Below are 43,863 nucleotides of genomic sequence, written 5' to 3' on the forward strand. Positions count from 1 at the left end.
GGCCATGCCGGCGCTGGATCGTCCCGGCTCGCGCCGCGCGGCCCTGGCCAAACTGGCTGCCCTGCTGGCGGTGGCGCCCGCTGTCTGGGGCGCCTGGCGCTGGTCGGAAGCCGAGGGCTGGGCCGCTGACTATCGCAGCGCCACCGGCGAACGCCGCGAGATCCGCCTCGATGACGGCACTCGTCTGACGCTGGACACCGCCTCCGCCATCGACGTACGTTACGACGCCAATCAGCGCATCGTCCTGCTGCGCGCCGGAGATATCTATATCGAGACGGCTGCCGACCCGCGCCCCTTCGAGGTCCACACGCGCGACGGCAGGCTGCGGGCGCTGGGCACCCGGTTCACGGTGCGGCTGCAGGATGACGGGACACGTCTTGCCGTGCAGGAAGGCGCCGTGCGCATCGCCACGGCACACGACACGCTGGTCCTGAACGCTGGCCAGCAGACAGCCTTCTCGGCGCGCCGCATTGAAGCCGCAGCCCAGCTGGATCCGAGCGCCATGGCCTGGACGCGCGGCATGCTCCTGGCCGACGGCATGCCGCTGGGCGCGCTGGTAGCCGAGCTGGCGCGCTACCGCAAGGGCGTCACACGTTGCGATCCCGCCGTCGCCGCGTTGCGCGTGTCAGGCACCTTCCCGCTCGCGGACACCGACCGCTCATTGGCGATGCTGGCCGCCACCTATCCGGTGACGGTCGCCTCGCGCCTGGGCGGCTACTGGATCACGGTAATCCCGGCCTGAAGGCGGCGGGACGCAAACCGCAGCCCGCCAGCGCCTTCACCACTTGTACGACACGTTGGCGATCACGCTGCGCCCCGCACCCAGCAAGCAGGCATTGTTCAGGAAGCAGCCCGCCACGTAGTACTTGTCCGTCAGGTTTCGCACGTTGACCGACGCGCTCAAGCCACGCAACGACGGATTGGCGCGGCCGAAGTCATAGCCCACCATGGCGTCCACTAGCGTGTAGGCCGGCACCTTGAACGTATTCTGCGCGTCGCCAAAGGTGGACCCCGTGTAGCGCACACCCGCCCCCAGCGTCAATCCCTCGAGCACGCCGCTGGACAAGGTGTAGTCGGTCCACAAGGACAACAGATGCCTGGGCACGCGCACCGGCGCCTTGCCCTTGTTGCTCAGGCCCGCGAAATTGGGGTTGTCCTTGGTCACTTCCACGTGGTTGTAGGTGTAGGAGGCGATCACGTTCAGCCCCCGCACTGGACGCAGCACGCCTTCCAGCTCGATACCGCGCGAGGTCACCTCCCCTTCCTGCACGCTGAACGAGGTGTTCTGCGGATTGGCGGTCAACACATTCTGGCGCCGCAGATCGAACGCCGCCAGCGTCACATAGCTGTCCGAGCCCGGCGCCTGGTACTTCACGCCCACCTCGTACTGCTTGGCCTTCTCGGGTTTGAACTGCGCGCCGTTGATATCCGTGCCCGTCAGCGGCGAGAAGGACTCGCTATAGCTCACATAGGGAAAGAAGCCGCTCTGGAAGGCATAGCCCAGTCCGGCGCGGCCCGTGAAGTCCTCCGCCGCCGTGTCCGTGCGCGCGTCCCGCAGCACATTGGTGGTGCGCTGATTGACCCAGTCATAGCGGCCAGCCAGCGTGGCTACCCACTGGTCCAGCTTGACCTGGTCCTGCAGGTACACGCCCAACTGGCGGCTGCTTTCGTCGGTGCTGAGCAGCGAGGTATAGCGGGAAGTGTCGATGCTGACCCGCACCGGATGATAGATATTGATCGGCGGCGCATTGCCCGTCTGTGTATCCGCGGTGCGCTTGCTGTACTGATAGTCCAGCCCGACCAGCAAGGTATGGTCCAGCGCGCCGGTCGCAAACTTGCCCACCAGCCGGTTATCCACGGAGTACGTGTCGCTGTCGTAGTCGCGCAGCTGGTAGTAGCGCGCAATGTCCGTGCCATTGATCACGCCGCTGTTGCGGAACAGCTGATCCTCGTAGCCCTTGAAATGGCCATAGCGGAAATTCTGCTGGAAAGTCCACGTATCCGAAAACGCGTGGCTAAGCTCGTAGCCGATGTTGGTGAGTTCGCCCTGCTCCTTGTCGAAGCCGGGCTGATTCAGCGAGCGGTGCCGCGGCACCCTGCCGTTGGGGTTGGAGCCGTCCAGCACCGAATACGGCAGGTTGCTGGTGAACAGGTTGCGGTTGCGCTGGTATGAGGCCAGCAGCGTCACGGAAGTTCGTGCGCTGGGCGCCCAGGTCAGGCTGGGCGCCACGTATATGCGGTCGTCCGGCACGCCGTCGATACTGCTATCTGCGTTGCGGCCCAGCGCGACCAGGCGGTAGGCCAGCGTGCCCGGCTCATCGATCACGTCGCCGATGTCCATCGAACCCTGGATCCGGTCATGGCTGCCCGTGGACAGCCCGACCTCGCGATGCGACTCGAACAAAGGCCGCTTCGACACGAAATTGATGATGCCGCCCGGCGAGCCCTGCCCGTACATCACCGACGACGGTCCTTTCAGCACCTCGATGCGGTCCATGCCAAAAGGCTCCGGCGCGAAATACCCGGTATTGCTATTGCGCAAACCGTCCGTATAGGCGTTGGTGGAAATCTGCTGGAAGCCGCGCACCATCAGCGTGTTGTCGGTGGGATTGTCTCCCGCCACGTTGGCATAGACGCCCGCCGTGTAGCTCAGCGCATCGCTCACCGTCTGCGCGCCCTGCACCGTCATGCGCTCCTGTGTCACCACCGAGATCGACTGTGTCGTTTCCATCAAGGGCGTCGCCGTCTTGGTCGCGGAAGTCGCGTTGCCGACCAGATACGGATTCACGCCCGAGTAGCCCGCCGCGCCCGTCACGGTGATCGCCGGGAGCGTCGCCGCGTCCGACATACCCTTGCGTAAGGTGTAGCTGCCATCGGCGCGCGACGCCATCTCCAAGCCGCTGCCCGCCAGCACGCGCCGCGCCGCCTCGGCCCGGTTCAACTCGCCTGAAACACCCGGGCTTTGCAAACCGTCCGTCCAGGACGGTTCGAAGGCCAGCGAAATCCCCGACGCCAGCGCGAAGCTCGCGATGGCCTTGCCCAGCGGACCGGGCGGAATGTCATAAACCTGACGTGCTTGTACGGCAGCGGGCGCAGAAGCGCCCTGCCCGTGGACCGCGCCCGCGGTCAAGGTGCCGGCCAGCACAGCCATGGAAATCGCGCGGCGGCGTCGGATGGAGGGGAAATGCATGGAAATAGCCTCTCGAACTGGGTGGATAGTTGCTATGCCAGTTGAGAAAGCAAAAAGTATCAGGGGTCAGGAAAACATTTCGGAAATGCGGGCTGGCGACGCGCCGGCTACCGGCGTCACCCAAGCATCAAGCCGCATTCAGCGCCTTGGCCAGCACCGTAAAAACTCGTTCGTCCGTGGACTGCGCAACATTGAACCGCAGGAAATCCCCGGCAGCCAGGGATGGGCTGAACGCGTTGCCAGGCGCCACCACCACGCCCTCCTTGAGGCATGACCGGGCCACGGTGGCGGCATCCTTGCCCTCGGGCAAACGGCACCACAGGAACATCCCCGCGCGTGGCGTCAGCCATGGCTTGATGCCCAGCTTCTGAAGCTTGGCGGCGGTCTTGTCCATCTGCTGCGTCAGGCGCAGCCGGGTCGCTTCCATGTGCCTGCGGTAGCCGCTGCCCGTCAGGGTCCTGAAGATGATGTCGGCCGCCAGCCGGCTACCGCCAAAGGTCGTGGCGACTTTCAGGTCGGTCAGGCCTTCAACCCAGTCGGACCGCACCGCGATGTATCCGCAGCGCACCGACGCCGACACCGTCTTCGAAAAGCTGCCGATGTGTATGACCCGGGACAGCCCGTCGAACGCCGCCAGGCGCGGCGCGGGCGTGTTCTCGAAATCCGCGAAGATGTCGTCCTCGACGATGACCAGCTCGGAATCGTCCGCCAGCTTCAACAGGCGATGCGCGACCAAGGGCGACAAGGTAGCCCCCGTCGGATTGTGTATGCCTGAGTTCGTGATGTAGAGACGCGGCGAATGCTGGCGCAGCGCCGCTTCAAACGCCCGGACATCCGGACCGTTCGGCGTATAGGGCACCCCCACCGCCTTGACGCGATGCGCCTTCAACAGCGCATGGAAGTTGAAATAGCAAGGATCGTCCACCAGCACCGTGTCTCCCGGTTCCAGCAGGAAGCGCAGGATCAGGTCGATGGACTGGGTTCCAGAATCGGTCAGCATGATCTGCTCCGGCCCGGCCTCTATGCCCATGCCCGCCATCCGCCGCGCCAACAGTTGCCTCAAGGGCGCGTGGCCCAGCGGAGTCCCATACTCGGTCAGTTCCGCGGCCTCGGCCCGCGCCATGCCGCGCATGGCGCGCCGCAGCCCTTCCTCGTACATCCAGCTGACCGGCAGCCACCCGCAACCCGGTCGCAAGGTGTCCGCATCCGCCGCCAGCGACTGGCGCGATACCCAGAGCGGATCCACTTCCCGGTCGAGCTTCGGCCCCATCTCGGTAAGCGCCAACGGCGCCACGGGCCCGGCCACATAGAACCCCGACCCGGGACGCGACACCAGCACACCCTCGGCCGCCAGCCGTTCGTAGGCTTCCACCACCGTGGAAACCGACACGTCCAGCATCTTGGCCTGCATTCTGACCGAAGGCAGGCGAGCGCCAGGCAAAGCCGTGCGCGCAGCGATCCGCCCCTGGATCTCGCCCATGACCTTCTTGATGAGAGTGCCGCCGCGCGCCATTGAATTCTTCGCCGTACTGGTATTTATTACCTAACAGTTCCGTAAAATTGTACTGGATTGTGCGTGGACCCAGATCGGTCGCCATGCTGTACTGACGCCCGGTATCAAGGAGCTTCAGATGGAAAAGGCCACCAGCGGCTGGGTAAACGGTTTTATCGGCGTAGTGATCTTCGCGGGCTCCCTGCCGGCAACCCGGGTCGCCGTCGCGGACCTGGATCCCATCTTCCTGACCTGCGCGCGAGCCGGCATCGCCGGTCTGCTCGGATTGACGCTCCTGATGCTGCTGCGCCAACCCCGGCCTTCCCTGTCCGATATCCCTTCCCTGGCACTGACCGCATTGGGCGTGGTCGTCGGATTCCCCCTGTTGACGGCCCTCGCCTTGCAGCACGTCACCTCGGCACACTCCATCGTCTTCCTGGGCTTGCTGCCGCTAAGCACCGCCATCTTCGCAGTCCTGCGCGGCGGCGAGCGTCCGCGTCCGCCGTTCTGGATGTTCTCCATCGTCGGCGCCGCCTGCGTTGCAGGCTATGCCGCCTGGGGCGGCCTGGAAGCCTCGCCCACGGGCGACCTGCTCATGCTCGCCGCCATCATCGTTTGCGGCCTGGGCTACGCCGAAGGCGCCAAACTCTCCCGCAGGCTGGGGGGCTGGCAGGTCATCAGCTGGGCCTTGGCGCTATCCTTGCCCATCATGCTGCCCATCGCGTTCCTGACCATGCCTGCCACGTTCGAACACGTCGGCACGCCGGCGTGGATAGGTTTCGCCTACGTGTCGCTGTTCAGCATGCTTATCGGGTTTGTGTTCTGGTATCGCGGCCTGGCGCAGGGCGGAATTGCGGCGGTGGGGCAGTTGCAACTGTTCCAGCCGTTCATGGGGCTGGGATTGGCGGCTGTGCTGCTGCATGAGAACGTCAGCTGGACGATGCTGATCGTGACACTGGCTGCGGTGGTTTGCGTGGCGGGTGCGAAGAGGTATGCGTAGGAATAGACAGGCGTCCATCAATGAATCCGGTCTGATCCTTCGGCCTGCAATCCCGACAAGGCATTCCAATCAGGATCCTTGTACATGCGCAGCTCGTGCTCAGGGCTCCAACTGCACGTGTTCCACGCGGTCCCGCCCGTTGTTCTTGGCCAGATACAGCTGCTGGTCTACGGCTTTGATGAATCCTGCACGGTCCAACCGCTCATGCGGCAGCACTGTGCCTGCGCCGATGCTGACAGTCACGCGCCTGCCATGCGGCGACAAGGCGTGCACAATGGCTTTCTTCTGAAGCAATCGCTGGCAGCGTTCCGCGACTCTCCGCGCCGCCCCGGCATCGGCTTCAGGCAGCAGCACGACAAACTCCTCCCCCCCGTAACGCGCAACGATGTCGCGAGGGCCGTCCAGCGCCAAACTCAGCGTCTGGGCGATATCCACCAAACAATGGTCACCCTGGGTGTGCCCATATAAATCGTTGTACTGCTTGAAAAAATCAACGTCCAACAACAATACGGACAGGGGCTGACGATCGCTGCGCGCGCGCTCCCACTCCAATTCAAAGCCAGTATCGAAGCGGCGCCGGTTGGCAATATTCGTCAAGCTATCCTTGAAGGACAGGACCTCCAGCTCTTTCTGCAAGCTCAGCAGCTTTTCCTCGGTCTTCTTGCGTTCGGTGATGTCAAACATGAAGCCGATCAGCGCTTCGACTTCGCCGCTGCCATTACGCACCACGTGCACAACGTCGCGGATCCAGACGTAGCCGTTGTCCCTGGTCAGCGCCCGGTAGTCTGCCTCATGGTCGACGCCGGCCTGGGATTGGCTGACGCAAAAATTCACCACGGCCTCGCGGTCCTCTGGGTGCATGCGCATGGCCCAGTCCTCCACGCTCACCCAGCTTTCTGCGTTCCAGCCCAGCAACGCCTCGATCTGCGGACCGATATAGGCGAACTTCTTGGTGGCCCAATCGATCTTCCAGGGAATTGCCTTGGTCGACTCCAGCAAGGTTCTGTACACCGCGCTGTCATCAAGAAGCGTGCTTTCGTCGGACATACCCAATCCACCTCCGGTCCCCATGAACCACGCACTTTAGCCTGAACTTGTCAGCCGCGGAGACCATCTACTGTCCGACAGCCCATTTCATGGGCAGGGTAAAATGCGCCCCCCATGCGCTACTCCGACTTCGACCAACGCCTCGCCGCTCTCGGCGCCCTGCCCGTCCATCGTGGCCGGGTCCTGCGCGTCTGGCTGAAAGGGCAAGCACTCGACACCGGCACGCGACGACGGAGCGCCGAGCACTTTCTGCCTCTCGCGCTGCGCGACGCCGTACCCGCCTTGACGGCGGAACTGGACGGCTTGGCCCGCGTTCGCTCCGAACACGCCGGCAACGACGGCTCGCGCTTGCTGGTCGAACTCGCCGACGGGCAGATGGTGGAAAGCGTGCTGTTGCCGCGCGACGGACTGTGCGTCTCCACCCAGGTCGGCTGCGCAGTCGGCTGCCGCTTCTGCATGACCGGCAAGAGCGGCCTGATCCGCCAGGTCACGAGCATGGAAATCCTCGCCCAGGTCGTGCTGGCCCGGCGTCTGCGCGAGGTGAAGAAAGTCGTCTTCATGGGCATGGGTGAACCGGCGCACAACCTCGACAACGTGCTCGAAGCAATCGATCTGCTCGGCACCGAGGGCAATATCGGCCACAAGAATCTGGTGTTCTCCACCGTGGGCGACCTGCGCGTGTTCGAAGCCCTGCCGCAGCAACGCGTCAAGCCCGCGCTGGCGCTGTCGCTGCACACGACCAAGGCCGAACTGCGCGCACACCTGCTGCCGCGTGCGCCGAAGATTGCGCCGGAAGAACTGATCGAACTAGGCGAGCGATACGCCCGCGACACCGACTATCCGATCCAGTATCAATGGACCCTGCTCAAGGGCATCAACGACGGCGACGACGAACTCGATGCCGTCGTGCGTCTGCTCAAGGGCAAGTACGGCGTGCTCAACGTCATTCCCTTCAATAGCCTCGAAGGGGATGACTACCAGCGCCCCGATAGCGAGCGCATCCGCGAGATCGTCCGCTCTTTGCAAAGCCGTGGCGTGCTGACCAAGGTGAGAAATAGCGCCGGGCAGGATGTGGACGGGGGCTGTGGCCAGCTGCGCGCTCGGGCTGTTGGCACAGCACAGGTGGTCGAGCTGCGCAGAAAGCGCACGGCAAGGCCTGAAGCCGCCTAGGCCGGGGACATCCGCTCCCTGGCCGTGGGCAACCTTTTCGAGAATTCCGCTCTCGACTGCTGGCCTCTGCCGACACACTGGAGGTACTCGACGATATGGACGAGAGCATCTGACACGCCTGCCCCCACGGCATCGAATACCTCGATCAGGATGTCCCCAATAGCAACGAGGTCTCCACTACGTTGCTTTCATCTCCTTTTCCTTCTCTTCCTTCTCCTTTTTTTCTCCATCGCGATGAGACTTGATGGCAAGAAACATGCCCGTGCCCAACACGAGGAGCTTGAACGTACCGAAGACTAAAGGGACCCAAAAATTCATCATTTCCTCAAGATGCTGCTTCAGCAGCTTCATTTACTACTCGTGGCCAGGCAAAGACAAAAAAAGATAGCCCTGGAGGGCACGAAAAACGTCAGCCTGATTCCGACGCATGTGAGATCACGCTGCTCGATTTCACCTTGCGCTCTAGGCTTGAAGAACACCGACTCTCCGCACCCCGATAAACTCAGCGTGGCGAGCGCCATCAGCAGGCGCCACGGACAGAACTCAAGGGTTTTTTCCCGTGCCTTTGTCTAATGGCTGCTTGAAAAAGCAACGCTGAAAGAGGTTGGGAGTGGGGAGTGTGAGCGTCATTCACCCTATAGACAGTCAAATTCTACCGCCAAGCTCCGTACAAATTGTTGAATTGTTCGATTTGTAGGTCCAGCTTGCTCACTGAACCCGCACGCAAGCGAAAGCGCCGACACGGAGAACTCGGCCGGGGCTTTTATGTATTGCGGAGCCGGTAGATCTCTGGGTAGCCATGATGCCATGACTAAAATTTTCCATCCCTTCCAGACTCCCTCAAGGCGCCAGTACCTCGATCATCCTGCGCCCGATATACGCCGCATGCGTTTCCAGCGCAAAGTGTCCGGTATCCAGCAATTCAACCTGCGCGTCCGGATTGTCCCGTTTGAACGCCTCGGCGCCAGGCGGAATGAAGAATGGGTCGTTGCGGCCCCAGATGGCCAGCGTCGGGATCTTCGCCGAGCGGAAGAAGGCCTGGAAATCAGGATACCGCTTCAGGTTATTGGCATAGTCCAGAAATAGATCGAGCTGGATTTCCTTGTTGCCCGGCCGCTCAAGCAGCGCGGCATCGAGCGTGTAGCTTTCCGGCGCCACGTCGTCCGGATTGGCGACGCCATGCACGTATTGCCACTTGGTCCCCTCGAAGTTCAGCACGGCGTCCGCGATGACCTGGCGATTGGCCGAGTTCGGCTCTGCCCAGTAGGCACGGACTGGCGCCCAGGCATCGCCCAGGCCCTCGAGATAAGCGTTGCCATTCTGCGAGACCAGGCCGGTCACCCGCTCGGGGTGGGCAAGCGCCAGGCGCAACCCGACGGGCGCGCCATAGTCGAAGACGAACATCGCATAGCGCTTCAGGCCCAACGCATCGACGAAAGCGCCGAGCGATACGGCCAGGTCATCGAACGTGTACCGATAGCCACGCGCCTCGGGCACTTCGGTGAAACCGAAGCCGGGCAGATCCGGGGCAACCACGCGAAAACGCGTAGCCAGAAGCGGGATCAGGTTGCGGAATTGATGCGAGGAACTGGGGAACCCGTGCAGAAGCAGCAGCACAGGCGCATTGGGATCGCCCGCTACACGATAGAAAAAATTCAGGCCGTCGGCTTCCGTTCGACGCGTTTGGATCTGGCTTTCAGGGGTGCTGGACATGACGATCTCCGTGGTCAAGGACTGGATCATTGGCCGAATTCCTACAGGCCGTTCGAGCCATTCTTTCTCTTTTTAAGTAACCCGTCAATTCAAGTTTTAATGGTTACCTAAATAGATGAAAACTATGGCCAGGAGATGCTCATTCGAAAAAAATCCGGCCAGGGCGGCCGGATGGATGGGCAAGCAAACGCTCAGGAAGCCGCGTCCTGAGCTTCCCTTTGGCGAAAGGCCGCCACCTTATGGCGATTGCCGCAAAGCGCCATGCTGCACCACCTGCGACGATGGGATCGCGTGCGATCGTAGAACCAAAGGGAACAGAGCGGGCTTTCGCATTTGCGCACCAGCTCGAAATCTCCATGCACGAGCAATTCAGCGGCGGCCTCCGCGGCGGGAAGCAGCCATTGATCAGGGGTAGCCGTGTCATAGCGGCGTGCCAGGCTCGGCGCGCCCGCCGCCATCGCCAGCTCAAGATGACTGCCGCCGGCAGCGAGCGCCTGGTTGAGCGCATTGGGCTTGAGCGGCAATCCTGCCTTTCTTTGGGCGACCAACGCGCGCACGGTCTCGCGCAAGGTCCGTGCGGATTCGAGCAGGCCCTTGGGCGCCATGCGCCGGGCGGGCGCGAAGCCCGCGGCGTCCAGCCAAGCCCGCACATCGTCGTCCGACTGCAGGCGGTCAAGCGGGCCATCGTCGGATTGTTCGACGGTGTTGATCAGATCTAGTGCCGCGTCATCGCCCAGCAGGCGGAACTCGGGCTTGGGGGTAGTGGTGGTCATGGGATTCTCCACACAGAATGTAACCACTTAATTTGCAGCTATCAAGTTACAGCAAAAAGGCGCTGCGGCGTAGGTCCTCGTCTGCGAGGTTTGCAGTTTTACTGTCCTCACCCGCGATTCCGTGGCAACGATGCGTTCCGGCGTGCCTGCAAACTACAATTCCGCTCGGTAGTTTTTACTGCGACGCCATTTCTCCGATCTCCCCCAAGCCTCGCACCGCCCATTCCGCATAGGTGAAATAGCATGCAAATCGCGATTGCCTCCGACCACGCCGGATTCGAACTGAAGGAAAAACTAAAGAAGGCCTTCGAGTACGTCGATTGGCTAGACCTCGGAACCCACAGCGACGACTCGGTCGACTACCCCGCTTTTGGCTTTGCAATGGGCAAGGCCATCACGGACGGCAGAGTCCAGAAAGGCATCGTGATTTGCGGCTCGGGCATAGGCATTTCGATTGCCGTCAATCGTTTCCCTGCCGCAAGAGCCGCCTTGTGCACGAACGCCACCATGGCTCGCCTGAGCCGCCAACATAACGATGCGAACGTATTGGCGCTTGGAAGCAGAATCATAGGAATCGAGGTCGCGCGCGAGTGTGTCAGCGCTTTCCTGGACACGCCCTTTGAAGGCGCGCGCCATCAGCGGCGCATCGACATGCTGAGCAAGGCAGGCTGACCTTTCAACGGTCTGCCCGAAAGCCGCAAGCCCTATATCCTGTTTCCGGTCCCTTTATGCTTCTCCCACCGTTCCGTATGCACCATAACGTCCGCACCGTACTTGCGCTTGCCGTCCTGTCCCTTTCGGCCACGCAGGCCTGCGCCACGCCCCGCACCGTCTACACCGGAACACTGCAAGGCGCCGGCGACATCGTGCTGGAACTGGACACCGAAGCGGCGGCCAACGGCAGATTGACCGGCCGCTACTTCTACGCGAAGCACGGCGTGGACATCCCCCTGCAAGGTACAGCCGAGGAACTCTTCGAACCGAGGCCCCACCCGGGAGGCACGCCGGCTTCCAAGCCAACGGACCAAGCCGCAAGCTGGCAAGGCACGCGCGACGCCAACGGCTACCGCGGCCTCTGGACCGACACCAGCACCGGCAAGCAACGCCGCTTCGACCTGAAGCAGGTCGCCCAGTACGACACGGACCGACTGGAGCAGGACCGCAAGCAGGCCCGCGCCAGTCAGGTCAATCTCGGCGACATAGACATCCAGGCAGGCATCAACGCCGCCCGCGCGCCCTACCAGACGCTGAAGCTGGCCGGACACGCCCAGCCCGTCGGCAAAGAGATCGGCGACGGCGCCGTGGCCTATCGAATGTGGCGCGACCCGCGCACCAAGTTCCTTTACCCGAGGCTGAGCCGGCATCCCGATGCGCAGGTCCTGCAGCGCACCAACTATCTGCTGGAACAGCGCCATTGGCAAAAGAACCTGGGCGCGCTGGATTGCATGGCGTCGGCCTACACCAGCGGCAATCCCGGCGCTGGCACGCTGGGCGGCTTTGATGAGGAAGCGGTGAACGTCACCTGGCTGTCGCGCGCGCTGATGACGGTGACCGAGTCGGGCAGCCTGGACTGCGGCGGGGCGCATCCCTACAACCATTTCGAGCCCTACACCTACGATCTGCTGCGCGGCGAGTACCTGGACTGGAATCGCGTGTTCGACGCGTACGTGCCGGGCAAGCGCAGCTTCGGCGGCGAGAAGAGCCCTGCCCTGCTTGGGTTGATGAAACAGGCGGTCGAGGCGGGAACGGAAGCTCCGCAATCCGAGGCGCATCCCAACCTGGAAGACTGCGCGGATCTCTGGCCCGACTATCTGGCATTGGGCATCCAGGCGCCCGGCGCGCTGAGCCTGGCCGTATCAGGGGTGGGCCATGCCGCGGGCGCTTGCCTGGGCACGCATGCCAGCGTGCCGTTCAAGGATCTGGCGCCTTATCTGAAACCGGGCGGGAAGGCGTATCTGGCAATCGAATGAGCGAAAAAAGCCATCCGCTTTCGCCACCCCTGATCGACCCACCGCCTGCCGGCACCATCGCATGCATGCCTGCGCCCACGCCCTCCCCGAACGGTTCAGCAAAGCCGGCGGTCTCATCCCTTCTGTTTCATCCCTAAGGACGCTTGACCGCCGATGAACTCGGCGCAAAAAATCGCACGACGATTCGAACGTGTGGAGCGCACAGCGATGCCGATAACACTTTGCAGGCCCGTCCTGCTTACCATGACATTCAGCATTCTTGCCGCCGGATATCCCGCCCAGGCGGCAGAATGGGAACGCGATCGCGATGAGATCGGCCTCTATAAGGAGCCCGTCTGCGATTATGGCTTTCGCGTCAAAAGTGCGCTCATCAATATCGCTAAGCAGGCGCCTACGGGTATTACGGCGACGAACGCGTCATGGGAAATGGAGGTATTCAACAATCCCGAATCGAAGAGCTGGACGCTGGTCGGTAAAAGCAGGGCCGCCGCCGATGCCAACTCATCGAAGCTATGCCGGCTGAGCAGCGGTCAGCAATCCCCCTACGAAGAGCAGCCCTGGTTCAAAAAGTACTTCGGCAAGTAATCGTAGATAATCGCCCGTCTGTACTTTTCAACCGACAGGATCCGCGCGCCATGGCACTGCATTGCTCATCATTCATCGCAACCAGCCTGGACGGCTACATCTCCCGCGAGGACGGCGGCCTGGACTGGCTGGATAGCGCCAACCAGACCGTGCCCGCGGGCGAGGACTGCGGCTATGGCGCATATATGAAGACGGTGGACGCGCTGGTGATGGGCCGCGCCACGTTCGAGAAGGTCGCGTCGTTTCCCGAATGGCCTTACGGCGACATGCCGGTCTATGTGCTGAGCCGCAGCATGGCCAGCCTGCCGGCGAGCGCGCCGCCTTCGGTCCGGCTGCACGGCGGCTCGCTGGAGGAATTGCTACAGCGAGCCGGCGCGGACGGTTGCAAGAGCCTGTATATCGACGGCGGCAAGACGGTGCAGTCCTTCATCCAGGCAGGGTTGCTGAACGGCATCACCATCACGGTGATCCCCGTGCTGATCGGCGGCGGACGGCGGCTGTTTGGTGAACTGGCGGCGGACGTGGCCCTGCGGCATGCGGCGACCGTGGCCTATCCTTTCGGCTTCGTGCAGAGCCGCTACGCGCTTGAGTACAGCGCGGCGCAATAGCGCCTGCCACGCACTTTCTTCAGAACCGGCCTGGGCCGCCTTCACCTGTGGATGTCGGTGGCCCCGGCACTGCGCCGCTAATTTTGCGGCTCGTACCCGGCGATGTCCGCCAGCGGCCAATATTCGCCCACCAGCCGTTCGCGCGGAAACGAGGTGATGGCGGCCGTGCTCAAGCCCACGCTATCCACAGAAATGATTTGCGTCGCAAGCCGGCGATAGCCCGCGCGGAAGTGGTTGGCGCCTTTGATCGCTATCAGCTTGTAGGCCGTCACGTCGACACCATGCAAAAAGAAAGGCTCTTCGTCGTAGATCTGCTCGGCGCGCGAGGCAACGATCACGTCCACGCCCTGGATGACCAGGCGGCACATGGCGCCCAGGTCAAACTTCACGCCTTCGAACATCGAGCCCGCGCGATTGACGAAGCGGCCGTCGGTGATGGCCTTTACATAGGCGTGCACCCGCAGCGGCTGTCCCTGGAAGCGCCCCTGCTTGGCGCCCAGTGACACGCTGATGGTCGCGCCGACGCCGGCCTGGCGGGCTTGTTCGACCACGGACGCGTCGTTGATGGAGGCGAAGCAGCAAGTGCCGGGCGCGGGTTTGGCGTCCAGAATGGCGCGCAACAGATAGGTGCCGTCGCCAGGCGTGCCACCGCCTGGGTTGTCCGCATATTCGTTGACGACGACGGGGCCGCGTTCGGCGGCCAGCGCCATGGCGACGCCCTGCTCCGGGCTCGGAAACGATGGCCGGAACGCCTCCCGGTGTTCCCAGATCCATTGCGCGACTTCGTCCGCGCAACGCTCGGCCAGATCCTGGTCGCCCGCCGTGGTGCAGACCACGGCCGGGCATGGCGCGGCGATATCCGCAAGCGGAAAGCCGTGGAACCAGGAACAGTCGATGACGCCAGGCAGCGCGGCCAGCCTGGCGCACACGGCGTTGACCTCGGCCGGAACAAAGCCTTCCTGCGTCGTGACGATGTAGGGCAGCATGGGCAGGCGGCGCATGACGGTTACCGGTTTCAGCCGGCCGTCGATGATATCGAGCAGCAGCGCCACGGCTTCGACCGCCCGGTCGTGAAAGTCGGTATGCGGATACAGTTTGCAGGGCAAGGTCAGGTCGCACGCCTGCCGCATGGCCTCGGTCATGTTGCCATGCAGGTCGTAGACGGCGGCGATGGGCACATCGGCGCCGACCAGTCCGCGGACCGCCAGGCACAGATCGCCCTCGATATCCTCGATGCCGTCAGCCACGCCGGCGCCGTGCAGCGCCAGCAACACGCCGTCCACCGGCAAGGCGGCGTGGATGCCGTCCAGGATCCTGCGTTTCATCTCGACATAGGCCTGGGCCTCGATCGTGCCCGAGGGCGTGGCCTGGCCGACGAAGGTGCAGACCAGCTCGGCGCCGGTCTGTCGGGCGCCTTCGATGAAGCCGCCGACCTGGTGATTCGATCTGTCGAAGGCTTGCAGTATCTCGTCCTTGCCGTATTGCTCGAATGCGCGCAATGGCGTCTGGCCGGCAAACCCGGCGGCGTAGGTATTGGTTTCATGGATCAGGCCGGCGACGGCGAGTCGCGGCGCAGTGGCTTGAGTACGTGCCATGGTGTATGTGCCTTGCCTTCAGCGATTGACTTTCTTGGGATCGAAGCTCAGCGCGATCAGGGCGCTGACCAGGAGCGAGCCGGCGATGATGTAGATGGCGGGCGCGGTGCTGTGGTAGATATCGCGGATCCAGCCTATCAGGTAGGGGCTGACGAAGCCGCCCAGGTTGGCCAGGCTGTTGATGATGCCGATCGAGGCGGCCGCGGTGGCGCCGCCCAGGAAGGCGGTGGGCAGCGTCCACATGATGGGAGAGAAGCTGATGATCCCGGCGGCAGCCACGGAAAGCGAGATGACGGCCAGCGTCAGGTTGGTGCCTGCGGATACGCTGGCAATCAGTCCCGCCGCGCCCAGCACCAGGATGAAGACCAGGTGCCAGCGGCGTTCGCGGCGCAGGTCCGAGCTGCGCCCGACCAGGATCATGGCCACCATGGCGACCAGATAGGGAATCGCGCTCAGCAGGCCGATGCGCAGGCCGCCCTCGGCGCCGGCGTCCTTGATCAGGGTGGGAAGATAGAAGCCCAGGGTGTACAGCGCCATCATTGCCGGAAAAGTCATGGCGACAATTTTCCAGATGCGCGCGTCGCGCAGCGCCTGCAGCAGCGGCATGTGCTCGCGGCCCGCGTTGTCGGCGGCGATGTCGTGTTCGATCAGCTTGCGCTGTTCCGGCGTGAGCCACGTGGCATCCTGAACGCGGTTGGTCAGGATCAGCAGCACTCCGATGGCCAGCGGAATGGTGGGCAGCGCTTCCAGCACGAACAGCCATTGCCAGCCCGGATGGCCGCCGACCAGATGGAATCGCTCCATGATCCAGCCCGACAGCGGATTGCCGATAAGGCCGGCCACCGGAATGCCGGCCTGGAAAATGGCCGTCATCTTGGCGCGGCGGCGATTGGGAAACCAGTAGGTCAGGTAGAGGATCACGCCGGGGTAGAAGCCGGCCTCGGCCACGCCCAGCAGAAAGCGCACCGTGTAGAACTGCCAGGGCGCGGTGACGAAGGCCATGACGCCGGACAGGATGCCCCAGGAAATCATGATCCGCGCGATCCAGAGCCGCGCGCCCACGCGGTGCATGATCAGATTGCTGGGCACCTCGAACAACATGTAGCCGATGAAGAACAATCCCGCGCCCAGGCCATAGGCGGCCTCGCTGAACTGCAGGTCGGCCAGCATGTTCAGCTTGGCGATGCCGATATTGATGCGGTCCAGGTACGCGACCACGTAGCAGAGCATCAGAAAAGGAATGAACCGCAATGCGACCTTTCTATAGGTCGCATCTTCAAAGGCTTGCTGGTCCGGACGCGCGGCGCGGCCGGCGTGGATGGTTGCACTTCCGCTCACAGGTTTTCTCCTCGGTATTTGGTTTTTTGACTGCTGCGGCTCAGGCCGCGCGACGCTGGCTGACCTGCCTGGCGTGGTCCTGGAAGCCGCGCAGCGCTTCAGGGGGCACCAGCGATCCGCCGGTGGCCCAGATCACGTGGGTGGCTCCGGACATGTCGATGTCCCGCGCATAGGCTCGCCCGGCGGCTGAGCCGTCAAGCCAGCCCGGCCCCGAAACCGCGGCGGCGGCCGAAGGTTCGACCTCGACGCCCAGGGTGTCCTGGAGCGCAAGCAGGTTCAGGTAGAGCTCGTCATCCGATACGGTGAAGACGCCGCCGAGCTGGGACCGCATCAACGATGCCACCAGTTCCGATGCCTGGCCGACAGCCAGGCCGTCGGCCTCGGTGCGGTTGTCCAGGCCGATGTCGTACACCGACACGGGGCCGTTCGCTTCCGACGCAAGCTGCACCAGAAAGCAAGGCGACGCGACAGGCTCGGCGAAGAAGCAATGCACGTGAGACCCGAACAAAGCCTTCAGGCCATGGCTGATGCCGCCGGGCGCGCCGCCCACCCCGCAAGGGATGTATACGAACAGCGGGTGTCCGGCGTCGACCACGCGGCCCGCTTCGGCCAATTGCCTGGCCAATCCGCGGGCTGCGGCGGCATAGCCGAAGAACAGCAGTTCGGATTGCTCGTCGTCGACGAAATGGCTGCGCGGCGCGGCCAGCGCTTGCGCCCGCCCGGCCGCGACCGCCTCGGCGTAGTCGCCAGCGTGTTCCACCACGCGCACGCCGCGCTTGCGCAGCCGGTCTTTCTTCCATTCCTTCGCATCGGCGGACATATGGACCACGGCATCGAACCCCAGCGCGGCTGCCATGACGCCGATGCTCATGCCCAGGTTGCCGGTGCTGCCCACGGTCACGGCATACTGGCTGAACAAAGCGCGGGCCCGCGGCGTCGCCAGGACGCGCCGGTCCGTCGCCACGTCCACGAGCAGGCCATGCTCCAGCGCAATGGATTCGGCAATGGCCAGCACCTCGTGAAAGCCGCCCCGCGCCTTGATGGATCCGGCGACGGGCAGCTCGTCATCACGTTTGAGATACCAGCTGCCCGACGCGGCGGCGCCGCCCAGCGCCTGTTGCAGCGGCTTGGCGGCCATCAGCCGGGACTCGATACGCCCGCCCGAGGCGGCAAGCTCGGGAAACAGCGCGGCCAGCAGCGGTGCGCAACGCGCCAGGCGGCTTTCCGCCTGGTCGATCAGGTCCAGCGGTGGCGCCGATTCGGGCAACGGCCCGCCCCGTGCGGGGTTGAGCCATAGCAAAGGCGTTCTTGATTGAAGATTTTCTAATAGCAGGGGATCGAAATCGGCGGTCATCATGGACTTGCAGGTTGATGGTTCGGCGCAAATCGTAGATTCCGCAGGCGTGCAAGAATAGCGATGATTTCTAATTCAGCCATTAGCATGACTTATGCCAGTCCATTTCGATTCCACGCTGCTGGGCGCCCTGCGCTGCTTTGACATGGCTGGCCGCCATCTCAGCTTCACCCGGGCGGCGGCGGCCATGAACCTCACGCAAAGCGCGGTAAGCCAACAGATCCGTCAGTTGGAAGACCGCCTGGGCTACCTGCTGTTCGTGCGCCAGCAGCGCGGGCTGAAGTTCACATCCAAGGGCGAAACGCTATTCGCGACGGTCAGCCGCGCGCTAGGCGATATCCAGCAGGAAATCGAGCGGCTGGGCCTGCCGGCGTCCGCGCTGCAGGTCAATTGCCTGCCGTCCTTCGCGCTGCAATGGCTGATGCCGCGCCTGACGGAATTCCATCGCTTGCAGCCGGACGTGTCGGTGCGGCTGAAGGCGGAGTTCCAGCTGCTGGACCGCAAGCTGATGGAGGAAGAAGACATAGACATCGCCATCCGCTATGACCCGGCGCACTACAGCCATTTGCAGGCCGACGCCTTGCTGGACGAATATCTGCTGGTAGTCGCGACGCCCGAATACCTGGCGGCGCACCCGGCGTTTCGCGCCGGCAAGTCCATCGATGGGGTCGAGTTCCTGCACGACGCCTCGCCTTGGGTCGGGGCCGCGGAGTTCATCGAGTGGCGCACCTGGATGCAGGCGCACCGGCCGGGCTGGATCCGCCACCTGGAGGGACCGCAGTTCAACCTGGCCAGCCTTGCCATCGGCGCCGCGCTGAATCATCAGGGCGTGGCTATCGGGCGCAGCGCGATGGTCTACGACGAGATCCGCAGCGGACGGCTGGTCGACGTGTTCGGCAAGCACGCGCCCGCGCCGGCGCGTTATGTGCTGCTGTCGCGCCGGCCTGAAGAGCGGCGCACCCGGATCTTTTCCGACTGGCTCAAATCCGAGTGCCGCAACTTCGACGACGCGCGCTCGGCGCTGATCGGGCGCGCGCGCGGGTAGCTTTCCGCTCAGAAGCGATACGCCACGCCTGCGCTGAACGACCTGCCGTTGCCGGGCAGGAAGATCGGCATCGCGGGCGTGGCCGTATTGCGGATGGCGTAGCTGCTGGCATAGGTCTTGTCCGTCAGGTTGTCGGCCTGCAGATACCCGCTCCAGTGCGCATCGTGCTCGTAGGCGACCTTGAAGCCCAGCAAGGCATAGGCGTTCTGCTGCGTGCCCGGCGCGTTGGCGTGGTTGGTTTCGGTGTCGCTCATCAGCCAGCGCAGATTGGGGCCGAAACGCCAGCCGCCCATGCGGTACATCACCTCCGCGCTGAGCAGGTGGCGCGGCACGCCGGCGATGCGGTTGCCCTGGTACTCGCCGCTGCGGAAACGGAAGTCGCTGAAGGTATATGCGATGCGGTAGTCGAACAGGCCGTCGCCGGGCGCGGGCAGGCTGCCGTTAATGCCGGCTTCGATGCCCTGGTGGCGGGTGCGGCCGGCGTAGTTGTAGGTGCCCGCCGGCGTGCCGTTGGCGTTGGTGACGGACATGAGTTCGTCTTCGACGTTGCTGCGGTACAGGGACACGGTCCAGTTCAGGTCGCGGCCAGCGACGAGGACCGTGCCGTCTCCACCGACTTCATAGGTAAGCGCGCGCTGCAGGTCGAGCTTGCTCATGGACGTGACCGCGGTGGCCGGGTTCATGGGCGCCGGCACTTCGCCATTGACGATTTCCCAGAAGGTGGGGGCTTCGTTGCTGCGGCTGATGTTGGCGTACCAGCGCTGTGCGGCGGCAGGCTGCCAGATAATGCCCAGGCGCGGCGTGGCGTAGTTCCAGTCCTGATCCAGGGTCTTGCCGCTGTTGCGTTCGCGCGCGTCGCGCACGGCCTGGGTGTACTTGAGGTCGCCGACCAGGCTCAACTGTTCGGTCACATGCCAATCCAGGCCGACCAGCGCGCTGCGGTTCTCGGCCTTGAGGTCATAGGCGCCGAAGCGTTGCAGGCGGCGGCCGTCGGCGGGGCGTATGGCGTAGAGGTCGCGGTCCATGTCGCTGCGCTGCCAGTCGAGCGCGACGCGGTAATCCACGTTGCCGGCCTTGCCGGCCAATTGCCAAACCAGGCCGTAGGTATCGCCGTCCGTGACGTTGGCGACCTGGGGATTGGTGAAGTCATCGTTGGTGCGCTGCCAATAGATGCCCGCGGTCTGGTTGAGCGCGTCCGTGCCCCAATAGCTGCGGTTGGCGATGCGGAACTGGCTGGTGTCGCGGTGCGGATCGCGCTTGTAGACGTTGTTGGCCAGGTCCAGCGGCGTATTGCCGTCGCCAAGCACGCTGCGCGGATCCTGAAGCATGCGGGCCTTGGGCACGGGCTGGGGAATATCGAACTTGAGGTCCGTGTAGGACAGATACGTGCGGTTTTCAAAGGTGCCGCGGCGAAAGCCCAGGTTGCCCTGGAAGCTTGAACGCTCGGATGAGGAATGGTGGCGGTAGCCGTCGGACTTGTCATAGCCGAAACTGAAGCGGCCATCCATGCGCTCGCCTTCAAAGCCCTTGGATAGCGTGAGATTGCGGGTGCCGAAGCTGCCGGTTCCCAGGCGGATGACGTCGCTCTGGGTGCCGGTGAGGGACTGGAAATCGACCTCCCCGCCCAGCGTGGTCGCGCCCGGCGACAGCGCGTTGGCGCCGCGCCGCACCGTGACCAGGCCGGCGTTGCGCGGTTCAAGCAGGCTGATGATGAAGGAGCCGTCGGCATCGTTGAGCGGCAGGCTGTCCTGCATCAGCAGGATGCCGCGGCTCAAGGGATTGCTCTGGATGCCCGAACCGCGGATGTTCAGGCGCGGCTGGTCCAGCCCGCCGAAGAATTCCTGCACGATGACGCCGGGCTGGTAGTCCAGCGCGTCGCGCAGCGTAATCAGGCGTACTTCCTGCTGCGGCTGGGCCAGATTGGTGCCGCCGGGCACGGTCTGCAGTTCGGCCTCGGCCTGCTGCGGGCCGGGGTCGAGGGCGCGCGTCAGGGATAGTCCGGATACGACCACGGGCGCCAGCGAGGGCACGGCCTGGCTGGCCGGGGCCACGCGGAGCTGGCCGGCTTCCTGGGCAAGGGCGGTGGACAGGCCGAGGGCGCTGAGAGTGAGGCTGGACGCCAGTTGGCGCAGGACGGGGGACGTCATGGGAATGCTTCCGCGTAGAGCTGAATGGGCTGGGTTACCAGGACAGATGGAACATGGCTTTGGCCAGCAAGACGATGCCGACCATGTGACAGAAGACGCTGATGTGCACGCGCCTGCGCAGCGCGCTGTGCAGGCGCTGGCGCCGCGCCAGCGTCATGGCCGTGACCACGTGGACCAGCACGCTGGCGGCCAGCGCGATCTTGATCGACAGCAGCAGGCCGAAGGACGAGCTGCCGGGGCTGGCGAGTGCGCCGCGGTACTGCCAGGCCATGCCCAGGCCAGCCAGGTACAACGCGGCTACCGCCCAGGGCACCACGGCGCGCACGCGCGGGCCGAGCTGGCCCCCCAGCGCGCGGCGCACGTCGGCAGGCAGACGCTTTTGCACAGGCTCCAGGAACAGCACCTCGAAGGTCACGGTGCCGACGAAGACGAAGGCGGCGAACAAGTGCAAGACGAGCAGAATGGGATAGGTATTCATGGAGAGTCCGCTATCGGAAAACAGGGAATAGGGTCGGGCGCATGTGCCTCAGGGCTGCCCGCCGGCCGCCAACAGCAGCTCGCGCAGGCGCTCCGCCTCGGCTATGGGAACGCCGCCCGGCGTACTGCTGCCGGAGGACTCCGCCTGACTGTCCAGGGCAATGGGCGTGACGCTGCCCTGATGCACCATGACGCAACGGTCGACCAGCCCCAGCAGTTCTCCGGGGTCGTGGCTGATGCACAGCAAAGCCGCGCCGCTGCGGGCCAGCTCCTCGCCGCAGCACGCGGCGAGCTGGCGGCGCAACGCCGGGTCCAGCGCGCTGAAGGGTTCGTCCAGCATCAGCAGGTCTGGCGCCAGCGCCAGGGCGCGGGCCAGCGCGACGCGCTGCGCCATGCCGCCGGACAGCTCGCCCGGCCAGGACTGCATGGCGGCATCCAGCCCCACCCGAGCCAGCCATTGCGCAGCCAGGGCGCGTGCCCGGGCCGGCGCATGTCCGGCCCCGCGCAGTGGCAAGGCGACGTTGTCCAGCGCGTGCCGCCACGGCAACAGCCGGGGTTCCTGGAACATCAGCACGGGATGGCGGAAGCCGTTGCGCAAGGTTCCGCCGCTGGGCCGGACCAGGCCGGCCGCCAGGCGCAGCAGGCTGCTCTTGCCTGCGCCGCTGGGACCGATCAGCCCCAACCGTTCGCCGGGGCGCAAGCGCAGGTTCACGTCCTGCAGCACGGCCTGCGCGCCGTAGCGCAGCGACAACGATTGCATCTCAAGCATGGCTGGGCTCCATCCAGCGGCCCAGCCGGCGCTGCAAGGGTTGCAGGAAGGCGAATTCCAGCAAGGCCACCAGGCCCAGGATCAGCAGGACCCAGGCGAACAGTTCGGCGGTGTCGAAAGTGCTGCGGGCGTTGGCCAACGCGTAGCCCACGCCATTCTCCGCGCCCAGCACTTCGGCCATGACCACCAGCCGCACGCCGCCGCAGGCGGCGATCAGCAGGGCTGCCAACAGCGGCGCGCTGAGGGCCGGCAGATACAAATGGCGCAGGCGCAGCCAGGGACCGTAGCGATAGACATGGGTCATCTCGATCAGCTTGCGGTCCACGTGCAGCATGCCCTTGACCGTGTTGACATACATGCCGGGCGCCATCATCAGCGTGGTAATGAAGATCACCATGGGCGACCCCAGGCCGAACCACAGCATGGCCAGCACCACGACGACCACCGGCGGCATGGCCATCAGCAGCCAGCGCAGCGGTTCGATCAGGCCGCGCAGGCGCGCGCTGTGTCCGGCCAATACGCCCAGCGCGAAGCCGATGGACGCGCCCGCCAGCACCCCTATGCCGATGCGCATCAGGCTGACGCCTGCGTTGGCGAAGAACTGCGGGCTGCTCACCAGCGGAACGACGGCGCGCAACGCTTCCCATGGCGTGGCCATGAGCAGCGGACCGAGCTGGCGCGCAGCCACGTGCCACGCCAACAACAACAGCAGCACGCCAACCGCGCTCCAGGCGCGCGAGGTGCGCGCAGGCATGCCGAGGACGTGACCTTTGGAGTACGTGCTCATCGGACCGGCCCTCATGGTCCGTAGAAGCCGGCGGGCGGCAGGCCGCCCCCGATGGCTTGCGGGAAACGGCTGGCCAGCAGGCGGTACAGCGCCTCCAGCTCGGGGCGCGCGTCGCGCGCGCTGCGGCTTTGCAGGCGCGTGCCGCGAATGGCGGTCTCGATCGCCGCCAGGGGCAGATGCGGCAGATGCTCGCGCACCAGCGCGGCGCAGTCGGCGGGATGCTCTACGCACCAGCGCGCGGAAGCAGCGTAGGCCTGGTCCACGGCGCCGCACAAGGCTGCATCGCCCGCCACGCCGGCCGCGGCCATGACGCCGGCCTGCGGCAGCGTGGGCTGCGCGGGAAAGGCGGCGCTCCAGGCCTGTTCCAGGCTTTGGCCGCGATACAGCGCCGGCGCCCCTGCAGTCTGTTCGGCCCGCCACAACAGCAGCGAGGCCATGGGTTCGACCAGCAGCGCCTGCCCTGCCTGGCCATTGAGCATCAGCGCGATGGCGTCCTGTCCGTCGCGGGTGCGGCGCAAGGCGACCGGCGCCAGACCGCGCGCGGCATGCGCTTCCAACAGGGTATCCAGCAGCACGGCAGGCAGATCGCGCTGAAACGGCACCACCAGTTCGCGACCGGCCAGATCGTCGAAGGTGCGCACCGCGGGATCGCGGCTGACCAGCCACAGAATGCCCCATACGGAGATATTCAACAGGCGCACAGGCATGCCGCGGTTGTGCAGCAAGGCCGGCAGCGTGCTGGGAGCGGCGCTGAAATCCAGCTCGCCGTTCACCAGCAGCGTGCGCAACTGGTCCGGCGTCTGCCACAGGCGGAAGCGCAACTGTCCGGCGTGATCCGCCAAGGCGCCGGTGGCCGCCATGTGCATCAGGGGATAGCTGACCACGGCGCCGGGGCCTGCCAGCGTCAGGGCGGCGCGGCGGTCCGGCGACGCCGCGCGCAGGACGCCGGCCGCGGGCAACAGGACGGATCCCAAGGCAGCCGCGCAGAAGCGGCGGCGCATGTGCAAGTCATTCATTGAGTTTCAAATAAGAATTGTTATCGTTTAAGATTCTCCCATTCACACTGAAAGACCCAGAATGACAAATATCAATCTGGCCGGCGCGGCCGTGGCCGCGCTGCTGGCAAGACATCCGCTGCTGCAAGGACTGCCGCCTGGCATGGATCAGGAGGTCGCGGCCGACCTGCTGCGCGGCGCCAGTCCGCTGCGCGCCGAGGCGGGACAGATCCTGTTCGGCGAAGGCGACGAAGCCTCCAGCTACGTGCTGATAGAAAGCGGCCAGGCCGAGGTCATGCGCTACAGCTACAACGGCGACGAACGCGTGTTCCGCGTCTTCGAGCCGGGCCAGTTGATGGCAGAGGCGGCCATGTTCATGCCGCATGGCCGCTACCCCATGCAGGCTCGCGCCCGCAGCGCGCTGCTGGGCTGGCGCCTGGGTCGCCGGCAGCTGCACGATGCTTGCCGCCGCTGGCCGGATCTGGCGCTCAAGCTGCTGGCCGCGCTCAGCAAGAGCCTGTACGACCAGGTGAACAAAGTCGACTGGATGACTTCCAGCTCGGCGCCCGAGCGGCTGGCCAATTACCTCATGGGCCTGCACGAGCGCCAGGGCGCCGCGCTGACGCTGCCGCTGAACCAGCGCCAACTTGCCGCTCACCTGGGCATCCGCGCCGAAACCTTGAGTCGCCTGCTCAACGACTGGCAGACGCAGGGCTACATCAGCGGCAAGCGCCGCCAATGGGCGGTGCACGACTCGGCGCCCCTGGCCAGGCTGGCGACGACGGCGAAGCGACCGTTCTGACGGCTGGGCTGGGCCGGCGCCGCGTAGTGGCCTGCGATGATTCCAGCCGCAACGCCAATGACTTTCGTCATCGGCGCCACGGCGGTGCGCGTCGGACAATGCAGGCAGGCCCTCTCCCCTGCTCCCATGTCCGAATCCGCTCCTCCCCTTGCATCTGTCCCGGCTGCCCCTCCGATAACCGAAGCAGACATCCGGCAACTGGTGCACCGCTTCTACGCGCAAGTGCGCCAGGACGAAACGCTGGGTCCGATATTCAACTCCCGCGTGGCGGACTGGGACCAGCATCTGGAGTTGTTGTGCGACTTCTGGTCGGCGCTGCTGCTAGGCACGCGCCGCTTCAAGGGCGCGCCGATTCCCGCGCACGCGCGCATCCCGGATCTTTCCTGGCCGCTATTCCAGCGCTGGCTGGCCTTGTTCCATGGAGTCACCGCCGGGCTCGGCCGGCCGGCCTTGCAAGCCCAGGCCGACGCCATGGCCGAACGCATCGCGGCCAAGCTGTGGAGCGTGTGGCAGCAGCGCCAAGATCTGCCGAGCCTGCCCGACTCGCTGCCTGAAGGCGTGCGGCCCTACCGCGACAGTCCGGTGTTCACGCCCGAAAACCTGCCGGCCGGCTTGCGCGCGGCGCACACGACCAAGGCCGGCACCTGGGGCTTGTTGAAGGTGCACGCCGGCGTACTGCGCTTCACGCTGGATGATCCGCCGCACGCTGAAGTGGTGCTGACGGCCGGACAGCAAGTCTTGATAGAGCCGCAGGTGCGGCACCATGTAGCGTTCGAACTACCGGGCAGCTTTCAGATCACGTTCTGCCGCGCCGAGGGTCCGGAAGACGCAGCCTGACCGGGATCGCCAAAGGCTGCGCCGTCACGCCACGGCGCAGCCTTCCCCAGGTACCGGCGAGCCGCCGCGACTTCAGCTGGCTGCAACGCTGAGATGCTCATATAGAATCGCCGCCCCTATTCCCATCAGCGCAATCCCGCCCAGGATCTCGGCCCGTTTGCCCGCGACGCTGCCCAGCACCCGCCCCAGCATGACGCCCAAGGTCACCATCAAGGTGGTGGCCAGGCCGATGGCGATGGCCGCCACCATGATGTTCACGTCCACAAATGCCAGGCCCACGCCGACGGCCATGGCGTCGATGCTGGTGGCCAGGCCGGTTGCTGCCAGGAGCCAGAAGGAATGGCGAGTGACGGGCGCGGCGTCTTCGTCGTCCTGCTTGAGGCCGTTGCGTATCATGAGCAAGCCCAGGATACAGAGCATCGCGAAGGCGATCCAATGGTCCCAGGCAACCACGTACTTGGCCGCAACGGAGCCCAGCGCCCAGCCTATCACTGGCGTGATGGCTTCGATCACACCGAAGATCAGCCCGGTGCGCAGGGCTTCCGGAAATCGGGGTTTATGCAGCGCGGCGCCTTTGCTGATGGCCGCGGCGAAGGCGTCCGTGGACATGGCGAACGCGAGAACGATGATGGCGATGGCATTCATTTGAGGAAAGATCCAACTGGGCGGAAACGGCACGGGTCTTCCGCGCCGCCCAGCGTCGCGCGAAAAATCCGTGGTCTCGCCAAGCATGGATGCCGCTTGCGCCATGGCCAAGAAAGCCAAGAATGTTGACGCAAGCCCTTGCGCAAACGGCCGAACCCGGCCGGGCTGCAAAGAGGCTACTCCCCAAAGAGTAAAGGCAGTCTAGCAGAGCCTGCCGACGCGTGTGTTACACCTGCATTTCCCGAGAATTTCGAGCGCCACGCAGGTACAGGCTTGGTGACGCCGATTTCACAGCGGCTGAAATGACGTGGATGCACCCGTGACCCAAACCGAATACGCAACCGAACTGCTGCGCATCCTGCGCGCCCATGGCGCGGCGGCCAGCGCCACACTGGCGGGGCTAATCGCCGCCCTGCCGCCCAAGGCGCGCGAGATCCAATTCGTGGTATTTCCCGACCAGGACGGCGAAGGCACGTTTTCCGTGGTGGCCAGCCTGGACGGCCCGGATCTGTTCGTTCTCAACAAGGCCATCGAAGGCCACCGCTATCTATTCAACGTCCGCCATACGGAAGACGGCATCGAACCCGAGGTGCCGCTGTTCGGGTCGGACGAAGCCGGCTTCAACGTGCAGGACGTCATCGTCGACACGGCGATGCAATGGGTGGCGGAACTGTGGGCCGCCAGCGGCCAGGGCCGTTCGCCGCTGCCCGGGTTGGTGTATGGGGAAGAAGGCTACGGAACGCGCGAGCCGCTGGTGTTGCCGGCATAGCTGCTCGGCACGATCCTGTAGGGCGCTGCGGCCCGTCGCTTGAGCGAACCGCGCTCACCAGGTCAGGTAGAACATCGCCTTGGCCAGCACCACGATAAGCACCATGTGGCAGAACACGCTGACATGCATGCGTCGGCTCAACGTCCCCGTCAGGCGCTGCCGCCGCGCCAGCGTCAGGGCGGTCGCGACATGGACCAGCACGCTCAAGGCCAGCGCGATCTTCAGCGACAGCAGCATGCCGAAGGACGAGGCGAACGGATCGGCGAGCGCGCTGCGATACTGCCAGGCCAGCCCCAGGCCGGCCAGGTACAGCGCCACGACCGACCACGGCAGCACGGCACGCACCCGCGGCGCCAGCTGACTGCCCAGCGCGCGGCGCACCTCGGGCGGCAGGCGCTTGTGCACGGGCTCCAGGAACAGCACCTCGAAGGTGACGGTGCCGACGAAGACGAAGGCGGCGAGCAGGTGCAGGATGAGCAGCAAAGGGTAGGTGTTCATGGCTGCGTATGGGAATGACCAGCAATCGGGATTGTCTCATCCGCGCCGTTCGCTGCCACATGACAAACATCAAACTCCCCCTGCTGGCGCTGGGCGCGCGACCTACGCCTGATCCTCACCGCCCCCGCAACCCCGATCAGAACTTGTAGCTCACCTTCATCCAGACGTTCCGGGGCGTTCCGTAGTTGTAGCCGTTGTAGCCCCCCAGGCCGCTGTAGTAGTACTTGTCGGTGAGGTTTTCCACATTGATCGAAGCGGCGACGTGCTTGTTGAACTCATAGCGCGCCATCAAGCCGAACAGGGTGACGCCGCCCTGGCTGGCGCGGCCCAGGCCGCTGGCTTCGTCGTAATAGATGCCGCTCTGGTAGCTGACGTTGCCGCCGACCGTAAGCTTGTTCCACTCGCCCGGCAGCCTGTAGCTGGCGGCGAGGCGGAACAGCCGCTGCGGCGTGCTGGGCAACAGCAAGCCGCCTTCGGCGTCGCGCTTGGCAAAGTAGGTGTAGCCGCCCATCAGCTGCAAGCCGGGCGCCACTTCGCCGGCCAAGGTCAGCTCGAAACCCTTGCTGCGCGCGCCCTTGACCGCGCGGTAGGGTGTGCTGCCGTCCGGCAGCGGCGGGCTCGACGGGTCTTCGACCGCGACGTTTTCTTCCTGGGTGCGGAATATCGCGAAGCTGGAATTCAGCTTGCCGTCCAGGTGTTCGCCCTTCAGGCCGATTTCATAGTTCTGCCCGGTCTGGGGAGGCAGCACGACATTGCTGGCGTCCCGCGACGTGGTGGGAATGAAGATCCGGGTATAGCTGGCGTAGGCGGAGAAGTCCTTGGTTACGTCCACGACCAGGCCGGCATAGGGCGTGAAGACGCCGTTCTCCTTGGCGGTGGGGTTGGTGGTCCAGAGATTGGCGGGGCCGTTGTAGGACGATGAGTTTTCCTCGTACCAGGTGGTGCGGGCGCCAAGTATCACCGACACCGGGTCTGCCACCTTCAGCCGCGCCGAACCGTAGATGGCGGTTTCCTTCGCGTCCAGGAAGGTGTTGAAGAAGGTATAGGGCATGGACGGCCTGGGGACGTCGCGCAGTTCGTAGAAATTCACGGGACGGCGGTCCCAGCCGGCGGGATTTGCCGAGTTCAGATTGAGTTCGCTGGTGTAGCGGTTGTAGCTCATTCCCAATACCGCGCGGTGCTCCCTGCCAAACGCCTGGAATGGCCCTTCGGCGTAGACATCGAAGGATTTGTTGGTCGAGTTTGCCGGGTTGTCGCGCAATTCGATGGTGGAGGCGCCGGACGGATCTATGGGCCGGTATGCCAGCAGATAACCCCAGGCCGCCCGTCTTTCGTTCTTCAAGCGGCTCGCATCCATTTTGATGTGCCACCCGCTGTTGAAGCGGTGATCCAGCGTGGCGAATATCCGGTCCGTGTACATGTCCCATTGGCTCCAGGGCGTCACGGGGTTGAAGGATCGGGGAAGATTGGTGCGCGTGCCGTCGCTGTAGAACAGCGGCGCCTGGCCGAAGTTGGCGCCGTCGATAGCGGTCTTCTGATGTTCGTAGCCGAGGCTGACCGTGGTGCCCGGCAGGATGTCGGCTTCAAGAATGCCGTAGAAGACATCGTCGGACCGCTTCTTGTAGTCGATGAAGCTGTCGCCCGCTGTGCGTGCGGCGACCACCCTGCCGCGCAGCGTGCCGGCGCTGTTCAGCGGACCGCCCAGATCCACCTCGGCGTTGTAGCTGTTCCAGCGGCCGACGCCGGCGGTCACATGGCCGGCGAATTCCGACGTGGGGCGCTTGCGCACCAGGTTCACCGAACCGCCGGGCTCGCCCACGCCGTTGAGCAGGCCCGCGGCGCCGCGCACGACTTCCACCCGGTCGTAGATGGCGGTGTTGATCATGCCCGCTTCGGCGGACGGCGTTTTGAACGACAGCGTGGGCACGCCATCGAGCATGGTGTTCAACGCGAAGCCGCGCGAAGTGAACTGCACGCGTTCATCCAGACGGTCGACGGCGATCCCGGGCGTCTGCCGCAGCACCTCGTCCAGCGTGTTCAGGTTCTGGTCGTCCATCTGTTGCCGCGTAACGACACTGATGGATTGCGGGGTTTCGCGCAGCGACAGCGGCATGCGGGTGGCGGCGCTGGTCGCCGGGACGGTGTAGGAGCCCGTGCCCTCGGAGGGACCTTCCTCGCCCGCGCCGGTGACGGTCACGGCGGGCAAGGCCGTGACCTCGCTCTGCGGCAGTTTGCGCAGGGTATAGCCGCCGTCGGCGCGGCGCGCCGGCTCCAGGCCGCTGCCGGCCAACAACTGGCGCAGCCCGTCCTCGAAGCCATAGCTGCCGCGCAGTCCGGGCGATTGCAGGTCGCGCGTCAGGGCGGGATCGAACGACAGCAGGACGCCGGCCTGGGCGGCGTAGGCCGAAAGCGCCGCGCTGAGCGGTCCGGGCTCGATGGCCACGCTGACCTGCCCGGCGGGCGCCTGCGCATGGGCGGGCGCCATCACCCCTGCCAGCGGCAGTGCGAAAGCGCCTGCCGCGAGCAGTGCAGGGAGGGAGACGCTTGCGCGCAACAGGGGGAACTGAGGGGGCATGACATGCACTCCAGATGTTGGTCTTACCCTCGTAGCCAGATAAGACGCGCAAAGTGCTAGTCGCCGTTACAAAATAGTCTCGCCGCGCGGCACCAGCGACACCCAGTAGCGGGTGCGATAGCGCAGGCCGAGTTGCAGGGTGTCCGCCACCGTGGCCAGCACCCGGTCGGATTCGCCCAGCGGGAAGGCGCCGGATATGGGCAGGTGCGCCACTTCGGGCGCGCAATCGATCCAGCCAGTGCGGTAGCGTTGGAGTTCGCGCAGAAATTCATTCAATGGCATGCCGTCGACTTGCAGCATGCCGCGCTGCCAGGCGGAAGGATCGCCGGCCAGCGCCTCGGCGCTGTCGATATGCCCGCCGGTAAAACGCAAGCCCATGCCCGCCGGCACGATGCGCGCCGCATCCGCGGGTGCGCCAGGCAACGCCACGCGCACGGCCCCTTCCAGCACCTGCACCGCCGATATGCCGTCGTCGCGCCTGACCACGAAGCGCGTGCCCAGCGCGGTGATGCTGCCTTCGCGGGTACGCACGATAAAGGGCCGCGCAAGCTGCTGCGGGTCTGGGGACGTTTCAATCAGGATTTCGCCGCCGTGCAGCGCGATCAGCCGCTGCTGGGCATCGAACAGGACGTCCATGGCCGTGGCGGCATTGAGCACGATGCGGCTATGGTCCGCCAGCAGCACCTCGCGCCGCGCGCCGACCGGCGTGCGGTACTGCGCCACCCAGCCGCGCCAGGCTTCATCGACCTGGACATAGCCGATCGCCCCCCCGGCGCCGATCAACACCAACAGCTTGCCCAACGCTGCCCGGCGGGCGGATGAGCGCGGCCGCCCCAGCACCGGCAGCATGCCCTTGGGCAGCGCCTCGAAACGGCGCGTCAGGGCTTCGGTGCGCAGCCAGGCGCGCTCGTGTTCGGGATCCGCCTGGCGCCAGGCCTGCCATGCGTCCCGGTCCGCCTGGCTGACGGCGCCCGCGGTCAGCCGCAGAAACCACTCCACCGCGCCGTCCAGCGCTTGCGGGTCGATGCGCCCTGCCTCGCTGGCGCTCACGGCGCGAACTCCAGGCATTGGCGCAAGGCGCGCGCGATGTACTGCCGTACCGAGCCCACCGACACGCCCAGCGCCTGGGCGATGTCCGCGTGCGTCAGGCCTTCAAGCTGGCAAAGCAGGAATGCGCGCCGCACCGCGACGGGCAAGCCGTCCAGCATGGCATCGATCTCGCACAAGGCTTCCAGCGCCAAGGCGCGCGACTCGGGCGACGGCGACTGCGCTTCCGGCAAGTGCGCCAGCGTTTCCAGGTAGGCGCGTTCGAGGTCCCTGCGCCGCAGGTGGTTGACCATGAGGCCGTGCGCGATGGTCGCCAGATAGGAACGCGGCTCGCGGATGTCGCCCGGTTCTCGGCGGGCCAGCACGCGCAGATAGGTGTCGTGCACCAGGTCGGCGGCGTCGAAGGCGCATCCCAACTTTTTACGCAGCCAGCCCTGCAGCCAGCCTTGATGTTCCTGGTACAGCGCGTGCAGGGGATGCCGCGGAGAGGGGTCGGAGGCGGCCATGAAGACGCACGGTTATAAATGAGAATAACTATAATTTACAATATTGTGCCCGCGCCGGGTGAAATGACTGCGCCCGGCCGCTGTATCCAGGGGCCGGGCGCAATCGGGAGATTCAGGAGGGAAGCTGGCGTCTTACTTCTTGGACGCGTCCTGCTCCACCACCATGTCCAGTACATACACCTGCTTGGGCGCGTCCGCAGGCGGATTCTTCCAGTCGTAGCGCTTCACGCGCAGCACGGTGCGCACGCCGTCCTGGTGCTGGAAGCCTTCGATGGACTGATACAGCGGATGCCACTTGTCCTTGGTCGGCTGTTGCACGCCGGCTTCGTTGTAGCGGCGCTCACGCACCATCAGGCACTGATAGTTGGGAATCAGCGGATGGCTGCACTCGGTCTTCTTCGCGGCGACTTCCAGGAACATGATTTCGCCGGCGCTGCCGTACAGGGTCTCGGGCGTGGGTTCGCCGACGAATTTCAGGACGCTGCCGTCCTGCGCGACCAGCTCCAGTCCGGGTTCGGAGGCATGTCCACTGAGCGTGGCGCGCAGCTCGCCCTTCATGCGCTGGCCGATTTCGGCGTCCAGGCGCATCAGGCTTTGCTCGCAGGCCTTCATCGTGGAGGCGAGATTGGCCACTTGCAGCACGCCATTCTTGTAGGTGTAGCCGCCGAACTGCGCATTGCAGCCGCCGCGGATGTTCAGGGCATCCTGCGAGAACGACAGGCGCAGCTGGTGTTCGACGCCGGCCTGGAGCGCGGCGATGGGCTTGCCTGCCGCGTCGGTGGCGGAAGCCAGGCGCCAATAGTAGGCGGGCAGATTCACGTCGGAGCTGGCGGGCGAGGTGGCGGTATTGGGCATGGAGGACGATCCTTCACGGGGAGAGGAGGTCGGAGCGCAAGCTTGCAGCAGCGCGGCGCATACGGACGCAAGGAGGATGGTTTTCTTCATGATTCGTTCCTGTCAGCCGGATGGCACTGATGAAAAGCGGGATTCTACGTTCGCAGAATGGACGTTTTGGACTCAGCGCCATCCAGTCGGTTTCAAAATCTTGCCGCAGATCCGGCCTGAAAAGCGCGAGGGAGGATGCTCGCATGACCGGATTCCCTCTCCTGCGACATACGCGGCCGCGGCCCGCAGGCGAGTGTCCCCAGCCCTCACCCAAAACTTACAACAGGAAACATTACCCGCAAAATACTGCAAGTATTGCCAACAGCCACCCTTCCTGCCGGCAATGTGCAGAAATCAGCATGAAATCTCGCCAACACCCGGGTTGCCCCACTTGCGAGGCCTATTCGGGCTTAGTTGGCTTGCGGATACGCCGCACTGGTCAGGCACGCCCGGGCCCATTCGTAATCGTCGTCGCCAACGATCTCTCCATCGATCTTGGGCAGCGGCTTGGCGGGATAGGAAAAGTCCCGCGGTTGCGGCTTCATGTTCCATTTTGTCTCGCCCGCGGTATCGGAGCATGCCTCGTCCGAGTTGCTGAAGGAGCATGACGCCGCCAGTTGGGGCTTGCCGTCCACCACGTTGGCGACATAGCGCTTGGTATAGACGCTGCCCGTGGCCCAGTACTCGTCGACGGAACAGATGCGGTCCTTGTGCTGGTAATGCCGCGTCGCGAAGCAGCCGTAGTAGGCATGTTCGCCCGGCAAGAAGTCGCATGAAGTCGAGTAGCCGGCGTACGCGCCGCCAGTGAATTGCGCCTGGAACTGCTTCTGGCTGAGCGCGCGGCTGATCAACTCCGGCGACGAAGCGCCCTTGCGCGCGGCCTTGAGTTCGGCCGTGCGGTCGCGGATCAGCTCGCGGGCGAATGCGGCGACCGTCTTGCCGCCGGGAACCGCGCCCGGATCCTCGATCAGGTTCGCGAGCGCCTCGTCGCGCGCCGCGATCCAGCGTTTCTGGTTGTGCGCCAGCATGGCGCGGATGTCGCCATCGGGCGCCTGCTTCAGTATCGCGGCATAGGCGCGGTTCAGTTCGGCGTCCGCCGATACCGTGTTCCGGTCCGAGCAGATCAGCTTTTCCACGGCGCTGGCGGCCTTGGCGCAATCGATCGCGTAGGCGGGCGCGGCAAGCGCGCAGAGGCTGGCCACGCACAACAAACGACCCGCGGAGATTCCAGATTTCATGTGACGTTGCTCTTTGAGAATGCGCTGCACAGCATCCCGATGCGTGCAGACCATGTGGTCTGCCATCGCCAGGCGACAGCAAGGCTGCAATTTTGCACGGGACTTTTTAACAGACTGGCAACAGAGTTCAACGCTCTGCAACGGCGGCGGCGGATTGCAGGCCTGTTGGAATATTCCGCTTCCCCAACTCGTCTACTCGGTGGCAAGCCGCGTAAGAGACGACGCGGCGCGCCACCGTTCAACCAGCCGATCGCGCCGGATGCCCGGCGTCGGTCCGCGCAGAAATGGAAGTCTTGATATGAAGTCGATCAGATCGTTTGCCTGCGGCCTTGCGCTGGCCTGCACCGCGGCCGGCAGCGCCTGGGCCGCTCCGAGCCTGAACGTGTACGGCCCCGGCGGCCCCGCCCCCGCGATGAAGGAAGCCGCCGCGGCGTTCGGCAAGCTCCACGGCATCGACGTCGCCGTCACCGCGGGCCCGACGCCCGCCTGGGCCGACAAGGCCAAACAGGACGCCGATGTGATCTACAGCGGCGCCGAAAACATGATGAGCGGCTTCGCATCGGCGCTTCCGGGCGTGTTCGAACTGCGCGAGGCCCGCACGCTGTACCTGCGGCCCTCGGCCATCCTGGTGCGCCCGGGCAATCCCAAGGCCATCAAGGGCTTCAAAGACCTGCTCAAGCCGGGGATCAAGGTCATGGCCGTATCCGGCGCGGGCCAAACCGGCCTGTGGGAAGACGTGGCGGGCCGGCTTGGCGACATTGGAACCGTGCGCGCCTTCCGCGCCAACCTGGTGCTGCCGGAAGCCGGCAACAGCGCCCAGGCACGCAGCCAATGGACCGAGGACAAGACCATAGACGCCTGGCTGATCTGGAACATCTGGCAGGTATCGAACCCCGACCTGGCCAGCGTGGTCGAGGTGGAAGAGCCCTACCGCATCTATCGGGATGCAGGCGCCGTCGTCACCAAGCAAGGAAAAGGCAAGCCGCAGGCGCAGGCCTTTGTCGACTTCCTGACCGCGCCGGAAGGCCGCGCGATCTTCAAGAAGTGGGGTTGGAAGACCGATTGAGTTGCATCAGCCGCCCCGCCCGCCCACTCAGGTCTTGACCATGGAACGGGGCAGGTTGATCAGGAAATCCGCCAGTCCCTTGGCCCCCTGGGCCAAGGAAATGTGGCGCATCATCATCTGGTGCGCCCGATCCGGATCGTTGGCCAGGATCGCCTCCAGCAGTTCGCCGTGTTGCTCGTACGAGGCCCGCACCCGGCCCACCGCGCTGAATGCATGGCGCAGGTACGCGCCGGTGCGGGCGCGCAGGCTCAACAGTTCCTGCCGCAGATAGGGGTTGCGGCAACCCCGGTACAGAACCTCGTGGAACGCGTGATTGGCCTCGCGCCATCCCTGGGCGTCGTCGGCTTCCACCAGCGCAGCTGCCTCCCTATGGATCCGCGCCAGTTCCTGGCGCTCTTCCGGCGACATGCGCTGACAGGCCATGCGCGTGCAAACGCCCTCCATCTCCGCCATCAGCTCCCAGATGGCCAATAGCTCCTGCACGTCCATCCTGGCTACTTCCATGCCGTTGCGCGGCTGGCTCGCCAGCATGCCTTGCACTTTCAGCTGAATCAGCGCTTCGCGCACCGGCGTGCGTGAAGCGCCGAAGCGCGCGGCGAGCTCCTGCTCGTCTATCGCATCGCCAGGCAGCAAGACGCCGGCGCGGATGTCCTCCTCGACGGCCAAGCGGATCCGTTCACTGACTTTCATTCTTTCCACATATAAAAATTCGGTTGCTGTAAATTATCCCTTGTTCTATAAATATATTTATAAAGATTCAAAAAATACATTGCAAGGGAAAATCATGAATGCTCCAGATCAGGCTGAAACGGCCGCGCCCGCCAATCCCGGCGCGGCCTCATGGGCCCGCGGCTTGCGCGAACTGCTGGCGCTGCAAGGCGTGGAGGCCAGCGAGGCAGAGGCTCGCGGCGTCGCCAAGACGCTGATGCGCCTGGCGCCGCCAGCCCGCCCGCCGGAGTCCTTGCGATGACGCCGGCCGGGCTGCCCGCCAGCATTGCGGACCTGCGCGCCGCCCTGCAGCGCGGGGAGGTCGGCCTGCAGGAAGCCCTGTCGAGGCAACATGCCGCCTTCGCCGCCGACACGCGGCATAGCTGCGCCGCCGTGTTCGATGCGCCCAAGCGCTTGCCGGATCCATCCCTGCCGCTGGCTGGCGTGGGCCTCGCGCACAAAGACATCTACACCCTCGCGGGCCGCGCGCCAGGCTGCGGCGCCAAGCCGGCTCCGACCACGGCGCGCGGCGCCGCCGCAACATTGATCCGCCGCCTGGACCTTGCGGGCAGCCAATCCCTCGCAGCCCTGGTCATGGCGGAACATGCTTGCGGAGCGACCGGCGAGAATCCGCACTACCCGCTGCCCTTGAACCCGCTCGATGCGCAGGCTGCAGTGGGCGGTTCTTCGAGCGGCTCCGCGGTCGCGGTCGCCGCCGGCTTGTGCTACGGCTCGCTAGGTTCGGACACCGCCGGATCGGTGCGCATCCCGGCCGCGACTTGCGGCATCCTGGGGCTCAAGCCCACCCGGGGCCTGCTGCCTACCCGCGGCATCGCGCCCCTGGCTCCCAGCCTGGACACCGCAGGCATACTGGCGCGCAGCGCCTCCGACGCGGCGCTCCTGCTGGAAAACCTGGTCGTTCCGGCGCAGGCCCGGCGCCTCTTTCCCCAGGGCGCAGGCGCGCTGGCCCAGGCGGCTGCAACAGCGGACTCGCGCGTCGCAACGTGCTGGGAGCACCCGAATCCGGCCGTCATCCTGGATGAAGAGGTTCGCCGGACTCTTCAAGGCGTGGCGGACGCCCTGCCGCCACGCATGGCGGCGCCGCCGGTCAAGCTCGCGGATCTGCCAACGTGGAGCCGGCTCGCGGAAACCTTGCTGCACGCCGAAGCCGCCGCCGTACACCAGGCCGCTCTTCGTGGGCAGGCGCCGCCACTGGCGACGCTCACGCGCACCATCGCCCTCGCCGGCGCGGCGCTGCCCTCCCCCTGGTACATCGACGCACTACGCCAGCGCAGCGCCCACGCCCGCCAATTCGTTGCAACGGCGCTGCGCCATGCCGACCTGCTGCTGACGCCCGCGCTGCCACGCGGCGTGCCGGACTGGCGGCAAGTGCTGACCGACTCCAGCGAATTCGAGCCGCGCCGGCTGCTGGACCTGTTCTCCTGGATGTCGTTCGTCAACTACCTGGGACTGCCCGCGATCGTCTTTCCCATCGGTCTGGATCGCCGCAAGCGCCCTATCAGCATTCAGGCGATCGCCCGGCCCGGGCAGGAAGCCCGGTTGCTGGCGTTCGCCCGCCACGTGGAGCAGGCGCGCCCCAGCGCGGCTCCTATCCTTCCCTCCACTCCTTGAAGCCGAGACCATGCCACAACTCTCCGCCTCGCCAGCCCTGCGGCGCTTTCGCGTGCTAGACCTTTCCCGTGTGCGGGCCGGCCCCACTTGCGTGCGCATGCTCGCGGATTTCGGCGCGGACGTAATCCGTATCGAACCGCCGCCCGGCGTCGATCCCAACGAGGCCATGTTCGCGGCCGACCGCTGGAGCGGAGATTTCCAGAACCTCAACCGCAACAAGCGTTCGCTGACGCTCAACCTGAAGAAGCCCGAAGGGCTGGAGGTCTTCAAGCGCCTGGCCGCCGAAGCGGACGTGGTCGTGGAAAACTGGCGCCCGGACGTCAAACAGCGGCTCGGGCTCGATTACGAGTCGTTGCGCCAGATCAACCCACGCCTGATACTCGCCAGCATTTCCGGATTCGGCCAGACAGGCCCCTATGCAAGACGGCCGGGATTCGACCAGATCATCCAGGGCATGGGCGGACTCATGTCGGTCACCGGCCTGCCAGGCCAGGGACCCGTGCGCGCCGGCCTGGCGGTGGCGGATTCGAGCACGGGCCTCTATGCCGCGCTGGGCATCCTGACGGCCTTGCTGGAACGCGAGCAGTCTGGCCAGGGCCAATGGGTCCACGCATCCCTGCTCCATGCCCAGATCGCGATGATGGACTTCCAGGCGGCGCGTTACCTGAATGACGGCGACATCCCCCGCCAGGAAGGCAACGACCATCCGACCAGCAGTCCGATGGGCCTGTTCCACGCGAACGACGGCATGTTCAATCTGGGCGCCGCCGGCGAAGGAAACTGGAAACGCTTCTGCGCGGCGCTGGAACGCCAGGATTGGGAATCGGATCCGGGGTTCGCCACCGAAAAGCTGCGCGTCGCCAATCGCCAGCGCCTGAACCGCGAGATCCAGGCGGTTTTCCTGAACGCGGACGTGAACCATTGGGTCACGCTGCTGAACGAGGCGGGCGTACCCGCGGGCCCGGTCTATTCCGTGCCACAGATGTTCGAGGATCCCCAGGTGCGGCACCTGGAGACCACCCGCGCCTGCCCCGCCTGGCAGGGCGGCGAACGCACGCTGATCACGCAGCCGGTCACCCTGGCCAGGACGCCGGCGGACATCGCCCGCACTGCCCCGGGCTGGGGCGAACATACCGCGGAAATCCTGCTCGAAGCCGGCTACGCCGACGCTGACATCGAGCGCCTGCGCGCGGCCCGCGCCATCTGACGCCCATGCGGAATCAGCCATGACCCAGACCACCACTTCCGCCGCCGGCCGCTTGGACATCGAGTCCGAAGGCAATATCTTGCGCGTGCGCATCGTCAATCCCGCGCGCTACAACGCCATGTCCCTGGCCATGTGGGAAGACCTGGCGCGCGTGCTGCGCGATACGGAAAATACGGCGGGCGCGCGCGCCGTCGTGCTGATGGGCGCAGGCCAGCGCGCCTTCGTGTCCGGCGCCGACATCTCCGAATTCGCCTCGCAGCGCAAGGATCCCGCGCAGGTCGCCCGCTACGACGCGGCGGTGGCCGCAGCCCTGCGCGCCTTGGGCGCGTGCCCGCTGCCAGTGATCGCAGCGATACGCGGCATCTGCATGGGCGGCGGCATGGCGCTGGCGCTGGCATGCGACCTGCGCTACTGCACGCCAAGCTCGCGCTTCCGGATGCCGGCGGGCCGGTTGGGCCTGGGCTATGCGATGGAGGGCCTCCAGCGCATGCGCGACATATTGGGCACGGCGCGCACCGCCGACCTGTTCCTGACGGCGCGTACCGTCGACGGCCAGGAGGCCGCGCGCATCGGCCTGGTGCAGGAAGTCTATGCCGAGGACCTGTTCGAGCAGGCCGTCGCCCTGCGCGTCAGCGAAGTGGCGGGCAATGCGCCGCTTACCTTGCGCGCCGCCAAGATGGCCTTGCGGCACCTCGCCGGCGAGCCCGCGGCCCCGTCCGCGCAGGCGGTGGACCAAGCCGTGGGCAGCTGCTTTCTCAGCCAGGATTACCAGGAAGGGCAACTCGCCTTCCGCGAAAAAAGACCGCCAGTCTTTACCGGAGGCTGAGCGCAAGCGCGCCCGGCTTCTTCCTGGCGCGGCGCCGCCGCGCCGCCCGCAGTGTTTATCAAGCAACAAGGGGAAAATGCATGAAAACGCTCCATAGGATGACCCTGGCCGGCGCGCTCTGCGCCTACGCCGTGGCCAGCCACGCCGTCGGCCCGCGGCCAGCGCCCGCGCCGCAGAAGCAGACACTGACGGTGGGTTACGTCAAGGTCGGCCATCTTTCACCCATCATCTTCGTCGCCGACGAGCTGAAGGCCTGCAACGTGGAGGTCAAGCCCGTCGAATTCGTACGCTACGCCGACGCCCGCACCGCCCTGCTTTCCGGATCGGTCGATGTCTCCGGCATCGGCCCCGCGGACCTGGCCATCGCACTCGCCCAGGGCAGCCAGAAACTGGTCGGCCTGTCGGGAGTCGCGTCCTCGCCCAAGTACCTGGTGACGCGCAAGGGCGTCAAGATGGACGATTGGAAGGACCTGGCCGGCAAGCGCATCGGCATTGCGCCGGGATCCGCCGTCTGGTTCCAGTGGGCCGCCATGCTGGCCGAGAAGGGCGTGCCGTACAACACCTTTACCGCCGTCAACATCCAGGGCGGCGGCACGGCCTTCGTCCAGTCGCTGCAACGCGGCGACGTCGACGCCGTCGCCTTGTGGGAGCCCTTCGAGTCGCAGCTGGTCGCCGACGGCACCGCCTTTTTCGCCAAGAATCTCGAATACAGCCAAAGCAAGGCGGTCGGCGCGGAGTTGGGACTGCTTGCCGCCACGCGCGATGCGCTGCGCGACAAGCGCGAGGCGGTCAAGTGCTTCCTGTGGGCCTACAAGAATGCGGAGGAAAGGCTGGCCAAGGATCCGGAGGCGTTCGCAGAAGCCTATTCCAAATACACCGGACTACCCTTGGACGTCACGCGCGAGTCGGCCAAGCTGATCAAGCTCGGCGGCGTGCTGGACCTGGAGCAGATGCGCCGCCAGGCCAAGACCTTCAATGAACTGGGCGTCATTCCCAAGGATGTGAGCGGGCAGATCGATACGGTATGGGACGCCGCCTTGCTCAAGGAAATCATGTGATTGCGCTGCCGGCGGCGGGCTTCGACGCCAGCCGCCGGCCAGGGAGATGCAGGTGAACGCTTCAACATTGAAATACGCAACACCGATCCGCCGCTCCCGCCGCGTGATCGGACAGGCCGGGCTGGCCCTGGCCGTGCCCACCCTTATCCTGATCGTCTGGCAGTGGGTGGGGCAGTCCCCGGACATGGCCGGCGTGGTGCCCACGCCGGTCCAGGTCGCCCGCGCCTGGTATGCCTGGATCTTCGGTTCTCCCGGCATGGGTCTGAATCCCTATCAGGGAACCTGGATGGGCAACGTGCAGTACTCGGGCATGCGCGTGCTGCAGGGCTTCGCCCTGGCGATGCTGCTGGGCATCCCGCTGGGCCTGACCATAGGCTGGAGCCGCCTGGCCTCGCAGACGCTGGACCCGCTGATACAGGGGTTACGGCCGATTCCGATCACGGCCTGGCTGCCCTTCTCAATCGCCCTGTTCGGCATACGCGACATGGGTTCGATCTTCCTGATCTTCCTGGGCGGCTTCTACGCCATCGTCGTCAACACCACGCAAGGCGCCCGCGACGTCGACCGCAATCTGGTGCGCGCAGCCAGCATGATGGGCGCCTCGTCGGCCCAGTTGCTGCGCCGGGTCGTGCTGCCCGCCGCCATGCCGGCCATTTTTACCGGATTGCGCATCGGCCTGGGCATTTCCTGGACGGCGGTGATCGTCTCTGAAATGGTGGCCGTGAAGTCCGGCCTGGGCTATGTGCTCTGGGACGCCTACTACGTCGGCCGCATGGACATCGTGCTGGCGGACATGGTCTCCATCGGCCTGATGGGCTTTCTCAGCGACCGTCTGATCGTCATCATCGAGCGCCGTGTCCTGGTCTGGCGCATGCTGCAGAATCATTGAGGATGCCATGTCTGATATCTCGGTTTCGAATTTGAGCAAGACCTATCCGGGGGCGACCCCGGTGCTTGCTCTGGACCACATCGACCTGCATGTGCCCGCAGGCGAATTCGTGGCCCTGCTCGGGCCCTCGGGCTGCGGCAAATCCACCTTGCTGAACCTCATCGCCGGTTTCGAATCGCCCTCGTCGGGTGTGCTCTCGGTTGACAGCAAGCCGGTGTCGCGCCCCGGTCCGGAGCGCGGCGTGGTATTCCAGGAAGCAGCGCTGTTTCCCTGGCTGAACGTGTGGGAAAACGTGGTCTTCGGCCCCAAGATTGCCGGGCAGCCGAAGGCCGAGTACGCCGAGCGTGCGGAAGAAATGCTGCGCATCACCGGCCTGTCGGCATTTACCCGCCACCTGCCCATCCAACTCTCGGGCGGAATGCGCCAGCGCGTCGGCATCGCCCGCGTGCTTACGCTCGGATCCAAGGTGCTGCTGATGGACGAGCCCTTCGGTGCGCTGGACGCGCAGACGCGCCTCACCATGCAGGAACTGCTGCTGTCCGTCTGGCAAAAGCTGCGGACCACGGTGGTATTCGTGACGCACGACATCGACGAAGCCATCCTGCTGGCCGACACCATCTACGTCATGTCGGCCCGCCCGGGGCGCATCGCCACGCGCATCACCGTGCCCATCGAGCGCCCGCGCTCGCTCGACTTGATCACGGGTGAAGCCTTCAACAGCCTCAAGCGCGAGATCCTCGGAAAAATGCGGCACTGACCCAGCGGACCCATCATGTCGACACCCCGTATTCCCCATGCCTTTACCGCCGATCTTCCCGCCCTCGCCGACACGGCACAGGGCAGGATCATGGTGCACCTGGTCATCAACGTCGAACACTGGCCGTTCGATCAACCCATGCCGCGCACCATCATCACCCCGCCGCACGGGCGGGAAACCGTGCCTGACGTGCCCAACTTCAGTTGGGCGGAGTACGGCATGCGCGCCGGCCTGCCGCGCATGCTCAACGCCATCCAGGCTCGCGGCCTGCCCGCCTCCACCAGCTGCAACGCCAGCGTGATCGACGCCTACCCGCGCGCGGCCGAAGCCATGCTGGCCGCAGGTTGGGAGTTCATCGGCCACGGCATGCACCAGAAGTCCCTCAACCAGGCGGAAGCCGAAGGCGCGCTCATCGAGGCCTGCCTCGAGAAGCTGCGCACCTTCACCGGCAGCCGTCCGCGCGGCTGGCTCAGCCCCGGCCTGCGCGAAACCCCCGACACCCCCGACCTGCTGGCCGAGGCTGGCGTCGAATACGTCTGCGACTGGGTTCTGGACGATCTGCCCAATTGGATGCGGGTCAAACGCGGCTCGCTGATCCAGATGCCCTACAACCTGGAACTCAACGATTCGATCATCTACGCCATCGAAAAGCACTCCTCGCCGGAGTTCCTGCTAAGGCTGACGCGGACCCTGGCGCTGTTCGAACGCGAATGCGAGACCCAGCCCCGCGTGCTGGCGCTGGGCCTGCACCCACACCTGATGGGCGTGCCGCACCGCTACGGCTACTTCGAGGAAATGCTGGACCTGCTGATCCAGCACCCAAAGGTGGACTTCATGACCGGCAGCCAGATTGCCGACTGGTTCAAGGTCCGCCGACCCGTTCCCCCTTCCTTCCTCTGATTGCCATGCCTACCGCCCTCACCCATGACGGTTATCGCCTGCACATGGAAGAAGCCGGACAAGGCTCGCCGGTCGTCTTCGTCCACGAGTTCGCCGGCAATCACCTCAGCTGGGAACCGCAGCTGCACGCTTTCGCCCGCCGCCATCGCTGCATTGCCTACGCCGCCCGCGGCTATCCACCGTCCGATGTACCGGGCGATCCTGCCGCCTACTCTCAAGAAAACGCAGTCTGCGATATCGCCTCCGTACTGACGGCTGCCGGCATCGATCAGGCCCATATCGTCGGACTGTCCATGGGCGGCTTTGCCGCGCTGCACTTCGGCCTGGCGTACCCTGAGCGCGCCCGCTCGCTCACGATTGCGGGCGCCGGATACGGCGCGCTCACGCCGGACCACGCCGCCTTCCGCGAGGCCTCGCTGCAAGCGGCCGAACGCTTCGAAGCGCTGGGCAGCGCAGGGTACGGCCCGACCTATGCCGCCGGGGCGGCGCGCGTCCAGTACCAGAACAAGGATCCGCGCGGCTGGCAGGCATTCGCCGACGCGCTGAGCCGTCACGACGCCGCAGGCGCCGCGCTGACGCTGCGTGGCGTCCAGGGGGGCCGTCCGGCGCTCGATACGCTGGCCGGCCCGCTGCGCGGGCTGAACGTGCCCGCGCTCATCATCGCCGGCGACGAGGACGACCATGCTTTGGAACCAGCGCTGTTCCTCAAGCGCGTGCTGCCCTGCAGCGGCTTGCTGGTGTTGCCCAAGACCGGCCACACCTTGAACCTGGAAGAGCCGGAAGCCTTTAACCGCGCCGTGCTGGACTTCATCGCCATGGTCGAGGCAGGCCGCTGGACGGCACGCGATCCGCGCGCCTCGGGCGAGGCCATGAAGCTCGCATGAGCCTCGTTCTTGAACTCGCCCGAATCTGCGCGCGGCCCGCGACGCCGGCGGATCGCGCGCGCGCCGCCTTGCACGTCGC

At 65.3% G+C, this 43,863-nt stretch carries 43 protein-coding genes and 1 riboswitch; of the genes, 21 read left to right on the forward strand and 22 right to left on the reverse strand.

Features of this window, described 5'->3' with window-relative positions; genetic code table 11:
* Window positions 1–742: FecR domain-containing protein (locus tag WBB14_RS19020; protein ID WP_424241207.1), on the forward strand; the 742-nt coding region annotated here is incomplete at its 5' end.
* Window positions 743–778: 36 nt separating this feature from the next.
* Here the strand turns inward: WBB14_RS19020 and WBB14_RS19025 are convergent.
* Together WBB14_RS19025 and WBB14_RS19030 are read right to left on the reverse strand one after the other, a co-directional pair.
* Entirely contained in the window at window positions 779–3,190 is a 2,412-nt protein-coding gene (locus WBB14_RS19025) for a TonB-dependent siderophore receptor (RefSeq protein ID WP_424241208.1), read from the reverse strand.
* A gap of 127 nt (window positions 3,191–3,317) precedes the next feature.
* Complete coding sequence (locus WBB14_RS19030) at window positions 3,318–4,703, reverse strand: PLP-dependent aminotransferase family protein (RefSeq protein WP_424241209.1); 1,386 nt, start codon at window positions 4,701–4,703, stop codon at window positions 3,318–3,320.
* Window positions 4,704–4,821: 118 nt separating this feature from the next.
* Here WBB14_RS19030 and WBB14_RS19035 point away from each other — a divergent pair, with 118 nt between their 5' ends.
* The gene (locus tag WBB14_RS19035) at window positions 4,822–5,682 is read left to right on the forward strand and encodes a DMT family transporter (RefSeq protein ID WP_424241210.1); all 861 of its coding nucleotides are present in this window, start codon (window positions 4,822–4,824) and stop codon (window positions 5,680–5,682) included.
* Window positions 5,683–5,781: 99 nt separating this feature from the next.
* Here WBB14_RS19035 and WBB14_RS19040 read toward each other — a convergent pair whose 3' ends face one another.
* Window positions 5,782–6,729 carry a sensor domain-containing diguanylate cyclase gene (locus WBB14_RS19040; RefSeq protein WP_424241211.1) on the reverse strand — a complete coding sequence of 316 codons (948 nt, stop codon included), beginning with the start codon at window positions 6,727–6,729 and terminating at the stop codon, window positions 5,782–5,784.
* A gap of 114 nt (window positions 6,730–6,843) precedes the next feature.
* On the opposite strand from WBB14_RS19040, the gene WBB14_RS19045 reads away from it, so the two are divergent.
* A complete protein-coding gene (locus WBB14_RS19045) occupies window positions 6,844–7,899 on the forward strand; it encodes an RNA methyltransferase (protein WP_424241212.1) in 1,056 nt (351 codons plus the stop codon).
* 177 nt (window positions 7,900–8,076) lie between these two features.
* Here the strand turns inward: WBB14_RS19045 and WBB14_RS19050 are convergent, their stop codons facing one another.
* The 3 genes from WBB14_RS19050 to WBB14_RS19060 all read right to left on the reverse strand — a co-directional run bounded on the left by WBB14_RS19050 (window position 8,077) and on the right by WBB14_RS19060 (window position 10,385).
* Complete coding sequence (locus WBB14_RS19050) at window positions 8,077–8,250, reverse strand: hypothetical protein (RefSeq protein WP_424241213.1); 174 nt, start codon at window positions 8,248–8,250, stop codon at window positions 8,077–8,079.
* 489 nt (window positions 8,251–8,739) lie between these two features.
* Complete coding sequence (locus tag WBB14_RS19055; protein WP_424241214.1) at window positions 8,740–9,612, reverse strand: alpha/beta fold hydrolase; 873 nt, start codon at window positions 9,610–9,612, stop codon at window positions 8,740–8,742.
* A gap of 191 nt (window positions 9,613–9,803) precedes the next feature.
* Window positions 9,804–10,385 (reverse strand): CGNR zinc finger domain-containing protein, encoded by a 582-nt coding sequence (locus tag WBB14_RS19060; RefSeq protein ID WP_424241215.1) that lies wholly within the window; start codon window positions 10,383–10,385, stop codon window positions 9,804–9,806.
* Window positions 10,386–10,628: 243 nt separating this feature from the next.
* On the opposite strand from WBB14_RS19060, the gene rpiB reads away from it, so the two are divergent.
* The 4 genes from rpiB (at window position 10,629) to WBB14_RS19080 (ending at window position 13,548) form a co-directional block, all read left to right on the forward strand.
* The gene (rpiB, locus tag WBB14_RS19065; RefSeq protein ID WP_424241216.1) at window positions 10,629–11,057 is read left to right on the forward strand and encodes a ribose 5-phosphate isomerase B; all 429 of its coding nucleotides are present in this window, start codon (window positions 10,629–10,631) and stop codon (window positions 11,055–11,057) included.
* Window positions 11,058–11,134: 77 nt separating this feature from the next.
* Window positions 11,135–12,355, forward strand: a complete 1,221-nt coding sequence (locus WBB14_RS19070) for a hypothetical protein (protein WP_424241217.1) — start codon at window positions 11,135–11,137, stop codon at window positions 12,353–12,355.
* A 153-nt stretch (window positions 12,356–12,508) separates the two neighbouring features.
* The gene (locus tag WBB14_RS19075) at window positions 12,509–12,940 is read left to right on the forward strand and encodes a hypothetical protein (RefSeq protein ID WP_424241218.1); all 432 of its coding nucleotides are present in this window, start codon (window positions 12,509–12,511) and stop codon (window positions 12,938–12,940) included.
* Between the two features lie 50 nt (window positions 12,941–12,990).
* A complete protein-coding gene (locus tag WBB14_RS19080; RefSeq protein ID WP_424241219.1) occupies window positions 12,991–13,548 on the forward strand; it encodes a dihydrofolate reductase family protein in 558 nt (185 codons plus the stop codon).
* Window positions 13,549–13,625: 77 nt separating this feature from the next.
* Here WBB14_RS19080 and WBB14_RS19085 read toward each other — a convergent pair whose 3' ends face one another.
* The 3 genes from WBB14_RS19085 to WBB14_RS19095 are packed head-to-tail and all read right to left on the reverse strand — an operon-like array spanning window position 13,626 to window position 17,838.
* Window positions 13,626–15,143: a M81 family metallopeptidase gene (locus tag WBB14_RS19085; protein WP_424241220.1), complete on the reverse strand. Its 1,518-nt coding sequence runs from the start codon at window positions 15,141–15,143 to the stop codon at window positions 13,626–13,628.
* A gap of 18 nt (window positions 15,144–15,161) precedes the next feature.
* Complete coding sequence (locus WBB14_RS19090) at window positions 15,162–16,481, reverse strand: MFS transporter (RefSeq protein WP_424241221.1); 1,320 nt, start codon at window positions 16,479–16,481, stop codon at window positions 15,162–15,164.
* Window positions 16,482–16,521: 40 nt separating this feature from the next.
* Window positions 16,522–17,838, reverse strand: a complete 1,317-nt coding sequence (locus WBB14_RS19095; RefSeq protein WP_424241222.1) for a D-serine ammonia-lyase — start codon at window positions 17,836–17,838, stop codon at window positions 16,522–16,524.
* Between the two features lie 91 nt (window positions 17,839–17,929).
* Here WBB14_RS19095 and WBB14_RS19100 point away from each other — a divergent pair, with 91 nt between their 5' ends.
* Window positions 17,930–18,880 (forward strand): LysR substrate-binding domain-containing protein, encoded by a 951-nt coding sequence (locus WBB14_RS19100; protein WP_424241223.1) that lies wholly within the window; start codon window positions 17,930–17,932, stop codon window positions 18,878–18,880.
* Window positions 18,881–18,888: 8 nt separating this feature from the next.
* Here the strand turns inward: WBB14_RS19100 and WBB14_RS19105 are convergent, their stop codons facing one another.
* Genes WBB14_RS19105 through WBB14_RS19125 form a run of 5 tightly spaced genes read right to left on the reverse strand, consistent with a single transcriptional unit; the run spans window position 18,889 to window position 24,076 of the window.
* Window positions 18,889–21,027 carry a TonB-dependent receptor family protein gene (locus tag WBB14_RS19105; RefSeq protein WP_424241224.1) on the reverse strand — a complete coding sequence of 713 codons (2,139 nt, stop codon included), beginning with the start codon at window positions 21,025–21,027 and terminating at the stop codon, window positions 18,889–18,891.
* Between the two features lie 34 nt (window positions 21,028–21,061).
* Window positions 21,062–21,505 carry a CopD family copper resistance protein gene (locus WBB14_RS19110; protein ID WP_424241225.1) on the reverse strand — a complete coding sequence of 148 codons (444 nt, stop codon included), beginning with the start codon at window positions 21,503–21,505 and terminating at the stop codon, window positions 21,062–21,064.
* 48 nt (window positions 21,506–21,553) lie between these two features.
* On the reverse strand, window positions 21,554–22,273 hold the full coding sequence (locus tag WBB14_RS19115) for an ATP-binding cassette domain-containing protein (RefSeq protein WP_424241226.1): 720 nt from the start codon (window positions 22,271–22,273) through the stop codon (window positions 21,554–21,556).
* Window positions 22,266–23,060 (reverse strand): ABC transporter permease, encoded by a 795-nt coding sequence (locus WBB14_RS19120; RefSeq protein ID WP_424241227.1) that lies wholly within the window; start codon window positions 23,058–23,060, stop codon window positions 22,266–22,268. The genes WBB14_RS19115 and WBB14_RS19120 overlap by 8 nt, the downstream gene beginning before the upstream one ends.
* A gap of 11 nt (window positions 23,061–23,071) precedes the next feature.
* Complete coding sequence (locus WBB14_RS19125) at window positions 23,072–24,076, reverse strand: ABC transporter substrate-binding protein (protein ID WP_424241228.1); 1,005 nt, start codon at window positions 24,074–24,076, stop codon at window positions 23,072–23,074.
* 61 nt (window positions 24,077–24,137) lie between these two features.
* Between WBB14_RS19125 and WBB14_RS19130 the strand changes: the two genes are divergently transcribed.
* Entirely contained in the window at window positions 24,138–24,857 is a 720-nt protein-coding gene (locus WBB14_RS19130) for a Crp/Fnr family transcriptional regulator (RefSeq protein WP_332015561.1), read from the forward strand.
* A 201-nt stretch (window positions 24,858–25,058) separates the two neighbouring features.
* Window positions 25,059–25,694, forward strand: coding sequence for a DUF1971 domain-containing protein (locus WBB14_RS19135; RefSeq protein WP_424241229.1), 636 nt, complete (start codon window positions 25,059–25,061; stop codon window positions 25,692–25,694).
* A 72-nt stretch (window positions 25,695–25,766) separates the two neighbouring features.
* Here the strand turns inward: WBB14_RS19135 and mntP are convergent, their stop codons facing one another.
* Complete coding sequence (gene mntP / locus WBB14_RS19140) at window positions 25,767–26,339, reverse strand: manganese efflux pump MntP (RefSeq protein WP_424241230.1); 573 nt, start codon at window positions 26,337–26,339, stop codon at window positions 25,767–25,769.
* A gap of 6 nt (window positions 26,340–26,345) precedes the next feature.
* Window positions 26,346–26,536: riboswitch (yybP-ykoY riboswitch) on the reverse strand.
* Between the two features lie 122 nt (window positions 26,537–26,658).
* Between mntP and WBB14_RS19145 the strand changes: the two genes are divergently transcribed.
* Complete coding sequence (locus tag WBB14_RS19145; RefSeq protein ID WP_424241231.1) at window positions 26,659–27,108, forward strand: DUF6389 family protein; 450 nt, start codon at window positions 26,659–26,661, stop codon at window positions 27,106–27,108.
* A 54-nt stretch (window positions 27,109–27,162) separates the two neighbouring features.
* Here the strand turns inward: WBB14_RS19145 and WBB14_RS19150 are convergent, their stop codons facing one another.
* The 6 genes from WBB14_RS19150 to WBB14_RS19175 all read right to left on the reverse strand — a co-directional run bounded on the left by WBB14_RS19150 (window position 27,163) and on the right by WBB14_RS19175 (window position 33,857).
* A complete protein-coding gene (locus WBB14_RS19150; RefSeq protein ID WP_424241232.1) occupies window positions 27,163–27,606 on the reverse strand; it encodes a CopD family copper resistance protein in 444 nt (147 codons plus the stop codon).
* 136 nt (window positions 27,607–27,742) lie between these two features.
* Window positions 27,743–30,181, reverse strand: a complete 2,439-nt coding sequence (locus WBB14_RS19155; protein ID WP_424241233.1) for a TonB-dependent siderophore receptor — start codon at window positions 30,179–30,181, stop codon at window positions 27,743–27,745.
* 66 nt (window positions 30,182–30,247) lie between these two features.
* Window positions 30,248–31,231, reverse strand: coding sequence for a FecR domain-containing protein (locus WBB14_RS19160; RefSeq protein ID WP_424241234.1), 984 nt, complete (start codon window positions 31,229–31,231; stop codon window positions 30,248–30,250).
* Complete coding sequence (locus WBB14_RS19165; protein WP_424241235.1) at window positions 31,228–31,734, reverse strand: sigma-70 family RNA polymerase sigma factor; 507 nt, start codon at window positions 31,732–31,734, stop codon at window positions 31,228–31,230. Before WBB14_RS19165 ends, WBB14_RS19160 begins: the two co-directional genes overlap by 4 nt.
* A 132-nt stretch (window positions 31,735–31,866) precedes the next feature.
* Window positions 31,867–32,679, reverse strand: coding sequence for a DUF4377 domain-containing protein (locus tag WBB14_RS19170; RefSeq protein WP_424241236.1), 813 nt, complete (start codon window positions 32,677–32,679; stop codon window positions 31,867–31,869).
* 350 nt (window positions 32,680–33,029) lie between these two features.
* A complete protein-coding gene (locus WBB14_RS19175) occupies window positions 33,030–33,857 on the reverse strand; it encodes a lysozyme inhibitor LprI family protein (protein ID WP_424241237.1) in 828 nt (275 codons plus the stop codon).
* A 298-nt stretch (window positions 33,858–34,155) separates the two neighbouring features.
* On the opposite strand from WBB14_RS19175, the gene WBB14_RS19180 reads away from it, so the two are divergent.
* Window positions 34,156–34,923, forward strand: coding sequence for an extracellular solute-binding protein (locus tag WBB14_RS19180; RefSeq protein ID WP_424241238.1), 768 nt, complete (start codon window positions 34,156–34,158; stop codon window positions 34,921–34,923).
* A 27-nt stretch (window positions 34,924–34,950) separates the two neighbouring features.
* Here WBB14_RS19180 and WBB14_RS19185 read toward each other — a convergent pair whose 3' ends face one another.
* The gene (locus WBB14_RS19185) at window positions 34,951–35,613 is read right to left on the reverse strand and encodes a GntR family transcriptional regulator (RefSeq protein ID WP_424241239.1); all 663 of its coding nucleotides are present in this window, start codon (window positions 35,611–35,613) and stop codon (window positions 34,951–34,953) included.
* Window positions 35,614–35,707: 94 nt separating this feature from the next.
* Between WBB14_RS19185 and WBB14_RS19190 the strand changes: the two genes are divergently transcribed.
* From WBB14_RS19190 to WBB14_RS19230, 9 genes are all read left to right on the forward strand, one after another.
* The gene (locus WBB14_RS19190; RefSeq protein WP_424241240.1) at window positions 35,708–35,893 is read left to right on the forward strand and encodes a hypothetical protein; all 186 of its coding nucleotides are present in this window, start codon (window positions 35,708–35,710) and stop codon (window positions 35,891–35,893) included.
* Complete coding sequence (locus tag WBB14_RS19195) at window positions 35,890–37,263, forward strand: amidase (RefSeq protein WP_424241241.1); 1,374 nt, start codon at window positions 35,890–35,892, stop codon at window positions 37,261–37,263. Before WBB14_RS19190 ends, WBB14_RS19195 begins: the two co-directional genes overlap by 4 nt.
* Window positions 37,264–37,273: 10 nt before the next feature.
* Window positions 37,274–38,470 (forward strand): CaiB/BaiF CoA transferase family protein, encoded by a 1,197-nt coding sequence (locus WBB14_RS19200; protein WP_424241242.1) that lies wholly within the window; start codon window positions 37,274–37,276, stop codon window positions 38,468–38,470.
* A 19-nt stretch (window positions 38,471–38,489) separates the two neighbouring features.
* Window positions 38,490–39,296, forward strand: coding sequence for an enoyl-CoA hydratase (locus WBB14_RS19205; RefSeq protein WP_424241243.1), 807 nt, complete (start codon window positions 38,490–38,492; stop codon window positions 39,294–39,296).
* Between the two features lie 80 nt (window positions 39,297–39,376).
* On the forward strand, window positions 39,377–40,354 hold the full coding sequence (locus WBB14_RS19210) for an ABC transporter substrate-binding protein (RefSeq protein ID WP_424241244.1): 978 nt from the start codon (window positions 39,377–39,379) through the stop codon (window positions 40,352–40,354).
* Window positions 40,355–40,406: 52 nt separating this feature from the next.
* The gene (locus WBB14_RS19215) at window positions 40,407–41,243 is read left to right on the forward strand and encodes an ABC transporter permease (RefSeq protein ID WP_424241245.1); all 837 of its coding nucleotides are present in this window, start codon (window positions 40,407–40,409) and stop codon (window positions 41,241–41,243) included.
* Between the two features lie 7 nt (window positions 41,244–41,250).
* Entirely contained in the window at window positions 41,251–42,000 is a 750-nt protein-coding gene (locus WBB14_RS19220) for an ABC transporter ATP-binding protein (RefSeq protein ID WP_424241246.1), read from the forward strand.
* A 15-nt stretch (window positions 42,001–42,015) separates the two neighbouring features.
* Window positions 42,016–42,900: a polysaccharide deacetylase family protein gene (locus WBB14_RS19225; RefSeq protein WP_424241247.1), complete on the forward strand. Its 885-nt coding sequence runs from the start codon at window positions 42,016–42,018 to the stop codon at window positions 42,898–42,900.
* A 5-nt stretch (window positions 42,901–42,905) separates the two neighbouring features.
* On the forward strand, window positions 42,906–43,784 hold the full coding sequence (locus tag WBB14_RS19230) for an alpha/beta fold hydrolase (protein ID WP_424241248.1): 879 nt from the start codon (window positions 42,906–42,908) through the stop codon (window positions 43,782–43,784).
* The last annotated feature ends 79 nt before the right edge of the window (window positions 43,785–43,863 follow it).

This window comes from Achromobacter sp., assembly GCF_049647645.1.
Taxonomy (GTDB): domain Bacteria; phylum Pseudomonadota; class Gammaproteobacteria; order Burkholderiales; family Burkholderiaceae_B; genus Achromobacter.

Excerpts from the sequence above, each read along its gene's own strand:
- WBB14_RS19025 (WP_424241208.1), bottom strand. The coding sequence starts at position 3,190 with ATGCATTTCCCCTCCATCCGACGCCGCCGCGCGATTTCCATGGCTGTG.
- WBB14_RS19030 (WP_424241209.1), bottom strand. The coding sequence starts at position 4,703 with ATGGCGCGCGGCGGCACTCTCATCAAGAAGGTCATGGGCGAGATCCAG.
- WBB14_RS19035 (WP_424241210.1), top strand. The coding sequence starts at position 4,822 with ATGGAAAAGGCCACCAGCGGCTGGGTAAACGGTTTTATCGGCGTAGTG.
- WBB14_RS19040 (WP_424241211.1), bottom strand. The coding sequence starts at position 6,729 with ATGTCCGACGAAAGCACGCTTCTTGATGACAGCGCGGTGTACAGAACC.
- WBB14_RS19045 (WP_424241212.1), top strand. The coding sequence starts at position 6,844 with ATGCGCTACTCCGACTTCGACCAACGCCTCGCCGCTCTCGGCGCCCTG.
- WBB14_RS19050 (WP_424241213.1), bottom strand. The coding sequence starts at position 8,250 with ATGAAGCTGCTGAAGCAGCATCTTGAGGAAATGATGAATTTTTGGGTC.
- WBB14_RS19055 (WP_424241214.1), bottom strand. The coding sequence starts at position 9,612 with ATGTCCAGCACCCCTGAAAGCCAGATCCAAACGCGTCGAACGGAAGCC.
- WBB14_RS19060 (WP_424241215.1), bottom strand. The coding sequence starts at position 10,385 with ATGACCACCACTACCCCCAAGCCCGAGTTCCGCCTGCTGGGCGATGAC.
- rpiB (WP_424241216.1), top strand. The coding sequence starts at position 10,629 with ATGCAAATCGCGATTGCCTCCGACCACGCCGGATTCGAACTGAAGGAA.
- WBB14_RS19070 (WP_424241217.1), top strand. The coding sequence starts at position 11,135 with ATGCACCATAACGTCCGCACCGTACTTGCGCTTGCCGTCCTGTCCCTT.
- WBB14_RS19075 (WP_424241218.1), top strand. The coding sequence starts at position 12,509 with ATGAACTCGGCGCAAAAAATCGCACGACGATTCGAACGTGTGGAGCGC.
- WBB14_RS19080 (WP_424241219.1), top strand. The coding sequence starts at position 12,991 with ATGGCACTGCATTGCTCATCATTCATCGCAACCAGCCTGGACGGCTAC.
- WBB14_RS19085 (WP_424241220.1), bottom strand. The coding sequence starts at position 15,143 with ATGGCACGTACTCAAGCCACTGCGCCGCGACTCGCCGTCGCCGGCCTG.
- WBB14_RS19095 (WP_424241222.1), bottom strand. The coding sequence starts at position 17,838 with ATGATGACCGCCGATTTCGATCCCCTGCTATTAGAAAATCTTCAATCA.
- WBB14_RS19100 (WP_424241223.1), top strand. The coding sequence starts at position 17,930 with ATGCCAGTCCATTTCGATTCCACGCTGCTGGGCGCCCTGCGCTGCTTT.
- WBB14_RS19105 (WP_424241224.1), bottom strand. The coding sequence starts at position 21,027 with ATGACGTCCCCCGTCCTGCGCCAACTGGCGTCCAGCCTCACTCTCAGC.
- WBB14_RS19110 (WP_424241225.1), bottom strand. The coding sequence starts at position 21,505 with ATGAATACCTATCCCATTCTGCTCGTCTTGCACTTGTTCGCCGCCTTC.
- WBB14_RS19115 (WP_424241226.1), bottom strand. The coding sequence starts at position 22,273 with ATGCTTGAGATGCAATCGTTGTCGCTGCGCTACGGCGCGCAGGCCGTG.
- WBB14_RS19120 (WP_424241227.1), bottom strand. The coding sequence starts at position 23,060 with ATGAGCACGTACTCCAAAGGTCACGTCCTCGGCATGCCTGCGCGCACC.
- WBB14_RS19125 (WP_424241228.1), bottom strand. The coding sequence starts at position 24,076 with ATGAATGACTTGCACATGCGCCGCCGCTTCTGCGCGGCTGCCTTGGGA.
- WBB14_RS19130 (WP_332015561.1), top strand. The coding sequence starts at position 24,138 with ATGACAAATATCAATCTGGCCGGCGCGGCCGTGGCCGCGCTGCTGGCA.
- mntP (WP_424241230.1), bottom strand. The coding sequence starts at position 26,339 with ATGAATGCCATCGCCATCATCGTTCTCGCGTTCGCCATGTCCACGGAC.
- WBB14_RS19150 (WP_424241232.1), bottom strand. The coding sequence starts at position 27,606 with ATGAACACCTACCCTTTGCTGCTCATCCTGCACCTGCTCGCCGCCTTC.
- WBB14_RS19155 (WP_424241233.1), bottom strand. The coding sequence starts at position 30,181 with ATGCCCCCTCAGTTCCCCCTGTTGCGCGCAAGCGTCTCCCTCCCTGCA.
- WBB14_RS19165 (WP_424241235.1), bottom strand. The coding sequence starts at position 31,734 with ATGGCCGCCTCCGACCCCTCTCCGCGGCATCCCCTGCACGCGCTGTAC.
- WBB14_RS19170 (WP_424241236.1), bottom strand. The coding sequence starts at position 32,679 with ATGAAGAAAACCATCCTCCTTGCGTCCGTATGCGCCGCGCTGCTGCAA.
- WBB14_RS19175 (WP_424241237.1), bottom strand. The coding sequence starts at position 33,857 with ATGAAATCTGGAATCTCCGCGGGTCGTTTGTTGTGCGTGGCCAGCCTC.
- WBB14_RS19180 (WP_424241238.1), top strand. The coding sequence starts at position 34,156 with ATGAAGTCGATCAGATCGTTTGCCTGCGGCCTTGCGCTGGCCTGCACC.
- WBB14_RS19185 (WP_424241239.1), bottom strand. The coding sequence starts at position 35,613 with ATGAAAGTCAGTGAACGGATCCGCTTGGCCGTCGAGGAGGACATCCGC.
- WBB14_RS19190 (WP_424241240.1), top strand. The coding sequence starts at position 35,708 with ATGAATGCTCCAGATCAGGCTGAAACGGCCGCGCCCGCCAATCCCGGC.
- WBB14_RS19195 (WP_424241241.1), top strand. The coding sequence starts at position 35,890 with ATGACGCCGGCCGGGCTGCCCGCCAGCATTGCGGACCTGCGCGCCGCC.
- WBB14_RS19200 (WP_424241242.1), top strand. The coding sequence starts at position 37,274 with ATGCCACAACTCTCCGCCTCGCCAGCCCTGCGGCGCTTTCGCGTGCTA.
- WBB14_RS19205 (WP_424241243.1), top strand. The coding sequence starts at position 38,490 with ATGACCCAGACCACCACTTCCGCCGCCGGCCGCTTGGACATCGAGTCC.
- WBB14_RS19210 (WP_424241244.1), top strand. The coding sequence starts at position 39,377 with ATGAAAACGCTCCATAGGATGACCCTGGCCGGCGCGCTCTGCGCCTAC.
- WBB14_RS19220 (WP_424241246.1), top strand. The coding sequence starts at position 41,251 with ATGTCTGATATCTCGGTTTCGAATTTGAGCAAGACCTATCCGGGGGCG.
- WBB14_RS19225 (WP_424241247.1), top strand. The coding sequence starts at position 42,016 with ATGTCGACACCCCGTATTCCCCATGCCTTTACCGCCGATCTTCCCGCC.
- WBB14_RS19230 (WP_424241248.1), top strand. The coding sequence starts at position 42,906 with ATGCCTACCGCCCTCACCCATGACGGTTATCGCCTGCACATGGAAGAA.